The organism is Neobacillus sp. NPDC058068 (assembly GCF_042885335.1).
Lineage (GTDB): Bacteria > Bacillota > Bacilli > Bacillales > Cytobacillaceae > Neobacillus.
Map to the genome: position 1 here is coordinate 114,939 of NZ_JBHVSI010000006.1, position 57,671 is coordinate 172,609.

Annotated in this window: 50 protein-coding genes (2 of these 50 cut by a window edge); 3 read left to right on the forward strand and 47 right to left on the reverse strand. The window is 46.1% G+C overall.

The features are described from left to right. From atpA to spoIIR, 21 genes are all read right to left on the reverse strand, one after another. Nucleotides 1–31, reverse strand: partial view of a F0F1 ATP synthase subunit alpha gene (gene atpA, locus ACFVSW_RS09035; protein WP_387314856.1) — the start only. 1,478 nt of this gene lie to the left of the window's left edge; the window shows 31 of its 1,509 coding nt (coding positions 1–31); it begins with the start codon at nucleotides 29–31; the stop codon falls past the left edge of the window. Between the two features lie 26 nt (nucleotides 32–57). Continuing rightward, nucleotides 58–594, reverse strand: coding sequence for a F0F1 ATP synthase subunit delta (locus ACFVSW_RS09040; protein ID WP_387314858.1), 537 nt, complete (start codon nucleotides 592–594; stop codon nucleotides 58–60). Further along, entirely contained in the window at nucleotides 591–1,115 is a 525-nt protein-coding gene (locus tag ACFVSW_RS09045) for a F0F1 ATP synthase subunit B (protein ID WP_387314860.1), read from the reverse strand. The genes ACFVSW_RS09040 and ACFVSW_RS09045 overlap by 4 nt, the downstream gene beginning before the upstream one ends. 179 nt (nucleotides 1,116–1,294) lie before the next feature. After that, nucleotides 1,295–1,510 (reverse strand): F0F1 ATP synthase subunit C, encoded by a 216-nt coding sequence (gene atpE / locus ACFVSW_RS09050; RefSeq protein ID WP_387314862.1) that lies wholly within the window; start codon nucleotides 1,508–1,510, stop codon nucleotides 1,295–1,297. Nucleotides 1,511–1,578: 68 nt separating this feature from the next. Then, nucleotides 1,579–2,292: a F0F1 ATP synthase subunit A gene (gene atpB / locus ACFVSW_RS09055; RefSeq protein WP_387314865.1), complete on the reverse strand. Its 714-nt coding sequence runs from the start codon at nucleotides 2,290–2,292 to the stop codon at nucleotides 1,579–1,581. Between the two features lie 28 nt (nucleotides 2,293–2,320). Beyond that, complete coding sequence (locus tag ACFVSW_RS09060) at nucleotides 2,321–2,692, reverse strand: ATP synthase subunit I (RefSeq protein ID WP_034723623.1); 372 nt, start codon at nucleotides 2,690–2,692, stop codon at nucleotides 2,321–2,323. A gap of 395 nt (nucleotides 2,693–3,087) precedes the next feature. Next, nucleotides 3,088–5,322, reverse strand: a complete 2,235-nt coding sequence (locus tag ACFVSW_RS09065) for a S8 family serine peptidase (RefSeq protein ID WP_387314868.1) — start codon at nucleotides 5,320–5,322, stop codon at nucleotides 3,088–3,090. Nucleotides 5,323–5,706: 384 nt separating this feature from the next. Then, entirely contained in the window at nucleotides 5,707–8,169 is a 2,463-nt protein-coding gene (locus ACFVSW_RS09070) for a M64 family metallopeptidase (RefSeq protein WP_387314870.1), read from the reverse strand. Between the two features lie 241 nt (nucleotides 8,170–8,410). Beyond that, entirely contained in the window at nucleotides 8,411–8,611 is a 201-nt protein-coding gene (locus tag ACFVSW_RS09075) for a hypothetical protein (RefSeq protein ID WP_387314873.1), read from the reverse strand. Between the two features lie 115 nt (nucleotides 8,612–8,726). Continuing rightward, nucleotides 8,727–12,977, reverse strand: coding sequence for a S8 family serine peptidase (locus tag ACFVSW_RS09080; protein WP_387314876.1), 4,251 nt, complete (start codon nucleotides 12,975–12,977; stop codon nucleotides 8,727–8,729). A gap of 500 nt (nucleotides 12,978–13,477) precedes the next feature. Then, complete coding sequence (gene upp, locus ACFVSW_RS09085) at nucleotides 13,478–14,107, reverse strand: uracil phosphoribosyltransferase (protein ID WP_024030601.1); 630 nt, start codon at nucleotides 14,105–14,107, stop codon at nucleotides 13,478–13,480. Between the two features lie 199 nt (nucleotides 14,108–14,306). Then, on the reverse strand, nucleotides 14,307–16,190 hold the full coding sequence (locus ACFVSW_RS09090; RefSeq protein ID WP_387314879.1) for a phosphotransferase: 1,884 nt from the start codon (nucleotides 16,188–16,190) through the stop codon (nucleotides 14,307–14,309). Nucleotides 16,191–16,371: 181 nt separating this feature from the next. Next, complete coding sequence (locus ACFVSW_RS09095; RefSeq protein WP_387314881.1) at nucleotides 16,372–17,613, reverse strand: serine hydroxymethyltransferase; 1,242 nt, start codon at nucleotides 17,611–17,613, stop codon at nucleotides 16,372–16,374. Between the two features lie 233 nt (nucleotides 17,614–17,846). Beyond that, entirely contained in the window at nucleotides 17,847–18,413 is a 567-nt protein-coding gene (locus ACFVSW_RS09100; protein ID WP_387315135.1) for a TIGR01440 family protein, read from the reverse strand. Between the two features lie 243 nt (nucleotides 18,414–18,656). Beyond that, nucleotides 18,657–19,103, reverse strand: a complete 447-nt coding sequence (gene rpiB / locus ACFVSW_RS09105) for a ribose 5-phosphate isomerase B (RefSeq protein ID WP_387314884.1) — start codon at nucleotides 19,101–19,103, stop codon at nucleotides 18,657–18,659. Nucleotides 19,104–19,291: 188 nt separating this feature from the next. Beyond that, on the reverse strand, nucleotides 19,292–19,732 hold the full coding sequence (locus ACFVSW_RS09110) for a low molecular weight protein arginine phosphatase (RefSeq protein WP_387314886.1): 441 nt from the start codon (nucleotides 19,730–19,732) through the stop codon (nucleotides 19,292–19,294). A 130-nt stretch (nucleotides 19,733–19,862) separates the two neighbouring features. Then, a complete protein-coding gene (locus ACFVSW_RS09115) occupies nucleotides 19,863–21,344 on the reverse strand; it encodes a C39 family peptidase (protein WP_387314889.1) in 1,482 nt (493 codons plus the stop codon). A gap of 182 nt (nucleotides 21,345–21,526) precedes the next feature. Continuing rightward, nucleotides 21,527–22,084 carry a manganese efflux pump MntP gene (locus tag ACFVSW_RS09120; protein ID WP_387314892.1) on the reverse strand — a complete coding sequence of 186 codons (558 nt, stop codon included), beginning with the start codon at nucleotides 22,082–22,084 and terminating at the stop codon, nucleotides 21,527–21,529. Between the two features lie 252 nt (nucleotides 22,085–22,336). After that, nucleotides 22,337–23,380: an L-threonylcarbamoyladenylate synthase gene (locus tag ACFVSW_RS09125; protein WP_387314895.1), complete on the reverse strand. Its 1,044-nt coding sequence runs from the start codon at nucleotides 23,378–23,380 to the stop codon at nucleotides 22,337–22,339. Between the two features lie 184 nt (nucleotides 23,381–23,564). Then, the gene (locus ACFVSW_RS09130; protein WP_387314898.1) at nucleotides 23,565–24,011 is read right to left on the reverse strand and encodes a GNAT family N-acetyltransferase; all 447 of its coding nucleotides are present in this window, start codon (nucleotides 24,009–24,011) and stop codon (nucleotides 23,565–23,567) included. Nucleotides 24,012–24,157: 146 nt separating this feature from the next. Further along, on the reverse strand, nucleotides 24,158–25,024 hold the full coding sequence (gene spoIIR, locus ACFVSW_RS09135; RefSeq protein WP_387314901.1) for a stage II sporulation protein R: 867 nt from the start codon (nucleotides 25,022–25,024) through the stop codon (nucleotides 24,158–24,160). Nucleotides 25,025–25,224: 200 nt separating this feature from the next. On the opposite strand from spoIIR, the gene ACFVSW_RS09140 reads away from it, so the two are divergent. Then, nucleotides 25,225–25,788 carry a CBO0543 family protein gene (locus ACFVSW_RS09140; RefSeq protein WP_387314904.1) on the forward strand — a complete coding sequence of 188 codons (564 nt, stop codon included), beginning with the start codon at nucleotides 25,225–25,227 and terminating at the stop codon, nucleotides 25,786–25,788. Between the two features lie 455 nt (nucleotides 25,789–26,243). On the opposite strand, the gene prmC is transcribed toward ACFVSW_RS09140, so the two are convergent. The 11 genes from prmC to ACFVSW_RS09195 form a co-directional block, all read right to left on the reverse strand. Next, nucleotides 26,244–27,212, reverse strand: a complete 969-nt coding sequence (gene prmC, locus ACFVSW_RS09145) for a peptide chain release factor N(5)-glutamine methyltransferase (protein WP_387315138.1) — start codon at nucleotides 27,210–27,212, stop codon at nucleotides 26,244–26,246. Continuing rightward, on the reverse strand, nucleotides 27,205–28,278 hold the full coding sequence (gene prfA / locus ACFVSW_RS09150; protein WP_387314906.1) for a peptide chain release factor 1: 1,074 nt from the start codon (nucleotides 28,276–28,278) through the stop codon (nucleotides 27,205–27,207). Before prfA ends, prmC begins: the two co-directional genes overlap by 8 nt. 164 nt (nucleotides 28,279–28,442) lie before the next feature. Continuing rightward, nucleotides 28,443–28,868 (reverse strand): hypothetical protein, encoded by a 426-nt coding sequence (locus ACFVSW_RS09155; RefSeq protein WP_387314907.1) that lies wholly within the window; start codon nucleotides 28,866–28,868, stop codon nucleotides 28,443–28,445. A gap of 343 nt (nucleotides 28,869–29,211) precedes the next feature. Continuing rightward, nucleotides 29,212–29,802: a thymidine kinase gene (locus ACFVSW_RS09160; protein ID WP_387314909.1), complete on the reverse strand. Its 591-nt coding sequence runs from the start codon at nucleotides 29,800–29,802 to the stop codon at nucleotides 29,212–29,214. A 107-nt stretch (nucleotides 29,803–29,909) separates the two neighbouring features. Beyond that, nucleotides 29,910–30,122, reverse strand: a complete 213-nt coding sequence (rpmE, locus tag ACFVSW_RS09165) for a 50S ribosomal protein L31 (protein ID WP_387314911.1) — start codon at nucleotides 30,120–30,122, stop codon at nucleotides 29,910–29,912. 435 nt (nucleotides 30,123–30,557) lie between these two features. Then, complete coding sequence (rho, locus tag ACFVSW_RS09170; protein ID WP_024031045.1) at nucleotides 30,558–31,823, reverse strand: transcription termination factor Rho; 1,266 nt, start codon at nucleotides 31,821–31,823, stop codon at nucleotides 30,558–30,560. A gap of 313 nt (nucleotides 31,824–32,136) precedes the next feature. Further along, nucleotides 32,137–33,096, reverse strand: a complete 960-nt coding sequence (gene glpX, locus ACFVSW_RS09175; protein WP_387314914.1) for a class II fructose-bisphosphatase — start codon at nucleotides 33,094–33,096, stop codon at nucleotides 32,137–32,139. Between the two features lie 153 nt (nucleotides 33,097–33,249). Continuing rightward, nucleotides 33,250–34,536 (reverse strand): UDP-N-acetylglucosamine 1-carboxyvinyltransferase, encoded by a 1,287-nt coding sequence (locus ACFVSW_RS09180; protein WP_387314917.1) that lies wholly within the window; start codon nucleotides 34,534–34,536, stop codon nucleotides 33,250–33,252. Nucleotides 34,537–34,799: 263 nt separating this feature from the next. Next, nucleotides 34,800–35,468, reverse strand: coding sequence for a fructose-6-phosphate aldolase (gene fsa / locus ACFVSW_RS09185; RefSeq protein WP_024031048.1), 669 nt, complete (start codon nucleotides 35,466–35,468; stop codon nucleotides 34,800–34,802). Nucleotides 35,469–35,612: 144 nt separating this feature from the next. After that, entirely contained in the window at nucleotides 35,613–36,470 is an 858-nt protein-coding gene (locus ACFVSW_RS09190) for a class II fructose-bisphosphate aldolase (protein ID WP_387314919.1), read from the reverse strand. A 268-nt stretch (nucleotides 36,471–36,738) separates the two neighbouring features. Further along, nucleotides 36,739–37,110: a response regulator gene (locus tag ACFVSW_RS09195; protein ID WP_024031050.1), complete on the reverse strand. Its 372-nt coding sequence runs from the start codon at nucleotides 37,108–37,110 to the stop codon at nucleotides 36,739–36,741. A gap of 185 nt (nucleotides 37,111–37,295) precedes the next feature. Here ACFVSW_RS09195 and ACFVSW_RS09200 point away from each other — a divergent pair, with 185 nt between their 5' ends. Beyond that, nucleotides 37,296–37,817: a DUF2529 domain-containing protein gene (locus ACFVSW_RS09200; RefSeq protein ID WP_387314921.1), complete on the forward strand. Its 522-nt coding sequence runs from the start codon at nucleotides 37,296–37,298 to the stop codon at nucleotides 37,815–37,817. Nucleotides 37,818–38,125: 308 nt separating this feature from the next. On the opposite strand, the gene ACFVSW_RS09205 is transcribed toward ACFVSW_RS09200, so the two are convergent. The 10 genes from ACFVSW_RS09205 to ACFVSW_RS09250 form a co-directional block, all read right to left on the reverse strand. Beyond that, the gene (locus ACFVSW_RS09205) at nucleotides 38,126–39,721 is read right to left on the reverse strand and encodes a CTP synthase (RefSeq protein WP_387314923.1); all 1,596 of its coding nucleotides are present in this window, start codon (nucleotides 39,719–39,721) and stop codon (nucleotides 38,126–38,128) included. 245 nt (nucleotides 39,722–39,966) lie between these two features. After that, nucleotides 39,967–40,536, reverse strand: coding sequence for a DNA-directed RNA polymerase subunit delta (gene rpoE / locus ACFVSW_RS09210; RefSeq protein WP_387314926.1), 570 nt, complete (start codon nucleotides 40,534–40,536; stop codon nucleotides 39,967–39,969). Between the two features lie 105 nt (nucleotides 40,537–40,641). Further along, entirely contained in the window at nucleotides 40,642–40,824 is a 183-nt protein-coding gene (locus tag ACFVSW_RS09215) for a hypothetical protein (RefSeq protein ID WP_387314928.1), read from the reverse strand. Between the two features lie 135 nt (nucleotides 40,825–40,959). Then, on the reverse strand, nucleotides 40,960–44,208 hold the full coding sequence (gene icmF / locus ACFVSW_RS09220; protein WP_387314930.1) for a fused isobutyryl-CoA mutase/GTPase IcmF: 3,249 nt from the start codon (nucleotides 44,206–44,208) through the stop codon (nucleotides 40,960–40,962). Between the two features lie 162 nt (nucleotides 44,209–44,370). Next, nucleotides 44,371–45,024: a TetR/AcrR family transcriptional regulator gene (locus ACFVSW_RS09225; protein WP_387315140.1), complete on the reverse strand. Its 654-nt coding sequence runs from the start codon at nucleotides 45,022–45,024 to the stop codon at nucleotides 44,371–44,373. Further along, nucleotides 45,024–46,163, reverse strand: coding sequence for an acyl-CoA dehydrogenase (locus ACFVSW_RS09230; protein WP_387314932.1), 1,140 nt, complete (start codon nucleotides 46,161–46,163; stop codon nucleotides 45,024–45,026). Before ACFVSW_RS09230 ends, ACFVSW_RS09225 begins: the two co-directional genes overlap by 1 nt. Before the next feature lie 32 nt (nucleotides 46,164–46,195). After that, nucleotides 46,196–47,326, reverse strand: a complete 1,131-nt coding sequence (locus tag ACFVSW_RS09235; RefSeq protein WP_387314935.1) for an acyl-CoA dehydrogenase — start codon at nucleotides 47,324–47,326, stop codon at nucleotides 46,196–46,198. A 91-nt stretch (nucleotides 47,327–47,417) separates the two neighbouring features. After that, nucleotides 47,418–48,269, reverse strand: a complete 852-nt coding sequence (locus ACFVSW_RS09240; RefSeq protein WP_387314937.1) for a 3-hydroxybutyryl-CoA dehydrogenase — start codon at nucleotides 48,267–48,269, stop codon at nucleotides 47,418–47,420. A 201-nt stretch (nucleotides 48,270–48,470) separates the two neighbouring features. Continuing rightward, complete coding sequence (locus tag ACFVSW_RS09245) at nucleotides 48,471–49,658, reverse strand: acetyl-CoA C-acetyltransferase (protein ID WP_387314939.1); 1,188 nt, start codon at nucleotides 49,656–49,658, stop codon at nucleotides 48,471–48,473. 230 nt (nucleotides 49,659–49,888) lie between these two features. Next, a complete protein-coding gene (locus ACFVSW_RS09250) occupies nucleotides 49,889–51,991 on the reverse strand; it encodes a heterodisulfide reductase-related iron-sulfur binding cluster (protein ID WP_387314942.1) in 2,103 nt (700 codons plus the stop codon). 194 nt (nucleotides 51,992–52,185) lie between these two features. Here ACFVSW_RS09250 and cls point away from each other — a divergent pair, with 194 nt between their 5' ends. Next, the gene (cls, locus tag ACFVSW_RS09255; RefSeq protein ID WP_387314944.1) at nucleotides 52,186–53,388 is read left to right on the forward strand and encodes a cardiolipin synthase; all 1,203 of its coding nucleotides are present in this window, start codon (nucleotides 52,186–52,188) and stop codon (nucleotides 53,386–53,388) included. A 44-nt stretch (nucleotides 53,389–53,432) separates the two neighbouring features. Here cls and ACFVSW_RS09260 read toward each other — a convergent pair whose 3' ends face one another. From ACFVSW_RS09260 to speE, 5 genes are all read right to left on the reverse strand, one after another. After that, nucleotides 53,433–53,612 (reverse strand): H-type small acid-soluble spore protein, encoded by a 180-nt coding sequence (locus tag ACFVSW_RS09260; RefSeq protein ID WP_024027290.1) that lies wholly within the window; start codon nucleotides 53,610–53,612, stop codon nucleotides 53,433–53,435. A 168-nt stretch (nucleotides 53,613–53,780) separates the two neighbouring features. Beyond that, on the reverse strand, nucleotides 53,781–55,454 hold the full coding sequence (gene argS, locus ACFVSW_RS09265) for an arginine--tRNA ligase (protein ID WP_387314946.1): 1,674 nt from the start codon (nucleotides 55,452–55,454) through the stop codon (nucleotides 53,781–53,783). Further along, on the reverse strand, nucleotides 55,451–55,858 hold the full coding sequence (locus tag ACFVSW_RS09270; protein WP_387314948.1) for a YwiB family protein: 408 nt from the start codon (nucleotides 55,856–55,858) through the stop codon (nucleotides 55,451–55,453). Before ACFVSW_RS09270 ends, argS begins: the two co-directional genes overlap by 4 nt. A gap of 218 nt (nucleotides 55,859–56,076) precedes the next feature. Continuing rightward, nucleotides 56,077–56,949, reverse strand: coding sequence for an agmatinase (gene speB, locus ACFVSW_RS09275; RefSeq protein WP_387315142.1), 873 nt, complete (start codon nucleotides 56,947–56,949; stop codon nucleotides 56,077–56,079). Between the two features lie 305 nt (nucleotides 56,950–57,254). Next, on the reverse strand, nucleotides 57,255–57,671 hold the 3' portion of the coding sequence (gene speE, locus ACFVSW_RS09280) for a spermidine synthase (protein WP_387314950.1). 411 nt of this gene lie beyond the right edge of the window; the window shows 417 of its 828 coding nt (coding positions 412–828); the start codon falls outside the window, past its right edge; its stop codon occupies nucleotides 57,255–57,257.

The following is a 57,671-nucleotide window of genomic DNA, read 5'->3' on the forward strand; positions in this document are numbered from 1 at the left end:
GGGCACTGATTTCTTCAGCTTTGATGCTCATGAGTTTCACCCCTAATCTTTCAAATCTTAACTTAACAATTTACGTTCTAAACGGCTGAGCTTACCGCTCAATGAGCCGTCATATATACGATTTCCAATCCGAAGGCGGAGACCGCCAAGCAAGCTGGAATCTACGATATTCTCAATTTTTAGCGATTTCTTACCGATTTTTGCGGCAAAAACTGAAGATAAGGCCGCACGCTCCGCCTCTGTTAAGGCACGGTAACTGTGCACTTCGGCTTCAGCAATGCCCATTGCTTCGTTCGCCAGCTCAATAAACTCATTGGCCACATCAGCGATTTCATCCTCGCGATGACGGTCAATTAAGATTAACAGTGTATTAAGTACATATACATTTACCGATGCGAAAGCATTCGCTAAAATCTCCTTTTTCTTATCAACTGAAAGCTTCGAAGATTTTAATACGGCTTTAAATTCAGGATGATACCCGACAACTTCCTTCACTGCACGAAGGTCTTCTTCTATTACTCCAAGAGCTTGAGTCTCTTTCGCAATTTGGAAAAGAGCCAACGCGTAGCGCTTTGCTACCATGGAGTTACTCATCGTTTTTCTCCTGCCTCTTGGATATATTCGTTAATAAGTTTGTCTTGATCCGCTGCGCTCAATTCTTTCTCAATTACTTTAGATGCAATTAAGACAGACAACGATGCAACTTGTTCGCGAATCGCGGCAACTGCTTTTTCTTTTTGCTGTTCAATCTCTAACTTAGCGGCTTCTTTAATGCGCTCAGCTTCTCCGCGGGAAGCGGCGATAATTTCTTCACGCTGAAGATCGCCTTGCTTTTTCGCTGCTTCAATTAAACTTTGAGCGTCACTGCGGGCTTCTTTTAACATATTTCTTTGTTCTTCTACTAAAGCGGCAGCTTCTTTACGGCTCTTTTCAGCTGATGTGATTTCATTTGCGACATGCTCTTCACGTTCTTTCATGATGCCCATCAAAGGTCCCCATGCGAACTTCTTCAGCAATAACATCAAGATGATAAAAATCGCTAATTGGAAAAGAATCGTACCCCAATTCACTCCGGTATGTGCTGCTGCACCTAATACTAGACTGCTTGTAAACACCTCGGGTTCACTCCCTTCAAGAGTTGTTCCTTTATATATACAAAAAACCATCATTTTCAATCGTCATTTTTTGAAAAACTTTTATCAGGGTTTGTAATATTAACCTGATGATTACAGATATAAACGAATGGCGAAGGTTCTCTGATGATCTTCGCCATTGGTCTCGGAGTTACTCTAGATTATTTTGCACCTTGAACCATGAACGCGATAACAACCGCGATGATAGGAATCGCCTCAACTAACGCAACCCCGATGAACATTGTTGTTTGAAGCATACCGCGAGCTTCTGGTTGACGAGCGATACCTTCAACTGTTTTAGATACGATAAGACCGTTACCGATACCGGCACCTAGTGCTGCTAAACCGATTGCAATTGCTGCTGCTATAAGACCCATTTGTAATTTTCCTCCTTAAAATGTATAAATAATTTTATTTTTTTGTTCAAAAAATTTGAACAGTTATATTAATGGTCGGTACTCACCTTGTGAGACAAGTAAACCATCGTTAACATGGTGAAAATAAATGCTTGAATGGCACCGACAAAGACTGAGAAGCCCTGCCACGCCAGCATTGGTACAGCTGCGGCAGCCCAACCCCAATTTCCGGATTGTGCAAGACCACCTGCGAGTAATCCTAGTAAAATCTCACCCGCGTAAATGTTTCCGTAAAGACGGAGACCGAGAGTCAGCGTATTCGCAAACTCTTCAATAATCTTGATTGGGAACATGAACCAAAACGGTTTAAAGAATTCTTTCCCGTAGGCAGCTGTCCCTCTCATTTTAACTCCATAAAAATGGGATAATCCTACCACCAATACCGCTAGTGTCAGCGTTATTCCTGGATCGGCAGTCGGCGATTTCCACCAAAGTGTATCATTGATGACGATTGAAAATGGCAGTCCCAGCATATTAGCGACAAAGATATACATCATCATGGTAATTCCAAGCACATGAAATCGCCCGCCGGTTTTCCAATCCATCGTACTGTTAATGATGTTCTTAACAAAATCCATGACCCATTCCATGAAATTCTGGACGCCGGTCGGCTTCATTGCCAGCTTACGCGTAGATAAGACGGCAATTAAAAAGACAACTGCACTTGCCACGGTAATCATTAACATGTCAGCCAGATTAAAATTAAGTCCAAAATATGTTACTATTGGAGCTTTGTGTTCCAACAATATTCACCTCGCTTCCCCGCTTTTTTTATGTATTTTTAATGCTGTGAATAAAAAAATCTATCATAATGACAATATAGGATGTCATTAACCCTATAACCACACTAATGAGGTGAAGCTGGTCTGGATACATCATCGTAACCATAACGGCCAGCGCCGCCGTCGCAAACCTTGAAAAAGATCCGAGTGAGCGCACCTTTTTCCCCTGTTGAATCGACTCGCCAAACTTGTCCATCTTTCGGACCATTAACCACAAATTAAAAAGGCTCAAACTCGTCCCAAAAACCAATCCCAGAAAGACGGGTTGATAAGACGTGAACCCCCAGCCGAGTACATAAATAGATAATAACAAAAACATCCATCTTCGCAGTCTTGAAAATATTAGTTGATATTCCGGCATGGTTGGTTTAATCTCCTGAAAAGAAATGACGGATTGGGAATCAATACCTGCCGCTAGTCCGAAGAACAATCCGATTATTAAGAAAATTACTTCTACACTGATGAAGCGGACTTAAGGTATTCGGGATAGCTGAAAAATGGTATTTCACAATAGGGTAAACAACATGAAAACCCTCTCATTTTACACCCTTTGTAAGCATACAATAGGCAACTTTCAATGTCAATGAGTTTACGTGAATTAATCCACAATCCATACCCCGTAATTTCTTCCAAAACCGTTTTCTGTTTTACACTATAATTGTATTGTAAAATCGGAACGTTTTATGGCTAATTTGTGTCGATTTTGTGAACATTCCTTCACAAATTGTGAAAAGTAAACAAAGACTAGGCCGCCGCCTAGTCTACTTTTTCGCCAATCTTGATCATCGTTTCAATAAAGTCCTCCTTGTTCGCCTTTTTGGCAAACACCTTCACGAGGTAGGTTCCCTCTGCCGGCAGCTGCTCACTTGGAATATCTTTTTTGATCAGCCCCTTTTTCACATTCACCGCCGTATCCAAGAAGCCAATAAAGCGGTAATCCTCAGGGTTAAACAAGGCAATCCCAAACTCCTCCGCTCCGCCCGGCAAATAGACCTCATACCTGTACTGCCCCGGTTTGTCCGCTTCGGCAAAATCAAAGCCCATCACCCTTGGGTATCCCGGTTCCTCGAGCACATACAGATAGGGAATTTGCATCGTTTTCGCCCCGGCTTGCAGACTGAGGTAGCCATCATGGATTTTCCCTTTAAAAATCTGCGGGTCGACCCGGAGTTCAAGCGTAACATCCTTTGATTGGTGCGGCTCTAAGGTGAACGTGAGCGGGAACCTCCAGCTCAGCCCGTCAACACGGTTCGGAATCGTAAATGAATAGCGCGCGCTTCGCTCACTCGTATTTTCCACATGTAAAACAGCCTTATGACTGTCACGCTCATCGCTAAATTTCCCAAATTGGATACTGCTCGGAGTGACGAGCGACGCCGTTTTGATCGCTTCATCCACTTGGATTCTGCCGGCGCCCTGTTCGAATGTGCGATAGTAGGCCCCTGTTTTTGCGGTCATCGTTACCTTGGAGGAATCGGCCCCGCTTTTCGCAACCCCCGTTTTCACCAGCGGTTTCGCCGTATTCATCAACGCCGCCTTGATTTGTTCCGGCGTCCAATCCGGGTGCGCCTGCTTAATCAACGCGCAGGCCCCGGCGACGTGCGGCGCCGCCATACTCGTCCCCTGCAGGCTCAAGTAGCCGCCCGGCACCGTCGAGTTAATCGCCACCCCTGGCGCGACAATGTCCGGCTTAATTTCCCACGACCCCGTCACCGGCCCCCTTGAGCTGAAATCAGCGAGCTGGTCCCGTTCTTCCGCGACCAAGACCCGTGCCGACAGCCCTTGCTTGATTTTTTTTTGTAAAATAACTCCGTCACTCTTCGAGAGTGATCCGACAGGGATGGTCAGCTGAGTATCGAGGTTACCCATGAAGCCCCCGCTCATATTATTGTAAATTAGCACAGCTGCCGCCCCCGCTTGCCGGGCGTTTTCCGCCTTTTCCGAAAAAGTTAATGTCCCTCTTTTCATCAGGACTAGTTTTCCCTGCGTCTTTTTCAATTCAGTTTTCCTTCCAATCCCGCCATCGACAATCTCAAGCGAGCGATCAAGCGCCCAGTTGGCTGAGCCCTCCATTGGCTGAATCCGCAATCGATTCCGGCTTCCTTCTATTAATAATGACGGTATCTCCATCGTCGGCGTCGAGGCCCCAACAGATATTGCCTTTGAGGCCGTCCCCGGCGAACCGACCGTCCAGACATTCGGTCCGGAATTCCCCGACGCCGCCACAGCGACAATTCCTTTATCGACAGCACGGTTGAGAGCAAGACTAATCGGCAGGTCGGGACCGTTGATATCGTTCCCGAGCGAAAGGTTAACAATATCGACTTTATCCTTGATGGCCTGCTCAATCGCCGCCAGCACTTGCTCGGTTGTTCCGCCGCCGCCAGGTCCAAGCGCCCGGTAGGCAACGATTTTTGCCTCAGGGGCGACGCCTTTTATTTTTCCATTAGCCGCAATGATGCCGGCGACATGGGTGCCGTGGATGGTCGCCTGCCCGAGGACCTTAGTTTCCATTGGGTCCTGGTCATTGTCAATGAGATCGTGGCCGCCGGCATAGTTTTTTTTCAAGTCCGGATGGGTGTAATCGACGCCGGTGTCGATTACACCCACCGTCACGCCCTTTCCGGTCAGGCGCTGATTTTTTTGATCAAAAATACTGCGGACTGCATCGCCGCCAATGATTTTGACACTTTCCTCGGTTTGGACTTGATACTGGGTGACCGGTGAGATGTTCAGGATTTGTTTATTTCCGGCAAGCCGCGCGATTGCTTGCGGTTTCCCTTGGACAGAAAAACCGGTAATCGCCTCACTGAAAACACGGCGGAGCTTGACGTCCCTAAACGGGCGGATGAGCTCATTGATTTCCTGTTCGCTATGCTGTTTCTCTAAGAGAACGATCGCGATTGTCTCCTGAGTGGGTTCGGGAATCGGCGGATGGATGAGTGTTCGCGGAGCTTGAAAGGCCAGGATTAGTGCAAGCAGTAATTTCATTTGAAAAATCCCCCTTTTTTAATCCCGCATTAACGGGCAGTAAGATCTCCACATCGGGACTTTGAGGAAAACCATTGAGGATAGGTAAGGGATCAACTGCCCGTAAAAGCCCGATTGGTTCAACTAACAATCAGTGGAGGATGGAAAGAACCTCCACTGATTGAAGGTTCACCTTATATCGTTTTCATTGAGTGAGGAAAGTATGCGGTTTTTTGGGAGATGATATAATTTACAATAGGTTTTAGAGTTTCTATGAAAATATAAAAACAGCTAGGATATGAAACTCATCCTAGCTGTCAATAAAATATAACATATAACTGTGTAGAATCCAGGACCTCAAAAAAACAGTTCGAATTTATTCTGGAAATACAGTACTTACTCCGATTACATACCTTTACACTGACCGGAAATAGACCCGCTAATGCTATTGGAGGCCCCGAAGTCGGTCACTTTTGTACTGTTTCCATTGCAAGACAGCTTACCATTTACATGGTTTCCGGCTAAAATTGGTCCATAATTGCCGAATTGCTTATTCGCTGAGACTTGGTTGTTATTGGAAAGAGTAAGACCACCATTAAATTTGTTTCCGGCTAATGTCACATTGCTTGCTGTTCCAGAAATCTCAGTTTGGCCATTTACGGTGGTACCAAACACTTGTATCACTGATGCTTTGTCTGACTGTAGGCCACCATTAATATTACTATTAAATATTACTAGTGATGCACCGTTATGAACAATGACACCCCCGCGAACATTAGCCTCTTTTAGGCAAGTCACTCCTTTTGAAACGACTAGTCCGCCATTATGGCTACCTGTGACAGTTGATGTACAAGTAGGCAATTCGCCTGGCAGAACAGTTGCTTTAAACTTGTCGGCTGTGCCAATATTTCCAGTAGCATCAATGGCTCGGTGCTCCACTATATGTGTCCCAAATCCAGGGACAAATGGGCCACCTGGATCCTTTTCGGTATAGGACTGCTCAAAGGTAGCCTTCGAAAGCCCACCGGTACCGAGGTTCCCATATGTCAGCTCTTTCACATCGGTGCCCGAATGTGTGAACTTAAACGGCGTACCGTCCGGCTTCTCTGGGAATCCGAAGTAATTGTACCAGCCGTCACCATTTAAGCGGAACTCTCCTACTACATACCCTGGCTGATCATCCTGTGGCTTAAGCAGCATGTCGAATTCGTTAAAATACACATTATGCTCAACCTCATCTGATAGCCTTGTTAGTGGTTCAGATAATGATTTAGGCGCTGTTGGCAATCCATTGTCCACAGTCCAAGTAATCGTGTCCGTTCCAGCATTCGGAATGGCTGGGTCGGTTACTGTTGCCTTTAGCTTTGAGGCTCCATTAGGAAGGGTCAATTTTCCTAAATCCAGGAGACGGCTGTTGTTTGTTCCTTCTATCTTTTTACCGTTGAGCTCCCAGGTTACTTCTAGCACTCTGTCATTTGGATTGGTAGTTTCGACGAATGCTACTTCATTGTTAGCCAGGGCATGGTCAGTTACAGAGTGGTAAGTGAATTTCACGTCTACCATCGTATTTGGAAGTGGCTTACCAATTGTCCATTCACGTGTCTGAGTCATCCTTGGACCATTCAAATAGTTCGGATCGCGTACAAATTCAGTTTGGTCCTTCACTGTTACTTTAAGTTTGTCACCGGTCTTTAAGTTTAAATCAGCTAGCTTTAGAAAACGGCTGTTGTGGGCGTCTGATACGACCTTGCCATTAACTTCCCAAGTGACATCGAGCATATGGAACCTTGGATGCATCGTCTCGACCCATACCACATCTTTCGGTCCAACCTCACCTACAGGAGTCGAATTAAGTGGCATCAGGTTAGCATTGCGCATACCAGTAATTCGTTGAGTCATTTGCTCACGACTAACCTGATCGAAATAAAAGCCAGTATGTCTCATCATTGAATGTTCACTTGGGCGCCAGACATTGGAACTATAATAAACCCCACTCTCATACCCATTAGAATCGGCCGCTCGAATAATTCCGCCAGACTCACTTTCTTCACCAAGCCACCGCCACCATTTGGATTTATTCTGTATCATCTGTTCAGAGGAAATCCGAGTGTGATGGGTGGAACTCGGCTCACTTATTGGATGGGGACCTCCTGGAACTCCACGATTATAGTAAGCGTATTCATCTTGAAGATTACCAAGAGAGTGCCCTAACTCATGCAAGGAGACTAAAGGGCCTTGAGGACTACCGCCTGATGTTGTGGCGTGAACTCCTCCGATACCGCCATATGTAAATGTATTGGCGATTGCTAATGTCTGGATATTCTGTGCACTTGAAGGAATGCCAAGTGCAGGTGCTACATTCTCGTTAAGGATCTTTGTGCGCGCTTGTGTGCCGCCGGAACCATAGGTGATTCCACGTGCTAGCTTATCTGCTGGGCATTTAGTTGCAAACTCAAGGTTGAAGACGGTATCGCGACGGACATTTCCATCGTCTGGGTCACAGCTGATGCCGGAATCTTTTGAAGGGGTTTGGACCATATACACATTGAAGTAATACCGATAGCTTCGAAAAGGCTCCACACTCCATTGAACGTTTAGATTCCTTTCCACATCCTTTTGGAACTTGTCCATCTCGTTAGCAGTATAACCATCACCAAAGATAACTAGGTTAAGTCGATCCTTTGCAGGGCCAGTGACTTGCAAGGGAACAACATTTACATCTCCCAATTGTAGTTCTTGAGCCACAATTTGTGTTGTAGATGATTGTACCTTCTCTACTTCATTAGCAGCATATCCAATGGCTGGTAAAGGTATTAGAAGTAAAATGCTGAGAACAATTGAATAAAGAGCAGAATATCTTTTAATCATGCAATCCCACTTTCATGTTATATTCACAAGGCCTTGTGTTACCTACATTTTGGCATATAAGTGGGAATCATTTCAATAATTTTTGGACTATTCATAAAATTAGTAAAATAGTCCTGGTTTATGTTGAGAAAGGATCGGTCCCCTTTTGAGATTTAACAACCTTCCCTGGAAAAAGCAGGTGTTACGGTCGCACACGGAGATCCAATTCCTACCATAATCTAGTTCTGCCATTGGACTATCATTATGGAACGATGCGAGCGATTTTGACTGATTCCTCTTCAAGTACATGAATGCCTCCGATTACTTCATAAGCTGCACCAATTGAAACAAGGAAATCTCCCGTGATAGCGAGTTTTTGTTCTTGGAGAAGCTTGACTAAATCTGATTCACCTAATTGTCTTGTTACGGATACAGCCTCAAGTATTTGTCCAATCGGCCCCAAACTCCGGTTTTTGTCTATTTATACATTTCCCACCAAATATCCCATCTGAATTTTTTTTATGCCCTTAAACATCAAAAAAAGGCGGACATCTCTCTGTCCGCCTTCCTACATGAAATTACTTAATCCAGGCTCCATCAGAACCTAGTTTATAGCCGTCAACTGTTGTGCTGTAGGCCATTTTTCCAGACTTCGGATTTAGGTAATACCATTTACCGTTGATGAGTTTCCAGCCTGTGTTCATCGCACCGCTATTGCTTAAGTGGTACCACTCGCCGCCAGTTTTCACCCAGCCAGTCTGCATAGCACCGCTGTTGTTTAAGAAGTACCATTTGCCGCCGTCAAGCGCCCAGCCTGTTTGCATTGCGCCGGATTTATTAAGCAGGTACCATTTACCGCCATCAAGTACCCAGCCCGTTTGCATAGCACCATTTTTATTCAGGTAATACCATTTGTTTCCGTCAAGCAGCCAGCCTGTTTTCTTCACATCTTTCGTGTAGTAGAACCATGTGTTTCCTTCCAATTTCCAGCCATTTTTCACCACTGGTTCTGGTTTCGGATCTGGCTTTGGATCTGGTTTTGGATCTGGTTTTGGATCTGGCTTCGGATCTGGTTTTGGTTCTGGATCCTTCACTTCCGCACGGAAGATCGTAACATCCTTCTTCGTTTCGTTTCCAGCAAAGTCAAGAAGACGAAGACTTACTTTGTTTTCGCCATGCTTCAAGTCAACCGTAAACTCATACGGAGTATCAGCAGGAGTCATTACATCTACTGGGCTCTTGTATGGTTGGACAAATACTTGGTCAGAGCCAACATATAAGTTAAGATAGTTAAAGTTATCTTTTAAGCGTAACTTCACCGTAGCTTGATCAACATCATAACCCACTTTTTCTGGGGCATCGACAATGATTTCACCTGGTGTGGTATCAACAAAAACAGTTCGGGAAATCGCGTACTCTTTGCCCGCAATGTCTGTTACCGTAATCGGAATCTTATACTTGCCGTCTTTTTCAAACTTAACCGTTGTTGAGAAGCTGTACTGCTTCTTCGCTGCGTCGTAAGTAAGGGCTACATCCTTGCCATTTACTTGGACTTTGTCCACGCCAAGGTCGTCAGTAGCATAACCTGAAACAGGAACTTCAAGCGATCTGTACGTACCGTTTGCTGAAGGTGCCGACATGAACACAAGCGGAAGTGCCGTGTCACCTGCTGCTGTTTTCGAACCGCCAATATTGTAGGCATAATCAGTTGCAAATACTTCAACAGACGTTTTTGCTGCCAGCGGGGTTTCAAATTTATAGCTTGTTGCCGTGCCGCTTACTTTATCCGTTACTAATTTTCCATCAACATAGATCGCGTAACTCATCACGCCAACGCCTTGCTCATCTGTTGTCCAGTTAACGGTTGATGCTTCATTATCGTAAGTTGCTTTCACCTTTGGAGCTGTTGTATCGACATAAACTGGAATCTTCTTCGATTGATATTCAGCGCCCTTGTAATCCACTACAGATTTGATCTCATAGTAGTACAGGCCGTCTTCTACCTTCTTAGAATTAACAGTACCATCCCAGGCACGGCTAGATTTCAAGTTATACGTACTTGAACCCGAATTCCCAGAATTATAATAGCTTTTCCGCACATCTTTTTCTAAGGCAACGCGGCGAAGGAGCTTACCGTCTTTATCAAGAATGTTAAACTGCGCTTCAGAAGCATTCCGTAAGAATGTTGGCAGTGGGAAAGCATTATCCATTAGGCCATCGCCATTTGGAGAAACTGCATAATATTGCTTTCCAGGAACTGGAGCCTGCAAATACGTTTTACCATCATTCGTAAACAACATCTCATTCAAACCATGGTTAAAGAACTTCGTTTCGCCAAGATCCTTAAAGCCATCAAGAATGCTTGGACGATCCCATTTTCCGTAGAAACCAACATACGGAACGTTGAGCGTTGCTTCTAACTTATTGTTCGTATCTGTAAGAGTCACGAACCCTTCAACGAAAATATCTTCTTTCAGATTTAAAGCAATTTTCTTACCGGCATTATCAAGGCCAGGAATTTTTGCATTTGTTAAATCAACCTTTACGGAAAAATCAACCGATTTTCCAGCTGGCACTGTTACGGTTTTTGGTGCATCGACTACGGCACCATCCATGTTGCCTGCTATTAACGCATTCGTATCTGGTTTACCAGTCGTTTGCTTAATCGTGTCCGTTAAAACGTCGGTATTCACAGCGTACGTTACCGCTTTATCGGAAATGTTCTTTGCTGTAAAGTTCATCGTGAATTGTTTGCTCGTGAAATCCTTTAACGCGACTTTGCCTTCGTTGCTTGATTTTTCAACAACGACAACAGGTGTTGAAACCGCGTTGAAGGTTTGCATCATCCCTGCACCTTGACGGCGTGGTGAGAATGGCTGACCATTTAAATCAACAATTTTGCTAGATGTGTTCATTAAAAGAACCTTAGCAAAGTGGGTCCGTTCGCCAGCTGTTAACGCCTTGAAACGATCATCCTTTTTCAAGTATTGCTGGACAAGCGCACTTCCGCCGGCAACGTGTGGCGCTGCCATTGACGTACCACTCATCACTTCATATTTATCATTATTAATTGTTGAATAAATTTTTCCACCAGGAGCTGTAATTTCAGGCTTAAAATCAAGGGAAGGTGTAACACCCCATGAAGTGAAGTCAGTCATCCGGCCCATTTCAGGATCATCGGTTTTCTTCGTTTGTGTCACATGTAGCGTTGTGTGACCTGCCTTGATTGCTGCTTCAAGCTCCAATCCTTGCTGTCTTTGAATCTTCATGAACGGAATTTGCCATCCGCCTTGGTTTTCATAGAATACTGGGTTATCACTGTTATAAACAATGATACCTGCCGCTCCTGCTGCTGCAGCATTTTTCGTTTTATCCGCAAACGCTAAATCACCGCGCGGCATCACGACAATTTTACCTTTGACATCAAGGCCGGCATAGTCTGCTGGAGCTCCAAGCTTACCGCCTAGGCTGACTAATTGCAGTGTATTCGATTTAGCCAGTTCAAGCCAGTCATCAATCCCAAATCCAGTCGCAGTGAAGCCTTCTGCTCCATCTACTGTAATGCCATGCTGGTAAAGATAACTAACATTACCTGCAGCCGCAACTTGAATCGTGTCGGTATTTAGTCCTGGGGCACCGACAACGCCAATATCTGGGTTACTTGCATATGGATTCGGATTCGTTCCATAACCATAAGAAATATGTCCGGAGTTACCAGCAGAAACGGAACTAACGATTCCGTTATCAACGGCACGAGTGATCGCTAAATCTTCTGCGCTTCTTTCATCATAGAAAGATGCTACTGAACCTAGGCTCATGTTCAATACATCTGCACCAAGCTTGATGGCGTCATCAATCGCTGCTAGATAGACATCGGAAGACGTTGAACCATAGTTTGGATCATTACTGAACACCTTCATGCCAAGAATTTGTGCTTCAGGTGCTACCCCTTTAATTCCACCCTTTGATTCATCACCGTTAGCCGCGACCGTTCCAGCAACGTGCATTCCGTGATTCGAGCCACCTGGCACTAAATCAAGGATCGTATTATTTTCATCAAAGTAATTATAGCCATATGGTACTTTATCGGTGAAAAATTTACCCTTTAAGCCGGCTTCGCTGACAAATTTGCCAACCTTTTCTTTTGATAACGCTTCCTTCGCAGGATCCGTTACTTTAAAGTCGCGGTGGGACGGGTCAACACCTGAGTCAATGACAGCAACTACCATGCCTTCACCTTTCAGTTTCGCGTCTGCCCATGTTGTTTGCGATTGGATGAACGAGTGGCTCGTTTTCATGTCCGGTGTTTCTTCAGGACGGTTGTATTCGTTGGCGATGTAAACATTTTTTACACCTGGAATCGCCTCAATTTTAGCGATTTCGCTGAACTGAACATCGCCGCTAAAGCCGTTAAATGCCGTCGTGAAGTTCTTTTTGTAATTAACCTTCACGCCTTTGGCGGAAATCTTGTCTTTTACGCTATTTTGCTGTTTTACTAGTGTTGAAGCTAATGAACTCTTTTTACTTTCTGCTAAGTCTTTATATAATTTCCCCTCTTGTGTCGCGAATTCGACTGGTGTTTGTCCGTCTACCTCGACGATCACGCGGACCTTATCCGCTGGATTTACGCTTTTTGTCGTCTTAATATCACCTGAATCGATCGTTTTCAGTTCCTTACTTCCCAGGTCTTGCAGCTGCTTTACTTTTGCAGCAAAATCATTTTCTGGCGTGCTTTCAGCTGATGCTGATGCGGCGAACCCTAGATTAGAAAGTACTAGAGCAGACGCCAGCGCATATGAAGCAGCCTTTTTCTGTGTTTTTTTCTTCATGAAAGCCTTTCCCCCCTATGTATCTATCAAATTTTGATTTACAACAATTATTCGAAAAATCAAAATAGGTAAACTTTATAGTAATTGAAATTGTAAATTTGGTCAATATAATTTATCAATTATAAAAATAAATATTTTTCAACATTTTTAGAATCTTCAATATAATGGTATAAAGAGGAAAATCATTCATCGCTTACTTTTTTTCGACAAATTGGAAGTTATTTTCTTTTTGATTTGGAGGTTTTCTGGAATATCATTTGATTTCGATCTATGGCCTTGATGGAATTTCATTTTATTTAGATTTGGAGAGCTTAATCGGAATATTATTAAATAATTAGAGGTTTTTTATGGATTTAATAGGTTTTTAAGGTTTTTTTAGGGGACTCTCTCGTTTAGATGGTCTGTTTTTTGTCGTGAAAATGGTTTTGGCTATTTAGACATTTATTGGAAAAATTAAACATAAAAAAAAGCCGAGCAGTCTCGACTTTTTTTCAAAGAAATTATTTCGTCCCAAATAACCGGTCGCCGGCATCGCCCAGTCCTGGCACGATGTAGCCGTGGTCGTTCAATTTCTCATCTAGAGCGGCGATGTAAATATCGACGTCCGGATGCTCCGTTTTCACGGCCTCGACGCCTTCTGGTGCGGCAATCAAGCACATAAATTTGATATGTTTCGCACCGCGCTTTTTCAAGGCATAAATCGCATCAATCGCCGAACCGCCTGTTGCCAGCATTGGATCAACGACGATGAAGTCGCGCTCTTCAACGTCACTCGGAAGCTTCACATAATATTCCACCGGCTTTAATGTTTCCGGGTCGCGGTATAAGCCGACATGGCCTACCTTCGCGGCCGGAATACATTTCAACATTCCGTCCACCATGCCAATTCCTGCCCGTAAAATTGGAACCAACCCTAGTTTTTTCCCTGACAATACCTTTGATTTTGTTTTGCACACCGGTGTTTCAATCTCGATATCTTCAAGCGGCATATCCCTTGTGATTTCAAACGCCATCAATGTTGCCACTTCGTCGACGAGCTCGCGGAACTCCTTTGTTCCCGTATTAATATCCCGTATGTACGTAAGCTTGTGTTGGATAAGCGGATGGTCGAAGACGTATACCTTTGCCACAATAATCGCCCCTTTTACTAAAATTAATAAAACACTCCGTACTATTTTACAGAAATAAATTGCAATGAGCAACTCGAAGCCTGTTTCTTGAAAAAAAAACTTGCCGACAAATACCGGCAAGTTTCATGCAACTCCGCTGTATAAATCGGATTCCTTTTTTATCGAACGCCTAGGCCAATCGCAACCCCTTGCCTTTGAATTAAATTTTTCCAAATTCCTCGGTCCCCTTAAACTGAGTTTGGTATTGCTGTAAATTGCTTTGTGCACGGGTAAACCTTGTTAAGGCGTAGGAGCCAAAATCTTCGCCGCCAGCTTCCTTCATCAAGGCCCAGATTGTCCAGAGGAAATCCAGGAAAATCTTATTCAATAACAGCTGCTGCAGGTGTGCGCTCGTAATCTCGCCGTTGAAGTATTCCAGCAAGAACAGCTTTTCCTCTGCCGGAGACAGTTCCGCCTCAATGATATAGGCCGCAACATCCCAAAGCGGGTCGTTCATGCCGGAAAATTCCCAGTCAATCAAGTACATCCGCTCTTCCCCACTCTTGACGAAGTTTTCCGCCAGCGGGTCATTATGGCAGGGAACAAGCTGCACCTGTAAGGATTTATAGAAGGCCTCTAGTTCGAGTACCTGTTCTTTCACTTCGGCATGGCCATCGAACAACTTTCCATTTAACGCGGACAAAATGGTTTCGTATTCGGTTACTTTTTCAAATACATCAAACCGGGTGCTGAAAGTCTCCCCAGAGGTATGCAGGGTGTTAAAAATCCCCGCTACCTGCACGAGGTTTTCCTCGCGGGTGCCTGTTTTCGGATTAAGAGTTTCCGCATCGGGGATAAAGCGGACAATCTTCAAGCCCGTTTGTTCATCGAAGTAAATCACCTCGGGATTAATTCCAAGCCGGCTGGTAATCTGCGAATTAACCTTCTCTGCCAGCCTATTAATATAGTGCTCGGTCCCTTTTCCCGGAATCCTCGCTGCAAATTGCTCCATTCTGGTCGTGACTTTATAATTCCGGTTCGTCAAGCCGCCTAGCACCTCGACAGCGGTTATCCCGCTTTCGCTGATGTTCAAAGCTCCGGCAACAGCTTGCTTCAGCTCTCTTTCTTTAAAATCAGCTTCTTTCTTTTGGAGGGATGGGTAGATTTTATCCACCACTTTAAAATGATGCAGATAACTATCAATTTCCGCCCAAATCAAATCAGGAATCTTTAAAAAGCCAATCTCGATTTTCCTTGATACGTCTAATAGTAAGTACTCGTAATTTACAAATGGATTTTTATTGTTCTCAAATAAACGGAGCATTTCCAAATACACTTCATATGAAATTTTCGTAATCCCGGTCATCTCGCCGTCGATCCGGTTTAATTGGTGAATGTCCTTGGAGATTTTATAAAGATGATTGTTCTGAATTTCAATGAAAGCCTCATCGCCCAAACCACTTTCTTTTGTCACCAGAATGCAGTCGCGTTCCGGATGGTTAAGCAGGTCAAAAACCGCCGTTTCCTCGATGAGAATATCATCTTCAAACAGAAGGAAGTCATTGGTAATCAGATCATCCGCCGTGGCAAGGGAGGCCATACTTCCCGTCCACAAATACCTTGGATTTTCAACAAAGTGCAAATTGCTTTTCCCTATTAAAAATTCCGCTTCGGCAAACGCCTCTTTGTGATAACCGGTGACAATGATGATTTTTTCAATCCCGTTATTCTCTAAAATGGCAATGTTTCGCTCTAAAAGGGTCGTATCCTTGATGGGCAGCAGGCAGGCCGGTAAATCAAATTCTGACTTTTCCCCTGCCGCGAGGATGACCGCTTGTTTAACCGCTTTCATTTCCAAGCTGTACAACTTGATTTTTGTTTTATGTAGCTGGTCTACCTCATTTTTCAGAAACTCAATCCCTAATTCAGTAATGAGATAGCTGTGTTTATTACTCGATTTCTCAATCGTGATGTACTCATCTTCAACTAAATCATTCAATGTATAATTTACTTTCCCGATTGAAAGATTGCATAAATCGGCTAATGCTCGTTGACTAATTTCCGGCTCCTTAGAAATCACTTCTAATAGACGAAATTTATACATAGTACGCCCCAACTCCACCCTGTTCAATTTTTGAACAATTGAATCATACCATATTTTTTTCCGAAGTAACGTTGTCTTTTTTTAAAAATATTCGACATTTTTATCATGAATCAACATCGATTGACTTCATTTTTTCCTCAATGAAAAAACGACCTTCGAAGTGAAGGTCGTTGGGTAACGATTAATATTCCGGATAAAGAGTGAATTTGCTTGTTAATGCTTCAACGCGTTTGCTCGCCTCATCAAGCTTCGCTGCATCCTCATGATTCTGCAATGTGAAGGCGATAATGGAGGCAATTTCGTCCATATCTTCTAGACCGAAGCCGCGGCTTGTGACGGCAGCTGTACCAATACGGATGCCGCTTGTGACAAACGGGCTTTGCGGATCGAATGGAATCGTGTTTTTGTTCACGGTGATGCCAATTTCATCAAGCACCTTTTCGGCTACCTTGCCTGTTAAGCCAAGGTTCTGGACATCGACCAGCAGCAAATGGTTATCGGTTCCGCCAGAGACAAGCTTTAGGCCTTCCTTTTCAAGGCTTTCCGCTAAGCGCTTGGCATTAGCAATAATGTGCTCCGCGTATTCTTTAAAGCTCGGCTGCAGTGCTTCGCCAAAGGCAACCGCTTTAGCAGCGATGACATGCATCAGTGGTCCGCCTTGGATCCCAGGGAAAATCGATTTATCAATTTTCTTGCCATATTCCTCTTTGCAAAGAATCATCCCGCCACGTGGACCTCTTAACGTTTTATGCGTCGTCGTCGTAACGAAGTCGGCATACGGCACCGGATTTTGATGCAGGCCTGCCGCAACGAGTCCGGCGATGTGGGCCATATCGACCATTAAGTAAGCGCCGACTTCATCGGCAATCTCACGGAACTTGGCAAAGTCAATTTCACGCGGATAGGCGCTGGCACCGGCAACAATCATCTTTGGCTTGTGCTCAAGTGCTTTTTCACGGACGACATCATAATTAATGCGGTGTGTTGTTTCATCAACACCATATTCAACAAAATTATATTGAATACCGCTGAAGTTAACGGGACTGCCGTGTGTTAAGTGACCGCCGTGGGAAAGGTTCATGCCAAGAACGGTATCGCCCTGCTCAAGAACGGTAAAGTAGACGGCCATATTTGCCTGTGCCCCGGAATGCGGCTGGACGTTCACATACTCCGCACCAAAAATCTCCTTGGCACGGCTGCAGGCTAAATCTTCAACAATATCGACATACTCGCAGCCGCCATAATAACGTCGGCCTGGATAGCCTTCTGCATATTTATTGGTTAGCACCGACCCCTGTGCCTCCATAACCGCTTCGCTGACGAAGTTTTCTGAGGCAATTAATTCAATTTTACTGCGCTGACGGCCTAATTCCTTCTGAATCGCTTGATATACCTGCTCATCCGCTACTGACAAATGCTTCATGTGATAAATCCCCCTTAACACTATTTACATATTGTGTGAAACCGTAAACAATTTGAAAATTCCCTCTCCATTTTAGCACGTTTTTCTTTTATGTAAAAATTAATATGGTGCCTGACACCTTCTTCCATTAAAAGGGAAACGGTGCCTGACACCACGTGTTTTTAGTGCAGGTGCCTGGCACCAATGGTTTGACGGGGCCCCATGGACAGGGCGCCTGACACCACGGACGTTTTTTAAGAACAGCTTGAATTTTCTTTGTTCCGTTCATAAACGGCTCTGGCGCCGCCAATCAGTTTTGGCCGGACCTTAGCAAGGGTTACATAGGCCTTGCCGACGGTTTTTTGCTTGACACGGATTGGCACAGCAACATGTTTCAAGTGCATGCCGATGAGGGTGTGCCCGATGTCGATCCCTGCGTCTGCCTGGACGAACTCGACCACAACAGCATCATCCATTTGCTCAAACGCATACGTCGCCATCGCCCCGCCTGCCTTCCGGACAGGAACAACGGAAACTTCGGCTAACCGGCGTTCCTCGGCCGTCGTGCGCTCAACAACCAGCGCCCTGTTTAGATGCTCGCAGCATTGAAAGGCGAGTTGGATCCCCAGCTCCACCTGAAGCTTTTTCAACCCGCGAAAAATCATTTCGGCGACTTCGATAGTGCCCGAGGTGCCGATTCGTTCGCCGATGACCTCGCTCGTGCTGCAGCCAATAACCAGCAGCTGCCCCGGCTTAAACGCTGCCTGCTCCTTGAATTCCGTTAAAATCGCTTCCAACTCTTTTTCCCATTCGTGAATCATCATCGGCACATCCCTTTCGATACGGCTGTTTTCGAACAATTTGTTTGTTTCCAACGAATCGAATCAGCAAATCTACCATTTTTCAAAAAATTATCGTAAATTACGTGCAGGTGAGCCTATTTCGGCCTCACCCTCATGTTTATTTACCCAAAAACCTAGTTTATTTGCGATTCTACCTGTTTTATTTGCGAAAAGTCCGCTTTTATTTGCGAATCGGCAAATTTATGAATAAACCCATGAAAGTTAGAGGTGCTTTTCTTCATAGTCAGTGATTTTGCCGACGCGGTCCGCATGTCGTCCGCCCTCAAATTCCTCAGTCAGCCAGATTTCGGCAATATCTCGCGCTAAACCAGGCCCAATCACGCGTTCACCCATCGCGAGCACATTTGTATCATTATGAGCTCGTGTTGCTTTAGCACTAAACGTATCGTGCACCAAGGCACAGCGGATGCCTTTAACCTTGTTAGCGGCAATACTCATGCCAATACCAGTGCCGCAAATCAAAATCCCTCTGTCAAACTCGCCGCTCGCCACCTTTTCGGCGACGGGGAGCGCATAATCCGGATAATCCACCGATGTTTCACATTCACAGCCAAAATCAACATAGTCAATCTTTAATTCATCCATTAAATTGGCGATTTCCTTGCGAATATGGATGCCGCCATGATCTGATGCCAGTGCTACTTTCATGTAAAAATCCTCCTGTTCCATTCTCGGGTCTTCAATTAATTTTGACATACCGCCCTAAAAATATAAAGATTAATAAAAATTTGAGCTGGACTCATAAAATAAAAGCCCGATATTAAAAAAAGAGCACGGGCCGAACCATCAGCATAAAATAGAAGCTCTCCATTTAAGTAGAGAGCTCCCATTCAGCATTACGGTTTTAATTTTTCAATCGCTTTATCGATTAATTCTTCCAACTCGCGGAAGGTTTCTTGATACATTGAGAGGCTCCCGCCGTAAGGGTCAACGACGTCAGGATTGAATGGTTCACCGCTGTATTCCTTTAAGGTAAAAACCTCGAAGTTTGCCTGTGGATATTGCAGCAGGATCGCCGCTTTATGCGAGGCAGTCATCGTTAAAATCAGGTCGGCCCATTCCACCTCTGCCGTGGTCAGAGGGGTTGAGCGATGCTGATGTGAAATCTCGTTGTCACCGAGTACTTTCTTGGCATGCGCTGACGCCTCACTGCCGCTCGCGGCATAAATCCCCGCCGATCTGACTTCAATGCCATCAAGGTTTTTATTTTTCAAAATTGCTTCCGCCATTGGACTGCGGCATGTATTGCCCGTACAGACAAACAAAATTCGCTTCATAAAAGCCTGCCCCCTTTCCTTCTTATCATTATGTCCAAAATTCCCAACAAGTTCATCTTTGGTGCCTGACACCCATAATATGTTCTTGGTTTCCAGGAACTAACAAATGGTGCCTGACACCCTTAACAATTTAGCGATAGGTTATAGCTTGTTTACCCATTTGCTCCCAGCCGCGTTTGAAGGCACTGATTGTGACTTTGCGGTTTTTGGTTACGGACAATGGGTCATTGAAATAAATATATTGGCTGTCATAGCCTGTGACGAGGACGCTGTGTTCCTTATAAGTAATGGAAAGCTTGCCAGTCGGCGTATTCCACGTCTGCCAATATTGTGATGGGACGGTGTCATACCATGAGGTTACAATCACCCAGACAGGCTTGCCATTATTCAGCTGCTTATAAATCTCTTCAAACCGGCTGCCGCTGAAATCAACGACCCGATTGGGCAGATATTTCTCTGCCAGCTCCGCAATTGGCCCGTGGTAAACGCCAAGACCAGGTTTCGAAAAGCTATACATATCACCGACAAACCCTGAATAAGGATTGCCGAAGTAAATTTGTCCATTCCTTGTTGAATACGGGGTCGGATCCCGCCGCACCTGGGACGCTAACGTCATTTTGTTCGCCTTCACACCGGCATCTTGGAGCATCATCGCAAGCGAGGTAACTTCACAGCCGCGCGGGAGCTCCGGCATTTGTGCTATAAGCGGGGCATTTAGCTGCACCGATGATACAGCACCGCTGCCGCCAAGGTAATACCAATCCCCTCCGCTTTGAATCCAGCCCGTTTTCATCGCGCCATCCGAATTAAGATAGTACCATTTTCCGCCATCAAACACCCAGCCGACTGCCATCGCGCCGTTTGCCGCCAGATAGTACCATTTTCCGCCGCTCGAGAGCCAGCCGGTTTTCATCGCACCATTACCAGCTAAATAATACCAGCGGTTCCCATCCTTTATCCAGCCCGTTTTCATCTTTCCTGATCCATCTAGATAATACCATTTGCCGCCATCCAACACCCAGCCGGTCTTCATCACCCCGGCGCTATCAAGGAAATACCATTTGCCGCCGCTCGATAGCCAGCCCGTCAGCATGGCTCCGCTATTTTTGAAAAAATACCACTTGCCTTTATCGAGTAACCAGCCTGTTTTCATGACCCCGGTTTGGTCAAGATAGTAGCGGCTCCCGTTATCGGTAATCCAGCCGGTCTGCTTTTCGCCATCAGGACCATAGTAATACCAAAGCCCGCCCGCGAGGACCCAGCCAGTAGCGGCCACCGTTACTTCGATTACATATGTATTTCCAGCCCCGTCATCCGCCGTAATTTTGAGAATCGTGTTTGCAGGCTGCTTCAATATCGCCGCTTCAAACATTCCTTCTGAATCGGCTTGTGTGGTGTTGAGCAGACCCTGTTTATTTTCCACCTTGATGGCGGCATTCGGGAATGTTATTCCTTTAATGACTGTCGTTTGCGTCGTTACTTTTTCTAATAATTGAATTTCAGCTGATTCATTTGTCTTTACCAGGGTATCTGCCAATGCTAGTTTTGGAAAAAGAGCTTGAGAGATTACCAGCAATGTAAGGCAAAGATTGATCCATAATTTCCGTTGCACCGTAGTTCCTCCCCTGTTAGATTTAATAGATTGCTAGGTGAAAAATTTACCAGCTTCTATTCTATCATATTTACAGGGATTTTTGGAAAATTGAAACATTTATGGCATCGAATGCTTTACCTGTTACCAGAACGGAATCAGCAGCATTAACCGAAATCAAAGTGGAATCAAAGCTTGAACCCTTACCAGAACGGTATCAGCAGCTTTAAGCCAAATCCGAGCAAAATCGCTCCGCCAAGCGCTTCACTGTATGTCCCAATCCAGCTCTGCACCTTTCTGCCGAGCAATAATCCGGCCCATGTTTGCATTGCTGCAACGATTCCAAAGCATAAGATAACCATAACGGTTTTAGCGCCGTAGATGCCCAAGCTTAAACCGACGGAGAAACTATCAAGGCTCACACTCAAGGCAAATAACACTAAGCCGAAGCCAATCGGCGTAATGACTTTCTCATCACCTTTTTTAAAGGTCGACCACACCATTTGCACACCTAACAAGATTAACAGCAGCCCGCCAATAAAGGTAGCAAACGTGCCAAACTTTTCTGATAAATATTTGCCGGCTATTAGTCCAACAAGCGGCATCCACACATGAAATAAGCCAATCATCAGACCAATATTAATAATCCTCCGCAGCGGCAGTTTGTACATCCCCATGCCAAGCCCAACCGAGAAGGCATCCATCCCCAGTGCAAATGCCATTATTACTAGTGTAAGTATTTCGCCAACCACTTCAGACATTCCGTCCCGCCCCCTTGGACTAACTAACCTAAGCATATGCACGTCCAAACGATTTTAGAAGCCAAACTGGGGAAATGGGGGGGCTTGCCGTCACTCCAATTTTGCAAAAAAACACCAGTCCCCGCCTCATAGGGGAGCTGGTGTTTATTAGATGAGCCCGCTTGCCGTCGCCGAGACTCGCGTTGGTATATTCCGCGATGATTCAGGACGGAGAAAAACAAGCGGCTTTTATCAGTGCGGCTTACGTATCGCTTATTCCGCAATGATCTTATTCCCGGCAGCTTTCTGGAGGCGGTTCATGATGGCATCGCCTACTCCGGTGTGCGGGAACATTTCACTAAAAATAATATCCACATCAAGCCTGTTAAAGCGGCGCAGTGTTTCATAGAGCGCGGCGGCAACCGTCTCAAGCTCCGCCCTCCTGCCGCACGCCAGGACATAATCCGCCTGATAGGAAGATTCAAGCTCCTCCGTCGTCAATACCCCGACCCGCAGTCCTTCTCGCTGCTTTTCTTCTACTAAATGCTGAAGAAACTCACGGGTGCCTGACACCATAAAAAGCGGGGCATTTGGGGCGTAGTGGCGGTATTTCATTCCAGGTGCTTTCGGCTTAGCGCCTGCGTCCGTTAAGGCTAGGTCGTCGCTAACCTCACCAATCACGGCTTCGAGCGCTTCTTTCGTGACGCCGCCGGGTCTTAGGATGACCGGGATCTCCTCGGTGCAATCGATAACCGTTGATTCGACGCCGACCCCTGTCGATCCGCCATCAAGCACGGCGGCAATTTTTCCGGCTAAATCATCGATTACATGCTCCGCCTTCGTTGGGCTCGGTTTGCCCGAGCTGTTGGCACTTGGCGCGGCGATCGGCAGACCGCACTTTTTCAACAGCGCCAGTGCCACGGGGTGATCCGGCATCCGTACCGCAACTGTCGCAAGCCCAGCCGTTGCCTTTTCTGACAAAACGCCAGCCTTCTTTTTAAAAATAATCGTCAGCGGTCCCGGCCAGAACTTGTCCATCAGCACTTCCGCCTTAGCAGAAATCTCCGTAACAAAGCCCATGAGCTGCTGTTTTTCGGCAATGTGAATAATTAACGGATTATCCACAGGCCTGCCCTTTGCCGCAAAAATCTTTGCAACGGCTTCATCGCTCTCCGCGTTCCCTCCCAGTCCATAAACCGTCTCTGTCGGGAGCGCAACCACTTCGTTTTCCCGTAAAAAATGGGCTGCATCCACAACATGTGGATTACTTTCTAAATTATCCACATACTTATCCACTTTCCAGACCTTTGTGTTCATTGTTATCCACCTTCATCACAGCTGAGTCATTTATCGAAATTTGACGAATATAGTCACTTAGACCGATATTTTTCAATCAATACGTTTGAAAGTATAAAAGAAGGCGGGGATAAAAACAAGTTTTATCCACAAATTGTGCATAACTTTCCAGTAAAAGTGGATAACTTTGTGGATATATCCACAATTAGAGTGAAAACTTCAAAAATAATGAGTTATCCACATTTAATACGTGTCGAATATGTTCTAAGTGATAAAATGACAGCGGCAGATCGCCGCGGCCAATCGGCTGGAAACCCAGCATTTCAAAAAGTGTCAGGGCGGCACCTTTATTGGTTGCCAAAAATAAACTTTTCAATCCTTTCTCGTTTGCTAATTGCACCATTTGATCAAATAGAACAAGAATTTCCTTTTCAGCTTCTCCCGGCGAAACAACCAGCGACCGCAGCAGCCCGGAATCTGCGATTACCTCCATGCCAAGCGTTCCCCGGAGCGCGGCGTCCTCATCCTCCAACAGCAAGAAATTACCGATGGTCTCAACCGTTAGCCCATCCGTCCCAAGATTTGCTCTTGAAAGAAACTCTTGTAAACGACCCAAATCCCCTCTATCAGCCTTGCGAATTAATGTCTGCATCCCATCCACCTCTTTTTTAGATTCTAGTCTATGAATATGAAAAAGTAGGCCAAATAGAACAGTTGGATTCGGGAATCTAGTAAATATTTTTTATCCGCATTTCACGCCGGAAAGACAAAAGCCAGTCCTTTTATCCAGGAACTGGCTTAATAAAAAATCTTTTCCCACATCTCGACGACAAAGAATTTTACCTTCACTGGCGCTTCATCTTCGACGGTGTACACTGGCGCTTGCTTTTTTGTCTGCTTTGCAGCTGTTTTTACTTGTGTAGGTTTTTTCGTGACTTTCGACTTTTCCATGACCCGCTCCTTATCAATGAATGCTGGTTTTTCGACTGGAGCTGGCTCAGCTGCGACTACTTCTTCGTCTGACGCCTTCTCAGGGACCATTTCTACTTCTTCAGAATTCTTCTTCACCTCTTCAGGCGCCATTTCTCTCCCCTCAGAACCGTTCTCCACCTTTTCAGAAGCTTTAGCCACTTTTTGTTTTTCATCAAAGCCCTCACTGATGGCAACCCCATTTGAAAAATCAAGGAAGCATAACGGCGGATACAGTACGCACCACCAATTCGCTCCTTCACCGCTGCCAAGCGTTATTAAAATTGCTTGATACTTTCCCGCCGGGTATAAATACTGACCGTATAACTTCGTCGGAAACTGGACCTTCGCGAACTCTACCTTGACCGGCTGATCTGCCCCTTCATCGAAGACTACTTTTTCGGCAATCGCTTGAATTTCCGGGAGCTTCGCTTTGATGACGGTTCTTGCTTTTTCCATCGAAGTTAAATCCTGTACCCAGAGGGTAATCTGGGCGTTTACGGCATCGCGGACCTTCCGTTTAATCGCCTGATCCGCTTCAAAATCACTATTGGCGAGAATCCTGAGGCGAATCGCCTCCCCGGGAATCACAATCGATTCCTTCTGCGCCGCTTCTGTTTTTGGCATATATAAACTCAACATCGTTGCAAACGATAAGACAATCAAATAACCCCAAACTGCTAATTTACTTCTCATTACCAGCACCGCCCCTTCACTATCAACATTGTGGACAAAATGCCAGAATCTTAAACTAGTAAATTTTGATATTTTTGCAAGAGCAATAAAAGTTTTTTGTAAAAAAAATCATAAATATGAGGAAAATGGCGAATGATTATTAATAAGAAAAACTCCAAAATTCATGCAATATCATTTTTTCTAAGGAGTTGGGTTGAAGAATGGCATTTATGGAAGGAATTAGAGAATCAAGAAAGGGCGCGCAGCTGATTATCGACGGAAGTAATCTCATGTCTAAAGCAGTTGTTGATCACTTTCTATTTACATGGCAATGGTGGTTTGGGATTGGATTATTTATTGTCCCGTGGATTATTTGGCTCCTGTTTCGGAAAAAGGAGAGCACAGGAAGGTTACTTCTTGCAGGGTTGATCACGATTATTTTAGCACTTATTATTGATCTGATTGCGGTTGAAATCGGGCTATGGCGCTATCCGATGAAATTTTCACCTGTGGCCCCCATGTTACTGCTGCCCTATCATTTTTCGTTAGTCCCTGTGGCGATTATGTTTGTGCTTCAAATTAAGCCAAAAGCGAATTCACTGTTAAAAGGAGCGATATTTGCTGCCTTAGCCGCTTTCGGGGCGATGAAGTTTTTTGTCTGGATTCATTTTTACGACCCAAAAGACTGGTTGTCCATTTATGACTTTTGTATTTATTTATTTTTATTCTATGTAGCTTATTGGTTCAGTAAAATTGGCGGTTATGAACCAATCGATGGAAAATAATAGCTTTAGACGTTCCATGAGGACAAGTCTCGCTCTTTTCGCATGGTTTCTGTCCTCATGAACGCCCCATGAGGACAAGTCTCGCTCTTTTCGCATGGTTTCTGTCCTCATGAACGCCCCATGAGGACGAGACTCGCTCTTTTCGTACGGTTTCTGTCCTCATGAACGCTCCATGAGGACAAGTCTCTCTCTTTTCGCATGGTTTCTGTCCTCATGAACGCCCCATGAGGACGAGACTCGCTCTTTTCGTACGGTTTCTGTCCTCATGAACACCCCATGAGGACAAGACTCGCTCTTTTCGCATGGTTTCTGTCCTCATGAACACCCCATGAGGACAAGTCTCGCTCTTTTCACACGGGTTCTGTCCTCATGAACGCCCCATGAGGACAAGTCTCTCTCTTTTCGTACGGGTTCTGTCCTCATGGGACCCACAGTATGCAATTTGCAATATGAGTTTATTTCCCCTCCACAAAAACGGAAGTATTTCCTATTACTCCCCCGAAGCCGATTTCGGCAAACACCATCCGGTCCTTGCCGTTGATATCATTGACGACTTCTACCCTAACATCTGAGAAGGAATTTTGAAAAAGCTCCGCGACCGCTTCGCCCTGACCGGCACCAATTTCGAAACAGACGAGCGCAGCCGGCGCCAGTACCTGTGGCAGCTCGCTCATAAAGCGGCGGTAAAAATCCAAGCCATCCGCGCCTGCGAACAAGGCCCGGTGCGGCTCATGCTCCGTCACCACCTCGGACATCGTCCCAATATCACCAACCGGAATATACGGCGGATTCGAAACCACCACATCGAGCCTAACCCCGCTCTCAATAAACGGACCCAGCAAATCACCCTGAACAAAATCAACCTCGGCCCCAAGCCGTGCAGCATTCTCCCGCGCCACCGCAAGCGAATCCGTCGAAATATCAGTGCCTGTTATATTGGTGCCTGACACCCTTCGTGGACATTTGTCCGCTCCAGGCGGACACTCGGTGCCTGACACCCGATGTGAATCCATTTCTAATTTCAAGCTGATGGCAATGGCGCCGCTGCCTGTGCCGATATCGGCCAGCACTAATCCTTGCCGGCCGCTAAAAAGCCGTTTAGTCCGTTCGAGTGTTCCTGAGACAAGCTCCTCGGTTTCCGGCCTTGGAATCAATACCTCTTCATTGACGATAAACGACCGGCCGTAAAACTCCTCCGTGCCAATGATGTATTGAATCGGCACCCCTTGACCATGTTCGCGGACAGCCTCCTCGAAGGCCTCCCAAACCGCAGGCGTTATCTCCTCACGTAAATTCGCAAACAGCTGTGACCGTGACATCCCAGTGAAATGGCGCAGCAAGAGTTCTCCCGCATTTTCGTCCCGCCCTGCTTCGCTTAAAAAAGAAGAAGCCCATTTCAGAGCTTCAAATACTTTCTTATTCATTTGAGGCACTTTCCAGTCTGCGCGCTTGATCGTCCATAATCAAGGCATCAATCACATCGTCGAGCTTTCCTTCCAGCACCTGGTCGAGCTTCTGAATTGTTAACCCGATCCGGTGGTCGGTCACGCGGTTCTGCGGGAAGTTGTAGGTGCGGATTCGTTCCGAACGGTCACCGGTACCAACGGCTGATTTCCGCACCTGGTCGTATTCCGCCTGTGCTTCCTGTTGGAACTTATCATAGACACGGGCACGTAAAACCTTCATCGCCTTGTCTTTGTTTTTATGTTGCGACTTCTCATCCTGACACGAGACCACAATCCCGGTTGGAATGTGCGTTAACCGAACGGCTGACATTGTCGTGTTAACGGACTGTCCGCCGGCGCCGCTTGAGGCAAATGCGTCAAAGCGGATATCCTTATCGTGGATTTCCACTTCTACTTCTTCAGCTTCCGGCAAGCAGGCCACCGTTGCTGTTGAGGTATGGATTCTGCCGCCTGATTCCGTTTCCGGAACACGCTGAACCCGGTGAGCGCCATTCTCAAACTTCAACTTCGAGTAAGCACCTGTTCCATTTATCATAAAAATAATTTCCTTGAAGCCGCCAAGACCTGTCGGGTTGGCATCAATAACATCCGTTTTCCAGCCCTGTGCTTCAGCATAGCGGCTGTACATGCGGTAAAGCGTACCGGCAAACAGCGCTGCTTCTTCGCCGCCTGCAGCACCGCGGATTTCAAAGATAACATTTTTGTCATCGTTTGGATCCTTTGGAATTAGAAGAATTTTCATGCGCGCCTCTAATTCCTCAATTTGTGCTTCAAGCTCGTTTACTTCTTCCTTCACCATTTCACGCATGTCGGCATCAAGCTTGTCATCGAGCATGGTCTTGGCTTCCTGAAGCTGTTCGCGTGTCTCTTTATATTGGCGGTACGTTTGTACTGTCTCTTGTATATCAGCTTGTTCTTTTGAATATTCACGAAGCTTTTTTGTATCATTAATAATTTGTGGGTCGCTCAAAAGTTCGTTCAACTTTTCATAGCGATCTTCCACCGATTGAAGACGATCAAACAAGTTTATTCACCTCAGTTTTTAGTCCATAACAGTATAATTATAGTATAGGTAAAAAGCGCAGTCAAAACCAAATTACAGGGAGAAAATTTTTTAGGGGATTTTTTTTCAAAAATGTAACACTGACACTGCCCGCAGAAAAAACATGCCCTAAAAATCAGAGCATGTTATCGGCGATCTTCTTTCACGCGCACTTCGATATGATATCGCGGTATTGCCTGAATGAGTTTTTTATGAAGACGTGCCTCAGCATCGACCTTTTTCTCGTCAGATAGCATTCCTTTTTTATTAACAGAAACCCACATCCGGTCGCCGTTTATCCAGACGGAATCGGTCACAAATTCGTTAGTACCCGCAATAACTTGTTTCGCTTTATTGATATCGTTGCCCTGATTCCCAGCACCAGCCTCTCCGCCGCTGCCGGTCCCTTCAAGGTCAAGGAAGTTCGGATTTTGGTTGGTAATATCATCTTCGACAAGGTGCTGCTGGTCCTTGCCGCGGTTGGACATATAATTAGGAGCCGCCCGATCAGTCCGCAAGTCATACGCCTGTTCATTCGCACCGCGATTGTTATTCTGACACCCACTCAACATAAACAACATAATCACCATGGGAAATATCCACTTCTTCAGTATCAACACCTCCTAATACTATCATGCCCGTCTGGAAGTTGAACCTGCCTAGTGAAATCCTTCCAATAGTAAAGGGTTTTGGGTGTCACATTTAGGGTGTCCATTTAGGGTGTCAGGCACCGCTCGTGGACAAATGTCCGCCCCACGCGGACACCGACTCGTTCAAAAATAAAAAAAAGACATTGTCCACTCCACACGGACAAATGTCTTTTTTGGGTGTCAGGCACCACATAAATGGCACCACAAAATGACACCACATAGTGGCACCCATAGAAGCACCACACAGAAGTCACCACTCCAAAGTTTATCTCACCGGAATGGCTTTGGGGACTTCGTGGTGGTGGCGGCAGCGGGGCTCGTAGGCTTCGGATGCGCCGACTAAGATGACTGGGTCATGGTAGGATGCGGGCCGGCCGTCAATTAGGCGCTGGGTCCTGCTTGATGGTGAACCGCAAACGGTGCAGACTGCCTGGAGCTTCGTAACTGTTTCCGCAACTGCCATTAATGGCGGCATTTGCCCGAATGGTTCGCCGCGGAAATCCATGTCAAGACCGGCGCAGACGACGCGGTGGCCGCTGTCCGCCAGCTGCTGCACAACCCGGACAATACCTTCATCAAAAAACTGAATTTCATCAATCGCAATGATGTCGATATCCGCTTCAACATGTTGAAGAATTTCTAAAGAATGGGAAAGAGGCTTCGCCTGAAAAGAAGAGCCATTATGGGATACTACAGATTGCTCGCTGTAGCGATTATCAATTCGTGGCTTAAACACAGCTATTTTTTGTTTGGCAAATTGAGCACGCCTGACCCGGCGGATCAATTCCTCCGATTTTCCAGAAAACATACTGCCGCAGATAACCTCAACCCATCCGCTTTGTTTCATTAAATACATAAACGGCGTCTCCTCCCTAGCAAACCCTTTTAGATCTATTATTATGATATGAATTTTTCAAAATAAAAAACAGGCAAGAATATTGCTTTCTTGCCTGTTTTGAGCGATTATTGCTGCTGATTCTTAAGGCCGTATTTTTTGTTGAAGCGGTCAACACGTCCGCCAGCTTCAGCGAATTTTTGACGTCCAGTATAGAATGGATGACATTCTGAACAAGTTTCAACACGGATTTCATTTTTCACTGAACCAGTTTCAAAAGTATTTCCGCAAGCGCATGTCACCTTTACTGTTTTATAATTAGGATGAATTCCTGCTTTCATTCTTTTCATCTCCTTCCGCCCTGAATCTTTCGAAACAGAGTTAGCTAAAGTGCTTGTCTAACAACGAGCACTGAATTACTTGAAGCACACTGCAACAATTATAACAAGGGATATCTGTTTTTGCAAGGTGGGACTTTCAGGAAAAGTAGTTATTTTTTTAAAAAGGCTCTGTTAAAAGTGAATGTTGATCTCCGTTCCAGGCGCTTCGCTTTCCGCGGGGCGGGCGGTGAGCCTCCTCGGCGAATTCCGCGCCTGCGGGGTCTCACCTGTCCCGCTGCTCCCGCAGGAGTCTCGCTGTATCCACGTCCAATCAACATTGTGCTCAATATTAACAATGTTCTTTAACACAGTCTAAAAAAAGTAAACTCGCCTTTTCCTGAAAAAATGTTCTTTCGGCGAAAAAAACCACACCGCTTGTCCCAAATTCCGCTGTTTTTACGAACGGCGGCCCTTCAATTCTTCACCGAGCTGGGCAAAAAATTCTTCATTCGACTTCGTTTGTCGTAATTTTTTCAAGAAGCGTTCGGCAAAATCTGGTGAATCTGACATCGATTTACGAATCGCCCATAATTTATCCAAATGATCCTTCGGAATAAGCAATTCTTCCTTACGCGTTCCGGAACGGCGGATATCAAGTGCAGGGAAGATGCGGCGCTCAGCAAGCTGGCGGTCCAGATGCAATTCCATATTCCCGGTACCCTTAAATTCTTCATAAATGACATCATCCATACGTGAACCGGTATCGACTAAGGCCGTTGCGAGGATCGTCAAGCTGCCGCCTTCTTCAATATTACGGGCCGCACCGAAGAAACGCTTCGGACGGTGGAAGGCTGCCGGGTCAATCCCACCGGAAAGCGTCCGGCCGCTTGGCGGAATCACCAAGTTATAGGCACGAGCCAAGCGGGTGATGCTGTCCATCAAAATGACGACATCGCGTTTGTGTTCCACTAGGCGCATCGCCCGGTCAAGCACAAGCTCAGCCACTTTAATATGATTTTCAGGCACTTCGTCAAACGTCGAGCTGACGACATCGCCGGCAACCGAACGTTCAATATCGGTTACTTCTTCGGGACGCTCATCGATTAACAGCACAATCAGCTCAACATCCGGATGATTCGTAGTAATACTGTTGGCAATTTCTTTCAATAGCATTGTTTTACCCGCTTTTGGCGGAGCAACAATTAAGCCCCTTTGTCCAAAACCGACTGGTGCGACAACATCCATAATCCGCGTTGAAAGATGCTTTTGCGTTGTTTCAAGCTTCATTTTTCTGTTGGGATAAAGGGCTGTTAAAGCTGGGAAATAGACGCGCTCTTTCGCCGATTCAGGATCTTCCCCGTTTACTGCTTCTACGTGCAAAAGCCCGTAATAGCGTTCATTTTCCTTCGGCGGACGAACCTTACCGGAAACTTTATCGCCGTTGCGAAGGTCGAAGCGGCGGATTTGCGATGCCGAAATATAAATATCCTCAGAACTTGGCGAATAATTAATTGGCCGCAAGAACCCGAATCCTTCAGATTGGATGATTTCAAGGACGCCTTCCATGAAAAAATAACCCTGCTGTTCGGCACGAGATTTCAAAATGGCAAAAATTAATTCTTTTTTCGTTAATTTGCTGTAATAGGTCACTTTATATTCGCGTGCGAGTTCATAAAGTTCCTTCAGCTTCATATTTTCTAAACTTGAGATTGTTAACTCCATTTGTGCACCACACTTTAAAATTTTTCCATCAAATCCGCTCGTTTAAATGAACGGGTGATTTTCTTTGAATCGTCTTTTTTAAGAGAGTAGAGGAATTGAAAAAGAAGTAGAAAGAAATGAATAGAATTGCAGAAATTATTTATAATAAAAACAATTACTATTTTACCCCTTGTACAAAAAATTAATCAACTCATTTTTTCAAAAACCTCTATTGGAAATTTTTTTCTGGAAGGAAAACTCTTGGAGAGATCGGAAGTTTCTCTATTTTTTAGCTGGTGCCTGACACCATGCCGGTGTCAGGCACCGCTTATACCTACAGCACCAAGTTTGGTTTTTTCTTCAGGCTGTGACGGCCTTCGATAAATCGGACCGTTCCTGATTTCGCTCGCATAACAACGGAGTGTGTAGAACCGTATGAGCCTTTAAATTGCACACCACGGAGTAGTTCTCCATCGGTGACACCTGTTGCCGCAAAAATAGCATCGTCGCCCTTGACCAGGTCTTCCATGCGGAGAATTCGATTGATATCCAAGCCCATTTTCAAACAGCGCTCGACCTCGGCATCACTTTGCGGTAATAGTTTCCCCATTATTTCACCGCCGAGACATTTCAAGGCAACTGCCGCTAAGACGCCCTCCGGGGCACCGCCGGAACCAAAGAGAATGTCAACGCCGGTATTATCGAAAGCGGTGTTGATGGCTCCCGCGACATCTCCGTCATTAATCAGCTTTATCCGGGCACCGGCTTCACGAAGCTGGGCAATGATATGTTCATGGCGCTCGCGGTTTAGGACGGTTGCCACAACATCCTCAATATCCTTATTTTTCGCTTTGGCAACTGCTTTAAGGTTGTCTAAAACGGATGCGTTGATATCAACAAGTCCGACTGCTTCCGGTCCAACTGCAATTTTTTCCATATACATGTCGGGGGCATGAAGCAGGTTGCCATGGTCAGCGACAGCCAGTACAGCTAAGGCATTCCAGCCGCCTGACGCTAAAATATTCGTGCCTTCAAGCGGGTCAACGGCGACATCGACACGAGGACCGTAGCCAGTTCCTAGCTTTTCGCCAATATAAAGCATCGGTGCTTCGTCCATTTCCCCTTCGCCAATGACAACCGTTCCTTTCATTGGAACCGTGTCAAACACGTCGCGCATCGCTGAAGTGGCAGCACCGTCGGCTTCATCTTTTTTGCCGCGGCCCATCCAGCGGGCTGAAGCAAGTGCTGCTCCTTCTGTAACGCGGACTAGCTCCATTGTTAAACTTCTTTCCATTGATCTCCAACTCCCGTTTTTTCTATTACAACCTTCAAAACTTGCTTTTTGTCTATTCTAGCAATAGTGTACTCGTTTCGCGAGCACACTTCTATCTAAGTATTTATTAGCCTCGTCTTGCACTGGGCGTATTTATTCGACTGGTGCAAGAATCTACGTATTTTTCAGCTGCTCGACTTCTTCCTTTGTCAACGCTTCCCGCCAAACCGTGGCACCAAGACCATTTAATTTTTCTTCGAGATTGCTGTAGCCGCGGTCAATATGCTCGAGCCCGGTTACTTCGGTAATCCCCTCAGCGATCAAGCCGGCAATGACAAGTGCAGCGCCTGCTCTAAGATCGCTTGCTTTCACTTTGGCCCCTTGAAGCTGGATCGGGCCATTGATGATGGCGGAGCGTCCTTCGACTTTGATATTCGCATTCATTCTTCTTAGTTCATCAATATGCTTGAATCTTGCACCGTAAATGGTGTCGGTAACAACACTTGAGCCTGCGGCCTTTGTGAGGAGAGTCGTAACTGGCTGCTGCAGGTCTGTCGGGAATCCCGGATAGACGAGCGTTTTAATATCAACCGCTTTCAAATCAGTTGAACCGTTGACAAACACTTGGTCATCGCCCGATTCGATTTGCACACCCATCTCGCGGAGCTTGGCAATTAATGATTCTAAGTGCTGTGGGATAACATTGTCGATTAAGACGCCTTCCCCAATAGCAGCCCCAATAATCATATAGGTGCCCGCTTCAATCCGATCCGGGATAATCGTGTGGCGGCAGCCATGAAGGGTATCGACACCATCGATGCGGATGACATCGGTCCCGGCCCCTTTGATTTTCGCGCCCATATTGGTTAAGAGTGTGGCTACATCAATAATTTCCGGCTCTTTCGCGGCATTTTCAATGATGGTCCGCCCTTTGGCTCTGACCGCGGCCAGCATAATATTGATGGTCGCTCCCACACTGACGACGTCAAGGTAAATCCGGGCGCCGCGGAGCTCGTCGGCACGTAAATAAATCGCACCCTGCTCGTTCGTTATTTGGGCGCCGAGTGCTTCAAAGCCCTTAATATGCTGGTCAATCGGTCTCGGGCCTAGATGACAGCCGCCCGGCAGGCCGATGACTGCCTTTTTAAAGCGGCCAAGCATCGCTCCCATTAAATAATAGGATGCGCGCAGCTTTTTCACTTTACCGTTCGGCAGCGGCATGGAAATCATCGTTGCAGGGTCAACGGTCATTTCATCATCGTTAATTTCGACCTTTCCGCCGATTTCCTCGAGCAAGTCCTTGAGGATTTCAACATCAGAGATATCCGGCAGACCTTCAATCGTCACTGGTGATTCCGCTAAAATGGTTGCAGGAATTAAGGCAACGGCACTATTTTTCGCTCCACTGATACGAACAGTCCCCTTTAACGGATATCCGCCCGCAATTTTAAGTTTTTCCATTTCCGACTCCCTTCTAAGCCCTATTCAAGTATGTATGGTTGATGGAAAAGGATCTTTTTTTAGGTATGTGCAATCATTGACGAAACGATTGCACATACGCTTTTGTAAAAAGACCCTTTGTCCCAAACAGGCTTTAGGTATATTTTTCCAACATTAAAAGTCAAATTCCGACAGTTTGTCTATTCTTTAGTTTACACGAAAATTTGAATTTCATGTATCAATATTAAAAAAATTTACACGAAAATGGAAAAAACATGGAATTACTAGGCGTTTGTGTGATTATTCCAGTCTTTTAGGAAGCCTTCCATCCCTTTGTCGGTCAATGGATGCTTGGTTAGCTGCTCAATGACTTTATAAGGAATTGTGGCAATGTGTGCACCTGCCATTGCTACACGCGTTACATGGTCAGGATGGCGCACAGATGCAGCAATGATTTGGGCATCTAAGTTATGAATACGGAATAATTCTGCAATTTTAGCTACTAATAGTACACCATCTTCAGAAATATCATCTAGACGTCCTAAGAATGGTGAAACATATGCCGCGCCTGCACGGGCAGCTAATAGTGCTTGGTTGACCGTGAAGATCAGGGTTACATTGACTTTAACACCCTTTTTTGCAAGATAGCGAGTAGTCTCTAAGCCCGCCACTGTCATTGGCACTTTAATGGTAACTTTTTCATCGCCGCCATTAATTTTGATTAGTTCTTCTGCTTCTGCGATCATTTGTTCAGCTGTTTCAGCATATGGGGATACTTCTGCAGATACAGATTCCACTTCTGGTACTGCTTGAAGAATTTCCTCGATGCGGTCTTCGAATTTCACACCTTCTTTTGCAACTAAAGAAGGGTTTGTTGTTACCCCAGATAAAACGCCCATTTTATAGGCCTTTTTAATATCCACTAAGTTAGCTGTATCAATGAAAAATTTCATTTTATTTTTCCCTCCCATTTTTCGACTAAATTTTCAAATTTCCATTTACACACTGAAACCGTCCTCGTGTTAAGGACGGCTTCATTTTATCATATTTAGAGCAAACAACAAAAAATGCTGACATCTGCCGGCGCTTTTAGCGTTTTATGCTCTGCCTGAAGAACCAAATTCGCGCATTTTGCCGATTACAGTTTCTTTAATAGCATCGCGAGCTGGACCTAAGTATTTACGTGGATCATATTCGTTTGGTTTTGCGGCTAACACTTCACGCACCGTCTTCGCTGAAGCGATTTGGTTTTCTGTGTTTACGTTGATTTTTGCTGTTCCAAGCGAAACGGATCTTTGGATATCCTTTGTTGGGATTCCTGTACCACCATGAAGTACAAGCGGCATGCCTGTAATCTTGCCGATTTCCTCCATTTCAGTAAATCCTAAATTCGGTTCGCCTTTGTATGGTCCATGGACAGAACCTAGTGCAGGTGCAAGGCAATCAATGCCAGTGCGCTTCACAAGCTCTTCACATTCTTTCGGATCCGCATAGATAACACCTTCAGCGACAACATCGTCCTCTTGGCCGCCTACAGTTCCAAGTTCTGCTTCAACCGAAACACCTTTAGCGTGTGCATATTCAACCACTTTTGAAGTGATTTCGATATTTTCCTCAAATGGGTGGTGTGAAGCATCAATCATAACAGAGGTAAAGCCGGCATCAATGGCTTCTTTACATTTTTCGAAACTTGAACCGTGATCAAGGTGAATAGCCACAGGAACTGTAACATTATAATCTTCCATTAACCCTTCAACCATTTTGACAACGGTTTTGAATCCGCCGATATAACGGCCTGCCCCTTCAGAAACACCAAGAATAACTGGTGACTTTTCTGCCACGGCAGCCTGAAGAATCGCCTGTGTAAATTCTAAATTATTAATGTTAAATTGCCCAACAGCGTAGCCTTCCGCTTTTGCTTTGTTAAGCATTTCTTTCATTGAAACTAAAGGCATTTTTCTTCCTCCTCAATTTAGGTTGCTATCATTTCGAAAAAGGGCTTTCCATATTAAGGTTTTCCCTCAATTTTACCGATTATGTATGCAGTAAAAATGATAGGCAGCCAGTAAAATTTTCATATGTATCATACCAAATCAGCGGAGGAAATGCCATAAATCAGGCAGCGTTTTAGAAATTGTCATAATGAAAGCGTACCCATTTCTCAATATCCTTTATAAAAATTGTTTACTTACTGCCCAATGACTTTTTTACGGGCCAATTAGTTTAATTGGCCTTTTGCGGAATATGTTTTCTTACGGCTGCCCGGATATCATCAATGTCAAAAGGTTTGGCAAAATGAGTGATTGCCCCCAGATCCTTCGCTTCTTGGATCATATCCAATTCACCGTAGGCGGTCATGATGATGACGCGGATATCCGGGTCGATGACCTTCATTCTTTTTAAAATTTCAATTCCGTCCATTCCCGGAATTTTCATATCGAGCAGAACTAGATCCGGATCATGCTTTTTGACAATGTCCAGCGCCTGAATTCCGTTGGCCGCTTGAAATGTTTGATATCCTTCCTTTTGGAACACCTCGTTCAACAAAATTCGAATACCAAATTGATCATCAACGATTAAAATTTTCTCCTTCATTCATTCCACCTCTTCCGATTAATTAGATTCACTATTTGTAGAGATTTACACCCATACACACTTGTAGTTATTCTCCTTCAGTTCTGAAAAATCCTGCCTGAATTTTGACAGATTGGGGAAATATCCTTTTATTTTTGAATTTGCTGTAAAACGACTATAATGATAGTGCATAAAGGAGGATTTAAATGTTAAAAATGTTCACTACTCAATTAACCGGCTTGTTTAAGCGGATCGAGGAAAAGGGAGAATTTTCGTTTGAGGACGGTGCCCGTTTGCTGGCGCAAGCACCCGTTGGAGACGGCTCCATCTATATTTTTGGCACTAAGGAAATGAAGGCGGTCGAGCTTGAAGCTTTCGAAGGAGCGGAGCCGTTCAAAGGGTGCAAACGGATAACGGAAGCGGAGCTGGGCGATGCCGACCGGGTGTTGATTTTTTCCCGTACCTCCGCCGATGAAGACGCTGTTGCAGTGGCGGCCGAGCTTCAGAAAAAGGGTATCCCCTTTGTGGCAGTATCCACCGTAATCGAGTCTGCTGGGGCTGATTTGGCGGAAATGGCAGACGTTCACATCGATTTGCGGCTGACCAGAGGCCTGCTTCCGGATGATTTCGGAAACCGCTACGGGTACCCTTCCTCCATGGCTGCATTATTCGTCTATTATGGCCTGAAATTTACGATTGAAGAGATTTTAGCAGAATATGAGGAGTAAAGCAGATACTTTTTTGAAAAACGGCCGTAAAAGAGGCCGTTTTTTAGGTTCATTACGGCCTAGTTAAAGGTGAAAAAGTTTTGGCTATTTTTCTTATAGTTTTGGCTACTTTTTGGAGGGTTTTGGCTACTTTTCAGAGAGTTATGGCTATTTTTCAAGGGGTTTTGGCTAATTAGACATTTACTGGAAAAACCTAAAGACTATAAAGGACCACCCCACACCCAAGAACGGAGGTTTGTCCATTTAAACATTTCTTAACAAAAAAAAGACCAGTTCCCCAACCAAGGGGAACTGGTCCAACAAAACTCTTAATTTTCAATTGTCGCTTTAATAAAGTCGTGGAATAGCGCTTGAGGACGCGTTGGTCTTGAGACGAATTCCGGATGGAACTGGGAAGCCACGAACCATGGGTGGTCGGCTAGTTCGACAATCTCGACTAAGCGGCCATCTGGGCTTGTTCCGGAAAAAATGAATCCGGCAGCTTCCATTTCTTGACGGTAATGATTGTTAAATTCATAGCGGTGGCGGTGGCGCTCGTAAATAACCTTTTCTTCATAGGCCGCGAACGCCTTCGTTCCTTCAAGCAGACGGCAAGGATAGAGACCTAACCGCAATGTGCCGCCTAAATCCTCGACATCCTTCTGCTCTGGAAGTAAATCAATGATCGGATGAGTCGTTTCCGGAACAAATTCAGCGGAATGCGCATCGGAAAGACCGAGCACGTTGCGCGCAAATTCAATCGTCGCCAGCTGCATCCCCAAACAAATCCCAAGAAACGGCTTCTTCTGCTCACGGGCATAACGGGTCGCTTCGATTTTCCCTTCGATGCCACGGTCGCCAAATCCGCCCGGCACAAGGACGCCGTCTACGTCATTCAATAACTCCGCCACATTTTCCCGGGTAACGTCATCAGAATTGATCCATTTGATTTCGACATCGGCATCAAAGGAATAACCAGCATGTTTCAGCGCTTCAACTACAGAAATATAGGCATCCTGAAGCTCAACATATTTTCCGACAAGACCGATGCGTGTTTTCCCTGAAAGGTTTGTAACGCGGTCGACAAGAGCCTTCCATTCCGTCATTTCTGCAACCGGATAATCCAATTTCAAATGGTCGCAGACAATTTGATCCATATTTTGTTCTTGCAGCGCAAGTGGAATCGAATAAAGGGTATCTGCGTCCTGACATTCAATCACCGCTTTGGCATCAATATCGCAGAATAAAGCAATTTTATCCTTCATGTCCTGCGGAACAGGCATTTCCGTCCGCACGACGATGATATTTGGCTGAATTCCGAGACTGCGCAGTTCTTTTACACTGTGCTGGGTCGGCTTCGTCTTCATTTCACCGGCTGCCTTTATATAAGGAATCAGCGTGCAGTGGATGTACATGACATTATCGCGGCCGATATCACTTTTAATTTGGCGGATTGCCTCTAAAAACGGCAGCGATTCAATGTCACCGACAGTGCCGCCGATTTCCGTTATCACGACATCGGCATTCGTTTCTTTACCGGCGCGGAAGCAGCGGTCCTTAATTTCATTGGTAATATGCGGAATAACCTGCACGGTTGCACCTAAATAGTCACCGCGGCGCTCTTTGCGCAACACCGTTGAATAGATTTTTCCCGTTGTCACGTTGCTGTACTTGTTAAGATTGATGTCGATAAAACGCTCATAATGCCCTAAGTCCAAGTCCGTTTCCGCACCATCATCGGTTACGAACACCTCACCGTGCTGATAAGGGCTCATCGTTCCCGGGTCGACGTTAATATAGGGGTCGAATTTTTGAATCGTTACATTCAAGCCGCGATTTTTCAACAAGCGCCCTAAAGAGGCTGCGGTAATCCCTTTTCCTAGTGATGAAACGACACCGCCTGTTACAAATATATACTTAGTCATTAAATCTTCCTCCTCCATTACAGTTTGTACATTATTCGGATTGTTAAAGAATTTTTTTAAAAAAATTATTCTGTCCAAACCCGTTAAAATGAAAAAACTCCGCCGCATAAAAAAGGGAGTTTTTCAAAATAAAAAGCGCTCCACTCGCGATTGCAAGGGAGCGCATTTAGCTAAATAATCATTCGTTCCTTTTTTAAGGAGCCCAAACAAGATGATACAAGGGGAAGAATAAAATGTCAAGCAGCTTATCGGCCCTCTTCTTCTTCCTCAAACTCTTCTTCTTCATCCAGGTCTTCATCAAGATCCTCGTCTTCATCAAGATCGAATTCTTCATCCTCTTCAATGACATCTTCATCGTCATCTTCGTCAAATTCGTCGACTTCGTCCAGATCAAGGTCTTCTTCATCATCAAGAAGATCGTCTTCATCGGCAAAATCGTCGAGCTCGTCATACTCTTCCTCTTCGACTTCATCGAAGTCATCGAGATCCTCTTCATCGACAACCTTTTTCGCCTTTTTCTTCTTAGGCTTCACAACGGTTACGACTTCTTCCTCTTGAGTATCAACTGGATACCAGAGGCGAAGACCCCAGCGATTCTCTCCTAATGAGAGGAAGCGGCCGTCTATATTCATGTCGGTATAAAATTGTGCCAATCTAGCGCGAATTTCTTGTTCAGAAATATTGGAAGCTGATTGAATCTCGCTGACTAAATCACTAAAGGAGATTGGCTGCTTGCTATTTTTTAAAAATTCATAAGCCATTTCGATGAGGGATAACTCTTGTAATTCCTCTTTTGAGTATTGGTTTAAACTCAATATTGGCACTTCCTTCCGCTTGTCTATCAAAAATACATATTCTTCATTATAAACAAATTCTTCTCGTTTATGCTAGTGCTAGCAATTGTTTCCGCTGATTATTTCCTAATCTGATTCATCACGATTACGATTCTTCTGTTCTTTGAACTTTTTTGTTTCTTTAATCGCGATGACAAGAAAGAAAATCGCCAGCAGCAGGAATGAGATTGCACCTAATTGTATTTCATATAAATAGTATAATGGCCAGGCAAAAATTATTAAAGTAATAATCATATAACTAACCTTCATCGTCCCCACCTGCCTGTATCTCTCGAAGTTTGTAAATTAGTTAGTTTGATTATATAAGAAAAATCAAGAATTTAAAATCTACTTGTTTAAAAACATAAAAGACAATGGCTATGGGCAGCCATTGCCAGTTTTTCATTACATATTCCTTCGATACTGGCCGCCGACCTCGTAAAGCGCCTTGGTGATTTGCCCGAGGCTTGCGACTTGAACGGTGTCCATTAACTCAGCAAAAATATTGCCGCCGCTGACCGCTGCTTCTTTCAAGCGCTTCAAGGCATCTGCCGACTCCCCGGCATTTGTTTCCCAGAAGGCGCGCAAATTATTAATCTGCAATTCCTTCTCCTCTTGGGTTGCCCGAGCAAGCTCCATATTATTCACGTCATCCTCGGAAGGTGGATTTGGGTTCAAATACGTATTAACGCCAATAATCGGCAATTCGCCGGTATGCTTCTTCATTTCATAGTACATCGACTCATCCTGGATTTTACCGCGCTGGTACTGCGTTTCCATCGAACCGAGGACACCGCCGCGGTCATTCAAGCGTTCAAACTCCTGAAGAACAGCTTCCTCAACAAGTTCCGTCAACTCTTCCACCACGAAAGAACCTTGAAGCGGATTTTCATTTTTACTTAACCCATGCTCCTTGGTAATAATCATTTGAATCGCCATCGCCCGGCGCACCGACTCCTCAGTCGGGGTCGTAATCGCTTCATCATAAGCATTCGTATGCAGGGAATTGCAATTGTCCTGTAAGGCCATCAACGCCTGCAAGGTCGTGCGGATATCATTGAAATCAATTTCCTGTGCATGCAGCGAGCGTCCCGATGTCTGCACATGATATTTCAGCTTTTGACTGCGCTCGTTGGCGCCATATTTATCACGCATCACCGTTGCCCAAATCCGGCGCGCCACCCGGCCAATCACCGTATACTCCGGATCCAACCCATTCGAGAAAAAGAACGACAGGTTCGGCGCGAAATCATCAATGTTCATCCCGCGGCTCAGGTAGTACTCGACATAGGTGAAGCCATTTGAGAGCGTGAACGCCAGCTGTGAAATCGGATTCGCCCCTGCCTCGGCAATATGGTAGCCGGAAATCGAAACCGAATAATAATTGCGCACTTGATGGTCGATGAAATATTGCTGGATATCACCCATCATCCGTAAAGCAAATTCTGTTGAAAAAATACACGTATTCTGGCCTTGGTCTTCTTTCAAAATATCGGCTTGCACCGTACCGCGCACTGTCTTCAATGTATAAGCACGGACGTCGGCAAATTCTTCCACCGTCAACACGCGGCCAAGCACCGCTTCCTTCTTCTGCACCTGCTGGTCAATTGCCGTATTCATGAACATCGCGAGAATAATCGGCGCCGGGCCATTAATCGTCATCGACACCGATGTCGACGGGTGGCAGAGGTCAAAGCCGTCATAGAGCTTTTTCATGTCATCAAGCGTACAAATACTGACACCGCTCTCGCCGACCTTCCCGTAGATGTCCGGCCGGTAATCAGGGTCTTCGCCGTACAAGGTCACCGAATCAAACGCCGTACTCAAGCGCTTCGCGTCATCATCCTTCGATAAATAGTGGAAACGGCGGTTCGTCCGTTCCGGTGTCCCTTCGCCGGCGAACTGGCGTTTCGGATCTTCCCCTTCACGCTTGAACGGAAATACTCCGGCCGTATAAGGGAACGAACCCGGCACATTTTCCTGGTACACCCATCGGAGGATTTCCCCATAATCCTTATAGCGCGGCAAGGCCACCTTCGGAATATCGAGGCCTGATAGGCTTTTTGATTTTAACACCGTGATAATCTCTTTATCGCGGATTCTCGTCACGAATTTTTCACCTGAATAGGCGGCTTTCGTTTGCGCCCACGTAGAAAGGATTTTCCGCGACTCCGCTGTCAGCAAAGCCTCCGTTTCCTGTTTAACGGCCTCTAAAGCCGCGACCACTTCTGGCTGCTCCTTAACCGCTTCTAAAGCGCCTTCAAGCTGGAATAATTTCCGGGCAATATTCGCCTGCACTTCTGCTTTCTTATGGTACCCGCGCACCGTTTCCGAGATTTCGCGCAAATAGTAGCGACGGTCAGTTGGAATAATCACATTTTGCTTTTCTACTTTTGCCTGCTTCGAAAAAGAAGTCAGCCACTCCGCCGCCATTTTTTCATTGACTTTTTCCACTAACGCCGCAAACAAGGCGTTCGTGCCAGGGTCATTAAACTGGCTGGCAATCGTGCCGTACACCGGCATTTCCGACGGATCTTTTTCAAACAGCATATGGCTGCGCTGGTACTGTTTTTGCACTTGGCGCAACGCATCCTCCGAGCCCTTGCGCTCAAATTTATTAATGACAATCAAGTCAGCAAAGTCAATCATATCAATTTTTTCAAGCTGCGACGGCGCCCCAAATTCACTCGTCATCACGTATAAAGAAACATCACAGATTTCCGTGATTTCTGCGTCGCCCTGGCCGATCCCGCTCGTTTCAACGATGACTAGATCAAAGCCAGCTGCTTTCGTCACCGCAACTGCATCTTTGATCGCCAGCGACAGCTCACTCTTTGAATGCCTTGTCGCGAGGCTCCGCATATAAACGTTCGGCGAGAAAATCGCATTCATGCGGATGCGGTCACCTAACAAGGCACCGCCTGTTTTTTGTTTTGTCGGGTCAACCGAAAGAATCGCCACTTTTTTATCCGGAAGCTCATTGATAAAGCGGCGGATCAATTCGTCCGTTAACGAACTTTTTCCTGCGCCGCCCGTTCCCGTGATTCCGATCACTGGAATTCGTTTCTCAAGTGACTTCACTTGTTCCAGGACTAGCTCAGCTGTTGCCGCCGCCTCGTTCCTTTGATCGACATGAAGTTCGGCTAAGGTAATCAGCTTGGCGATCGCGTTAACGTCGCCTGAAGGCAGCTTTTCGATTTGCTCGGCCGGATCAAGCGGAACTGTTGAAAAATCGCACTCCGCAATCATCCGGTCAATCATGCCTTGAAGGCCCATCGTCCGCCCGTCTTCCGGCGAGAAAATCCAGGCAATCCCGTAATCGTGAAGCTCGGCAATCTCCCTTGGAATGATAACCCCGCCGCCGCCGCCATAAATGCGGATATGCGGCGCCCCTTTTTCCTTTAACAAGTCGTACATATATTTAAAGTATTCCACGTGCCCGCCTTGATAAGAAGAAATTGCAATCCCCTGGACATCCTCCTGAATCGCAGCGTTCACCACTTCCTCCACCGAGCGGTTATGCCCAAGGTGGATGACCTCGGCCCCGCTCGCCTGAAGAATCCTGCGCATAATATTAATCGAAGCATCATGGCCGTCAAACAAACTCGACGCCGTCACAAAGCGGATATGATGCTTTGGCTGATAAGTTCCCATCGAACTCCCCCTTTTGGAAAAAATCTCATTCCCGCATTTATAAAAAAATCTCATCCACCCTTTTGTAAAGACAAACCTAGTTCCTGCTTTTCCAAAAACGAATCTCGGTCGCTCGTTTCCTCATTCACAAAAACGAATCTCGATCACCGCTCGCGATTTTGCCTACTTTTGCGGAATCTCTTGTTGTGCCGAGACCTCTTTGCTGATTCCCGTTAACAAAAGCTCGGTCTGCAATTCAATATATTCTTCGAGCGTAAATAACTTTCGTAATGCCCAGCGGCGGAAGCCCCACATTTGCCCCTGGACAAAAATATTATGGGCGATGATTTCGACCTGCTTTGCCGATAGTTTCAGTTCGCCATTTTCGACACAGCGGGCGAGCAGGTCCTCAAACATTGCCACCATTTCCATTTCCTTTTTCAACACATAGGGAAGCGCGTCCTTCGAAAGTGACTTCACTTCCTGATACATCACCAATACCTCGGCCTGCATTTCATCCATCACTTGGAAAAAATTAGCGATTCCCAACTTCAAACTCTCCAGCGTTCCTGATTTCAAGGAGAGGTCCTGCTGCAGGCGCTCGCTGACATGGTCATAAATGCTGTCACACACAAGATAAAGGACGTCTTCCTTTGTACGTATATATTCGTAGAGCGTCCCGATGCTGAAGCCGGCCGCCTTGGCAATTTCCCTCGTCGTCGTCCGGTGGAAGCCCTTTTGTTTAAAAAGGGTGACGGCTCCTTTGATCATTTGATCGCGCCTCTTTTGCACGAGACGTTCATCTTTGACTGATGCCTGAACTTCTCGTTTTTTCATCATTTAGTGATCATTCTCGAGATAACGAGACGCTGAATTTCTTGTGTACCCTCATAGATCTGCGTGATTTTCGCATCGCGCATGAATCTTTCAACCGGATAATCCTTCGTATAGCCATAGCCGCCAAACACCTGAACCGCTTCGGTGGTTACCTTCATCGCCGTGTCGCCGGCTAACAGTTTCGACATCGCCGATTCTTTTCCGTACGGCAGGCCGTTTGATTCAAGCCAGGCAGCTTGATAGGTTAATAGTCTTGAAGCCTCGATTCCTGTCGCCATATCAGCCAGTTTAAAGCTGATTCCCTGCTGGGCGGCGATTGGTTTGCCAAATTGGTGGCGTTCTTTTGCATAATCAACTGCCGCATCCAAGGCACCTTGGGCAATTCCCACGGCTTGAGCGGCAATCCCGTTGCGGCCGCCATCAAGCGTCATCATCGCAATTTTAAAGCCTTCGCCTTCTTCGCCAAGGCGGTTGGCGACCGGAACCTTGCAATCTTCAAAAATAATTTCTGTTGTCGGTGAGGACCGAATCCCGAGTTTCTTTTCTTTTTTGCCGACCGAGAAGCCAGGGAAGTCGCTTTCGATGATGAAGGCCGTTGTACCTTTTTGTTTGCTCGATGGATCAGTTAAGGCAAAGACGACATAAATATCGGCCACACCGCCATTAGTGATGAAAATTTTTGAACCGTTGAGGACGTAATGGTCGCCTTCTAAGCGTGCCGTCGTCCTCATTCCGCCTGCATCGGAGCCGCTCCCAGGTTCGGTTAAGCCATAAGCGCCGATTTTTGTGCCCTCCGCCATTGGGCGAAGGTAGGTTTGTTTTTGCTCCTCGCTGCCAAATTTATAAATCGGCCAGCCGGCAAGGGAGGTGTGTGCGGAAAGAAGGACACCTGTTGATGCGTCAACGCGGGACAGTTCTTCCACGGCGATACAGTAAGCCAGATAATCGCTGCCAATGCCGCCATACTCTTCCGGCCACGGAATTCCTGTTAAGCCCAGCTCGGCCATTTTGTCAAAAATCTCACGGTCAAAGCGTTCTTCCTCATCACGCTCGGCCGCTGTCGGTGCTACTTCGTTTCGCGCAAAATCCCGCACCATTTTACGAATCATTTCATGTTCTTCGGATAGTTTAAACTGCATCTATTATTCCTCCTCTTGAATAAAAGCACTTTTTAAAGATACTTACTAATCACAATCCGCTGAATTTCGCTCGTGCCTTCGTAGATTTCCGTTATTTTGGCATCGCGGAAATAGCGCTCCACCGGGTAATCTTCTGTATAGCCGTAGCCGCCAAATACTTGAATTGCTTCCGTTGACACCTCGACAGCCGTCTTCGTAGCAAACAGCTTCGCCATCGAAGCTTCCAAACCGCATTTTGAACCCCGGCTCCGCATATCTGCGGCACGATAGACTAATAGTTTCGCTGCTTCTACATGTGTCGCCATGTCAGCCAGCTTAAAGCCAATCCCTTGCTGGGCGGCAATCGGCTTGCCAAATTGCTGGCGGTCCTTCGCATAGGCAGTTGCGGCCGACAGTGCGGCCTCGGCAATCCCTAGTGCCTGGGTGGCAATTCCGATGCGGCCGACTTCGAGGTTGGCCATCGCAATTTTAAAGCCATCGCTTTCGTTGCCAAGCATGTTTTCCACCGGCACCCGCATATCTTCAAACGTCAGCTGCACCGTTCGGGAGCCATGCAGCCCCATCTTCTTCTCATCCTTGCCAATTACAAGACCAGGGGTATTTTTTTCAACAATAAAAGCGGCAATTCCCTTTGTTCCTAATTTCGGCTCGGTCGATGCGAAGACAATATAAATATCGGCCTCGCCACCATTGGTAATAAACATCTTCGAGCCATTGATGACATAATGATCACCCTTCTTCACGGCCCGGGATTTTAAGCTGGCGGCATCGGACCCCGCACTCGGCTCGGTTAAGCAAAACGCTCCCAAATACTCACCAGATGCAAGCTTCGGTACATACTTTTGCTTTTGCTCCTCGGTCCCGAAATAAAGAATCGGCATCGTCCCAACGGATGTATGGACGGACAGGATCACGCCAAGCGTGGCGCTTGCCCGTGATATTTCATTGATGGCAATGATATAGGAGGTGAAATCCATCTCGGCACCGCCGTATTTTTCCGGAACAGGAATGCCCATCAGACCGAGCTCGCCCATTTTGCGAAGAATCTCGCGCGGGAATTCCCCTTTTTCCATGTTATCTATAAATGGGGCAATTTCGTTGGCAGCAAAATCACGCACCATGTTCCGCATCATTTCTTGTTCCGCTGTAAATGTAAGGTTCATGCAAATCTCTCCTTTTGGAGAATCTAAAGTGGCAGTATTCATTGTTACAACCCCTTTTCCACTGAAAAAAATAGGATCAGGCTCCGCTCGCTTACTCGTAAGTGTAGAAGCCGCGTCCTGTTTTCTTGCCGAGCCAGCCTGCTTTCACATATTTACGCAGCAGCGGGCATGGACGGTATTTGTCATCACCGAAGCCTTCGTGGAGCGTTTCCATAATGTAAAGGCACGTATCAAGGCCGATGAAATCCGCCAGGGTTAACGGTCCCATCGGGTGGTTCATCCCGAGCTTCATCACTTCATCAATCGCTTCTTTCGTGGCGACGCCCTCATACAAGGTATAAATCGCTTCATTAATCATCGGCATCAGCACGCGGTTGGAAACGAAGCCTGGAAAGTCATTTACCTCCACCGGCACCTTGCTCAGCGTTTTCGTCATGTCTTCGATTACTTGGTACACTTCATCAGCCGTTGCGAGGCCGCGGATAATTTCGACGAGCTTCATCACCGGCACCGGATTCATAAAGTGCATGCCGATGACCTTTTCCGGGCGCTTCGTTGCCGCCGCAATTTCCGTGATCGGCAATGACGAGGTGTTGCTTGCTAAAATCGCATGAGCCGGCGCGATTTCATCTAGCTGCGCAAAAATTTTCGTTTTGATTTCCATATTCTCTACCGCTGCCTCGATGACAAGGTCGACTTCAGCAGCATCATTTAAATCGGTTGAGGCGGTCAGCCTTGCCAGCACCTCCTGCTTTTGCTCCGCTGTCATCCGGCCTTTATCGACATTACGGGTGAGATTTTTGTTGATAACTCCGAGCCCGCGCTCGACGAACTCATGTCTTAAATCATTTAATAACACTTGATAGCCTGCTTGGGCACAAACCTGGGCAATCCCCGATCCCATTTGTCCTGCACCGATGACCATAACCTTTGAAACCTTCATGTGTTCCCCTCCGTTTAAGGTTGAGAATGAGTCCAACCTCTAAAATTATTTATCTATTTTGCTTGTAAAAAGGTGCTATTCGAGAGTAATTTTGTTTTATCCGAGAGTAAATCAACCCTATCCGAGAGTTATACCACTTTATCCGAGAGTAAATCGACTCTATCCGAGAGTAAAACCATTCTATCCTTAAGCAAATCCCCCTTACCCCCGCGGAACCTCGATCATGATGGCGTCGCCCTGGCCGCCGCCGCTGCAAATGGCAGCCACACCGATTCCGCCGCCACGGCGTTTTAATTCGTGCATCAAGGTGATGATAATCCGCGCGCCGCTTGCGCCAATCGGGTGCCCTAACGCGACCGCACCGCCATTGACATTGACCTTTTCCGGGTCAAGACCGGCAATTTTTCCACTGACTAAAGCGACAGCCGCGAACGCTTCGTTGATTTCAATTAAGTCAATCTCAGCCAAGCTCCTGCCCGTTTTCCTTAGTAGTTCATTGATGACCAGCCCCGGTGTTTGCGGGAAGTCCTTCGCTTCCACGGCAATTGCAGCGTAGCCAAGAATCACCGCTTCGACCTCACGACCTTCACTTACTGCCCGTTCTTCGCTCATGAGCACAAGGGCGGCCGCACCGTCATTGACCCCTGGGGCATTCCCGGCGGTAATCGTTCCCGTCGAATTAAATACTGGTGCTAACTTCGCTAGCCGCTCTAATGAAGTGTCCTTCCGCGGTCCTTCATCGTGCTCGACCACCAGCGGTGCCCCTTTCCGCTGCGGCACCTCCACGGCAACAATTTCCTCGGCCAACTTTCCGCTTTCGATGGCGGCAAGCGCGCGCTGGTGGCTCCGTAAGGCCCACTCGTCCTGTGCCTCGCGGCTAATGTCCATTTCTTCAGCTGTCGAGTTGCCGTACGTGCCCATGTGAACACCGGTAAAGCTGCAGGTCAAGCCGTCATGGACCATTAAATCCTTAACAGCACTGTCACCCATTCTGAAACCCCATCTTGCTTTTGGTAAAATATATGGCGCGTTACTCATTGATTCCATGCCGCCTGCAACAATCACTTCTTCATCACCGGCGCGGATGATTTGGTCGGCCAAGCTGACACTGCGCATCCCCGAGGCGCAAACCTTATTAATTGTTTCCGTTTTGACTTCCCAAGGCAGGCCAGCATGATGGGCTGCCTGACGGGAAGGGATTTGTCCCTGTCCCCCTTGTAAGACGGTTCCCAAGATAACTTCCTGCACATCCGCAGGCTTCACGCCCGCTCGCACCAACGCTTCTTTAACAGCAATGCCCCCAAGCTGTGAAGCGGTAAAGCTGCTTAAATTTCCCCCTAATTTTCCAAAAGGTGTTCTTACCCCGCTTAAAATCACCGTTCTCCCCATGCAAAACACGCTCCCTTTTCCCAATTTTCAGTCATGTGAATGTAACATACCCTTTTCGGCGACTGAACGCTCGCTCGAAAAAATATTAAAAAAATATACCAAATGTAAGCGTTTTATCTATATCCTTATTTTACATAAAAAGGAGCAGAAGTTGAAATGTTTTACACAAAATTGCTAAAATTTCAGAAATTCCGTTAACAACTCAACCTCTGCCAGGCTAAAAATAACTATTAAGAAGCTTCACCACAAACTGCTTTTTCTAAGATTTCAGCGACATCATAGGTGGCAACCTTTTCTTCAACCTCTTTCGCCTTCGTTCCGTCCGATAGCATCGTTAAACAATATGGACAACCGGAACTGATGACAGAAGGATTGACTTCCAATGCTTGCTCGGTCCTGCTGACGTTAATGCGGTGGCCCGTTTCTTCCTCCATCCACATCAAGCCGCCGCCGGCACCGCAGCACATCGCCTTTTCGCGGCTCCGTTCCATTTCGACGAGCTTCACACCTGGAATTGCTTTTAAAATTTCCCGCGGCGGATCGTAGACGTCATTATAGCGTCCTAAGTAACAGGAATCATGAAAGGTAATCGTTTCGTTGACCGTGTTTTGCGGAACAAGTCGGCCGTCTCTCACAAGCTCATAGAGAATTTCGGTATGATGATAAACTTCTACATCCTTCAAGCCGAAATCAGGGTATTCATTTTTGAAAATATTATAGGCATGCGGGTCAATGGTGACAATTTTCTTGACCTCGGCCTTTTCAAATTCCTCGATATTTTTCGCTGCCAGCTCTTGGAACAAGAACTCATTGCCAAGACGGCGCGGTGTGTCCCCAGAGTTTTTCTCTTTGTTGCCAAGGATGGCAAATTTCACGCCAGCTTCATTCAGCAGCTTCGCAAACGATAAGGCAATCTTCTGGCTGCGGTTGTCGTACGAGCCCATCGCGCCAACCCAGAAGAGGTATTCGAATTCTTCGCCAGCCTTGTTCATTTCCTTCACGGTTGGAATCTGAACATCATCGCGGACATCACGCCAGCTTTCGCGCTCTTTACGGTTTAAGCCCCACGGATTGCCTTGACGCTCAATATTGGTCATCGCGCGCTGGGCATCGGCATCCATTTTGCCTTCGGTTAACACTAAATAACGACGGAGGTCGATAATCTTATCAACATGCTCGTTCATGACCGGACATTGGTCTTCACAGTTCCGGCAGGTTGTACACGCCCAAATTTCTTCCTCGGTAATCACGTCGCCAATCATGCTTGGACTGTAAGAAATTGCTGCGGCCGATTCCTCAGCTCCCTGCCCGGCAGCAGCAAGGGCAATTTGGTTGCCTTTTGTGTTTCCGAATGCGAATGTCGGCACCCATGGCTGTTTCTGTGTAACCGCGGCACCATGATTTGTTAAGTGATCGCGAAGCTTGACGATTAAGTCCATTGGTGACAGCATCTTGCCTGTTCCCGTTGCCGGACACATATTCGTACAGCGGCCGCACTCGACGCAGGCATAGAAATCTATCATTTGGTGCTGGGTGAAGTCTTCAATTTTTCCAACGCCAAACGACTCTTGTGTTTCATCTTCAAAATCAACCTTTTGCAGCTTACCCGGTTTTTCCAAACGGTTAAAATAAACGTTTGCCGGTCCGGCGATTAAATGCGCATGCTTGGATTGCGGCACGTATACCAAGAAAGTCAATAAGAATAATAAGTGCGCCCACCAGGCAATATAGAAAATCGCAATCGATGCGGTTTCACCTAGCCATGAAAAACCGAGTGAAATGACCGAGGCGACTGGCTCTGTCCAAGACGGATCTTCACCGTGCCAGATGATGCCCATGCCATTTCCGACGAGAACGGAAATCATCAAGCCACCGATAAACAAGAGCACAAGGCCTGATTTGAAATTGCGCTTTAAGCGGACTAATTTTTCAACATAACGGCGGTGAAATGCCCAGATGACCGCGACAAGGATCATCAGTGTGACAATCTCTTGGAAAAAAGTAAACCCGGCATACAGCGGTCCTAACGGCAGGTGTGCCCCAGGTTTAATGCCTTTGATAATAAAATCAATCGCGCCAAATTGAACAAGGATGAATCCGTAAAAAAACATAACGTGGATGGCGCCGCTTTTTTTATCCTTGAGGAGTTTTTTCTGTCCAAACACGTTTACCCAAATTTTTTGAAGCCGCTCTTTGACATTGTTGTCAAACTCGACCTTTTTGCCAAGTTTAATAAAGGCAATCCTTGTTTTTACGACATAAATGAACAGACTGACAGCGTAAGCGGTTACAATTAAAAATGCAATGAGGTTGACCCATAAAAGACCATTCATAAAAAAACGCCCCTTTCTTCGCTAATGATCATTTTTGCAAGTTGTAGAAAATAATTAATTTTCTGAACTTATCCTTAATTCTATTATATGGTGAATGAGCATTCAGTCAACCAATTTTTCGAAAGATTTCCTCGACTTATAGAAATAACCGCTCTCGGAAAGACTAACAACACCGAATGGGGGAAGGATTTTCAATGACATTTGCACTCATTTTGAGCGGTCTGCTCGTTCTTATCATTTTATGGCTTGTTCTTGATTTTAGGTTAGGCAGAAAGAAGCATCTTTCGCTGGCAGGCCAAGTGGAAACGGCTATCCTCCATGGCAGCTTTGAGATGTTTACGCACGGTAAGGAATTGTTCCGTGATTATTTCGCCGAAATCCGAATGGCGAAAAAACATATCCATGTGTTGTTTTATATTGTTAAAGACGATAGTCTAGGCGAGGAATTTTTCACCCTTTTAAAAAGAAAGGCGCGGGAAGGCGTAGAGGTTCGGCTCCTGCTTGACCGGATCGGGAGCTGGGAGGTTAACAAGGTGACGGTGAAGGAATTACTTGATGCAGGTGTCCAATTTGCGTTTAGTAATCGGATTAAGCTTCCCTTTCCCTTTTATTCCTCGCAGGTCCGGAATCACCGCAAGATTTCGATTATTGACGGCGAAATTGGGTACCTCGGCGGCTTTAATGTCGGGCGGGAATATATTGATGAAGACCCCAAGCTCAGCCCGTGGCGCGATTACCACTTAAAAATGAGCGGCGAAGGGGTTAATTTTTTACAGAGTGAGTTTTTAATTGATTGGAAGGAGTATGGCGGCGAGAATTTATTAGGCCGGCCGGCTTATTTCCCGGAGCTGCCAAAGGGTGAGGTCCGTCATCAATTTATTCCGACGGAAGCGGGTCAGCTTGAAGAAAGCTTTATTCGCTTGATTCAGAAGGCAGAGCAATCGATCATAATTGGCACCCCTTATTTTATTCCAAGTGCGGCGATTTTTGCGGAACTAACGGAAGCGATGCGCCGCGGCGTCGACCTTACCGTGATGGTTCCCTACACGGCTGACCACTTTCTTGTCCAAGAGGCTTCGTTCCGCTATTTACGAAAGCTGCTTGCCGCGGGCGCTTCGGTTTATCAATATAAAAACGGTTTTTACCATGCGAAAACGATTGTGATTGATGACAAAATCTGCGACATCGGCACCGCCAATTTTGATAAACGGAGCTTGTTTTTAAACAAAGAAATCAATTGCTTTCTTTACGATCCAGCCTTTATTGAACACGTAAAGGCCGTAATCGAAAAGGATATCCGCGACGCCGAGCGCTTAACATTGGCAGCACTCAATAATACGAATTTGTATCGGTCTGTGAAGGAAGGCCTTGCCGGAGTGATTTCTTACTTTTTATAAAAATGGAAAGAGTCCCCGAACCAATGTCGGAGACTCTTTTAATTTTATTCCTCAATAAGATTTAGCACCGGAACATCCCGCTCATTTTCGGGATCTTTCTTTGAATAAATCCGCGCCATTTTTGTGGCTTCGTCAACGTGCTGGATGATGACAGGGGTCCCGTCATAGGTCACATTAATCATATTGACGGATTCGGCAATCTCCTTTGCTCTTCCTACGTTCATGGGTTCGGTTCACTCCTCACTGAAAATTCTCTATTAATATTTGTATTTTTTTGGGATGTATTCATTTTTATGGACTATTTTTTGAGAAAATAAATCCGATGATTTACTGTCCACTTCAAAAAACAAGGCCCCCTTATCCAAGTAAGGGGGCCAAATCCAATCAACCTATTACATTTTTTCCGGTGCCGAAACGCCGATTAATGCCAGCGCATTTTTCAAGGTAATTTGCACCGCTCTCACCAATGCGAGGCGTGCCTTTGTCCGCTCCGGCTGCTCGCTATCCAACACCTTTTCTGCATTATAGAAACTATGGAATGTTGATGCTAACTCAAAGATATAATTGGTAATCCGGTGCGGCACGCGTTTCAGCGCTGCTTCGCCGACAGCCGATGGGAACTCGCCAAGTTTTTTCAGCAAGTCGATTTCCTTTTCCGAAGTTCCCGCTAGCGAATAATCAACATCCGCATCAGCCGTCATACCTTGCTCCGCGCCCGAACGTAAAATGCTCGAAATCCGTGCATGGGCGTACTGTGCGTAGTAAACGGGATTTTCATTCGACTCTGATACCGCTAAATCGAGGTCAAAATCCATATGTGTGTCCGAGCTGCGCATCGCAAAGAAATAACGGGTCGCATCGAGGCCGACCTCATCAACTAAATCGCGCATCGTGACCGCTTTTCCGGTTCGCTTGCTCATCTTCATCTTCTCACCGTTTTTATAAAGGTGAACAAGCTGGATGATTTCGACCTCGAGGGACTCGCGGTCATAGCCGAGCGCCTGAATCGCCGCCTTCATCCGCGGGATATAACCGTGGTGGTCGGCACCCCAAATATTGATCAGCTTTTCAAAGCCGCGGCCGAGCTTGTCCTTATGATAAGCGATATCCGGGGTCAGATACGTGTACGAACCATCCTGCTTAATTAGCACGCGGTCCTTGTCATCGCCGAAATCCGTCGAACGCAGCCACGTCGCACCGTCCTCTTCATACACATAACCGCTCGCGCGTAACGCCTTTAATGCCTCGTCAATTTTTCCATTTTTATAAAGCGAGGTTTCCGAATACCAGACATCAAAGCCGACGCGGAAATCCTCGAGATCCTTCTTCAACTTCGCCATTTCATAGTTCAAGCCGTACTCACGGAAAAATTCAAACCGCTCCGTGTCCGAAACACCAACGTACTTATCGCCAAACTCCTCCGCCAGCGTCTTGCCGATGCCAATAATATCAGCCCCATGGTAGCCATCTTCCGGCATCTCTTTTTCCAGCCCAAGCGCTTGGAAATAGCGGGCCTCGACAGACAATGCGAGATTATTAATCTGGTTGCCGGCATCATTAATATAATACTCACGGGACACATCGTAGCCCGCTTTCGCTAAAATATTGCAGAGTGAATCACCAACTGCGGCACCGCGGGCATGTCCGAGGTGCAGGTCGCCGGTTGGATTGGCCGACACGAACTCGACCTGAAGTTTTTGACCGCCGCCGACCGTTGTTTCGCCGTACTTGTCCACTGCCTTAAGAACCGTTGGAATCAAATCGGTTAAATAGCTATTATTCATGTAAAAATTAATAAATCCCGGTCCCGCCAGCTCAATTTTTTCAATTGAAGCCTGCGACCGGTCGAAATTGGCCACCAACGCCTCGGCAATCATCCGTGGCGCCTTTTTCGCGACACGGGCAAGCTGCATCGCCATATTCGTCGAGTAATCGCCGTGAGACTTTTCCTTCGGGATTTCCAGAATCACATCGGGAATCTGCTCCTCTGTCGCAAGCCCCGCTTTCAGCACCGCTGCACGGATTTCTTCCTTTATTTTACTTTGAACCTGTTCCACTATATTCATTTTTTATCCTCCTGAAAGGTAATTTCTAAATGGTATGTACCGGCGGGCGAGCCCTGCATCGTGAAATCATAAAGAATGTCAATCAGACCTTCCTTATGTTCGATCCTTCGCGCCATTGTCATCGTTTCAAACGTACCAAACGGCATTTCGTAGCTGCCGCGCAATTTTTTATGTAAGCGAAACGGGAGGCGCATTTTCACAGCACCCGAGCGTAAAATCAGCGCTTCTTCGTTTGCCACCTTAACAATCGTGCGAACCGTTCCTTCCTCGTGCACTTCCTCATAGCGAAGATAAAACGCATCTCCTTTATGATAAGCGCGGCCAAACACCACCAGTTCGAACGTCTCCTGCTCATCAATCGTCGTTTTCACATTAATTTTTACAGGTATTTCTGTATTTAACAAATGTATTGCACTTCCTTTTTAAAAGGAACTCAAGTCAGCTCTCTTTATTCATTCTAGAATTCATCATTTACCTATGCGCCATAAAGCATACTTATCTATTATAAACATTGCAACCACACAAATCAAAAGATGCCCCCCCAACAATGGGGAGGGCATAAAACCTTTGGTGTCAGGCACCAATTACCTTTTTTAACCAAATGGTGTCAGGCACCATTTTCCTATTTTACCCAGCCGAGGAGCATTTCGCGAAGTAGTTTGCTTGCTGTGTTTGCTGTTTGCTCGGAGGGGTCGTAAATTGGTGCTACTTCAACTAGGTCGCCGCCGACTACGTTTACCTCTGAACGGGCGATTGCATGAATAGATGCGAGCAGCTCTTTTGAGGTAATACCGCCGCAATCGACTGTCCCTGTTCCTGGCGCATGTGCGGGATCCAACACGTCGATGTCAATCGTGACATAGACAGGACGGCCCGCAAGCGTTGGCAGGATTTCTTTTAAAGGCTCTAGGACTTCAAATTTGGAAATGTGCATGCCATTTTGCTTCGCCCATTCAAATTCTTCCTTCATCCCGGAACGGATACCGAAAGAATAGACGTTTTTCGGCCCAATCAATTCGGCAATTTTTCGAATCGGAGTCGAGTGTGACAGCGGCTCGCCTTCATAATTCTCACGCAAATCGGTATGGGCATCAAAATGAATAATCGCCAAATCCGGATATTTTTTATAAACAGCTTTCATTACTGGCCATGATACGAGATGCTCGCCGCCCATTCCAAGCGGGAACTTGCCTGCCGCAAGAATTTGATCGACAAACTCTTCAATTAAATCCAAGCTGCGCTGGGCATTCCCAAACGGCAGTGGAATGTCGCCGGCATCGAAATATTTTACCTCGTCAAGCTCGCGGTCAAGGTAGGCACTGTACTCCTCCAGACCAATCGACACCTCGCGAATTCGCGACGGGCCGAACCGAGAACCGGGACGGTAGCTGACCGTCCAATCCATCGGCATCCCGTACAACACTACCTGACTTTCTTCAAAATTCGGGTGGCTCTTAATAAACACATTTCCCGAATAAGCCTCATCAAAACGCATCATTGCATCCCTCACTTTATATCGATTACCTAAATTTACATTTTCCCTCGGACCCGGGCACATAGAACCTCCCTATGTGACCGGAGGCTCGCTTTTCACGCCGGTTCGGGCACATAGAACCTCTCTATGTGACCGATTGCCCGCTTTTCACACCGGTTTGGGCACGTAGAACCTCTCTATGTGACCGAATGCACACTTTTCACGCCGGTTCGGGCACATAGAACCTCTCTATGTGACCGAATGCTCGCCTTTTCCACGGGTTCGGGCACATAGAACCCCGCTCCGCCCGCGGTATTCCCTCTATGTTACTTCACTAAATCGCCAACAAACTTAGGCAATACGAATGCCGCTTTGTGCAGCTCTTTTGTGTAGTATTTTGTTTCGATTTCGTGGAAGCGGTCTTCGCTTACTGCTAATGGGTCATATTTTTTCGAACCGATGGTGAATGCCCAGAGGCCGCTTGGGTACGTTGGGATATTGGCTACGTACAAATTGGTAATCGGGAAGATTTCCTTCACGTCGCGCTGTACACTTCGGATTAAATCTGCCTTAAACCACGGATTATCGGATTGAGCAACAAAGATGCCGTCTTCCTTTAACGCCTTGGAAATTCCGGCATAGAAGCCTTTGGTAAATAAGTTAACAGCAGGGCCAACCGGCTCAGTTGAATCCACCATAATCACATCATAAGCATTTTCGCTTTCAGCAATATGCATAAAGCC

Bases quoted from the DNA above. Each gene is read 5' to 3' on its own strand.
- ACFVSW_RS09040 (WP_387314858.1), bottom strand. From the start codon at position 594: ATGAGTAACTCCATGGTAGCAAAGCGCTACGCGTTGGCTCTTTTCCAA.
- atpE (WP_387314862.1), bottom strand. From the start codon at position 1,510: ATGGGTCTTATAGCAGCAGCAATTGCAATCGGTTTAGCAGCACTAGGT.
- ACFVSW_RS09060 (WP_034723623.1), bottom strand. From the start codon at position 2,692: ATGCCGGAATATCAACTAATATTTTCAAGACTGCGAAGATGGATGTTT.
- ACFVSW_RS09065 (WP_387314868.1), bottom strand. From the start codon at position 5,322: ATGAAATTACTGCTTGCACTAATCCTGGCCTTTCAAGCTCCGCGAACA.
- ACFVSW_RS09070 (WP_387314870.1), bottom strand. From the start codon at position 8,169: ATGATTAAAAGATATTCTGCTCTTTATTCAATTGTTCTCAGCATTTTA.
- ACFVSW_RS09080 (WP_387314876.1), bottom strand. From the start codon at position 12,977: ATGAAGAAAAAAACACAGAAAAAGGCTGCTTCATATGCGCTGGCGTCT.
- ACFVSW_RS09090 (WP_387314879.1), bottom strand. From the start codon at position 16,190: ATGTATAAATTTCGTCTATTAGAAGTGATTTCTAAGGAGCCGGAAATT.
- ACFVSW_RS09095 (WP_387314881.1), bottom strand. From the start codon at position 17,613: ATGAAGCATTTGTCAGTAGCGGATGAGCAGGTATATCAAGCGATTCAG.
- ACFVSW_RS09100 (WP_387315135.1), bottom strand. From the start codon at position 18,413: ATGATTCACGAATGGGAAAAAGAGTTGGAAGCGATTTTAACGGAATTC.
- rpiB (WP_387314884.1), bottom strand. From the start codon at position 19,103: ATGAAAGTAGCACTGGCATCAGATCATGGCGGCATCCATATTCGCAAG.
- ACFVSW_RS09110 (WP_387314886.1), bottom strand. From the start codon at position 19,732: ATGAAGCGAATTTTGTTTGTCTGTACGGGCAATACATGCCGCAGTCCA.
- ACFVSW_RS09120 (WP_387314892.1), bottom strand. From the start codon at position 22,084: ATGTCTGAAGTGGTTGGCGAAATACTTACACTAGTAATAATGGCATTT.
- ACFVSW_RS09125 (WP_387314895.1), bottom strand. From the start codon at position 23,380: ATGAACACAAAGGTCTGGAAAGTGGATAAGTATGTGGATAATTTAGAA.
- ACFVSW_RS09130 (WP_387314898.1), bottom strand. From the start codon at position 24,011: ATGCAGACATTAATTCGCAAGGCTGATAGAGGGGATTTGGGTCGTTTA.
- spoIIR (WP_387314901.1), bottom strand. From the start codon at position 25,024: ATGAGAAGTAAATTAGCAGTTTGGGGTTATTTGATTGTCTTATCGTTT.
- ACFVSW_RS09140 (WP_387314904.1), top strand. From the start codon at position 25,225: ATGGCATTTATGGAAGGAATTAGAGAATCAAGAAAGGGCGCGCAGCTG.
- prmC (WP_387315138.1), bottom strand. From the start codon at position 27,212: ATGAATAAGAAAGTATTTGAAGCTCTGAAATGGGCTTCTTCTTTTTTA.
- ACFVSW_RS09155 (WP_387314907.1), bottom strand. From the start codon at position 28,868: ATGTTGAGTGGGTGTCAGAATAACAATCGCGGTGCGAATGAACAGGCG.
- ACFVSW_RS09160 (WP_387314909.1), bottom strand. From the start codon at position 29,802: ATGTATTTAATGAAACAAAGCGGATGGGTTGAGGTTATCTGCGGCAGT.
- rpmE (WP_387314911.1), bottom strand. From the start codon at position 30,122: ATGAAAGCAGGAATTCATCCTAATTATAAAACAGTAAAGGTGACATGC.
- rho (WP_024031045.1), bottom strand. From the start codon at position 31,823: ATGGAGTTAACAATCTCAAGTTTAGAAAATATGAAGCTGAAGGAACTT.
- glpX (WP_387314914.1), bottom strand. From the start codon at position 33,096: ATGGAAAGAAGTTTAACAATGGAGCTAGTCCGCGTTACAGAAGGAGCA.
- ACFVSW_RS09180 (WP_387314917.1), bottom strand. From the start codon at position 34,536: ATGGAAAAACTTAAAATTGCGGGCGGATATCCGTTAAAGGGGACTGTT.
- fsa (WP_024031048.1), bottom strand. From the start codon at position 35,468: ATGAAATTTTTCATTGATACAGCTAACTTAGTGGATATTAAAAAGGCC.
- ACFVSW_RS09190 (WP_387314919.1), bottom strand. From the start codon at position 36,470: ATGCCTTTAGTTTCAATGAAAGAAATGCTTAACAAAGCAAAAGCGGAA.
- ACFVSW_RS09195 (WP_024031050.1), bottom strand. From the start codon at position 37,110: ATGAAGGAGAAAATTTTAATCGTTGATGATCAATTTGGTATTCGAATT.
- ACFVSW_RS09200 (WP_387314921.1), top strand. From the start codon at position 37,296: ATGTTAAAAATGTTCACTACTCAATTAACCGGCTTGTTTAAGCGGATC.
- ACFVSW_RS09205 (WP_387314923.1), bottom strand. From the start codon at position 39,721: ATGACTAAGTATATATTTGTAACAGGCGGTGTCGTTTCATCACTAGGA.
- ACFVSW_RS09215 (WP_387314928.1), bottom strand. From the start codon at position 40,824: ATGAAGGTTAGTTATATGATTATTACTTTAATAATTTTTGCCTGGCCA.
- icmF (WP_387314930.1), bottom strand. From the start codon at position 44,208: ATGGGAACTTATCAGCCAAAGCATCATATCCGCTTTGTGACGGCGTCG.
- ACFVSW_RS09225 (WP_387315140.1), bottom strand. From the start codon at position 45,024: ATGAAAAAACGAGAAGTTCAGGCATCAGTCAAAGATGAACGTCTCGTG.
- ACFVSW_RS09230 (WP_387314932.1), bottom strand. From the start codon at position 46,163: ATGCAGTTTAAACTATCCGAAGAACATGAAATGATTCGTAAAATGGTG.
- ACFVSW_RS09235 (WP_387314935.1), bottom strand. From the start codon at position 47,326: ATGAACCTTACATTTACAGCGGAACAAGAAATGATGCGGAACATGGTG.
- ACFVSW_RS09240 (WP_387314937.1), bottom strand. From the start codon at position 48,269: ATGAAGGTTTCAAAGGTTATGGTCATCGGTGCAGGACAAATGGGATCG.
- ACFVSW_RS09245 (WP_387314939.1), bottom strand. From the start codon at position 49,658: ATGGGGAGAACGGTGATTTTAAGCGGGGTAAGAACACCTTTTGGAAAA.
- ACFVSW_RS09250 (WP_387314942.1), bottom strand. From the start codon at position 51,991: ATGAATGGTCTTTTATGGGTCAACCTCATTGCATTTTTAATTGTAACC.
- cls (WP_387314944.1), top strand. From the start codon at position 52,186: ATGACATTTGCACTCATTTTGAGCGGTCTGCTCGTTCTTATCATTTTA.
- ACFVSW_RS09260 (WP_024027290.1), bottom strand. From the start codon at position 53,612: ATGAACGTAGGAAGAGCAAAGGAGATTGCCGAATCCGTCAATATGATT.
- argS (WP_387314946.1), bottom strand. From the start codon at position 55,454: ATGAATATAGTGGAACAGGTTCAAAGTAAAATAAAGGAAGAAATCCGT.
- speB (WP_387315142.1), bottom strand. From the start codon at position 56,949: ATGCGTTTTGATGAGGCTTATTCGGGAAATGTGTTTATTAAGAGCCAC.